General features: G+C 72.4%; 55 protein-coding genes and 1 pseudogene (1 of these 56 cut by a window edge). 45 read left to right on the top strand and 11 right to left on the bottom strand.

Annotated elements, in window-relative coordinates:
* Positions 1-49 precede the first annotated feature (49 nt).
* On the top strand, positions 50-787 hold the full coding sequence (locus tag ACH4LD_RS26585; RefSeq protein ID WP_103811872.1) for a flavodoxin family protein: 738 nt from the start codon (positions 50-52) through the stop codon (positions 785-787).
* A 57-nt stretch (positions 788-844) separates the two neighbouring features.
* Here the strand turns inward: ACH4LD_RS26585 and ACH4LD_RS26580 are convergent, their stop codons facing one another.
* The gene (locus ACH4LD_RS26580) at positions 845-1387 is read right to left on the bottom strand and encodes a hypothetical protein (RefSeq protein ID WP_398106194.1); all 543 of its coding nucleotides are present in this window, start codon (positions 1385-1387) and stop codon (positions 845-847) included.
* Between the two features lie 336 nt (positions 1388-1723).
* Here ACH4LD_RS26580 and ACH4LD_RS26575 point away from each other — a divergent pair, with 336 nt between their 5' ends.
* The 3 genes and pseudogenes from ACH4LD_RS26575 to ACH4LD_RS26565 all read left to right on the top strand — a co-directional run bounded on the left by ACH4LD_RS26575 (position 1724) and on the right by ACH4LD_RS26565 (position 4210).
* Positions 1724-2395, top strand: coding sequence for a HEAT repeat domain-containing protein (locus tag ACH4LD_RS26575; protein WP_398056674.1), 672 nt, complete (start codon positions 1724-1726; stop codon positions 2393-2395).
* Between the two features lie 3 nt (positions 2396-2398).
* Positions 2399-3394, top strand: a pseudogene (locus ACH4LD_RS26570) (MerR family transcriptional regulator); the annotation flags it as partial.
* 117 nt (positions 3395-3511) lie between these two features.
* On the top strand, positions 3512-4210 hold the full coding sequence (locus tag ACH4LD_RS26565) for a VOC family protein (protein WP_398106193.1): 699 nt from the start codon (positions 3512-3514) through the stop codon (positions 4208-4210).
* Positions 4211-4242: 32 nt separating this feature from the next.
* On the opposite strand, the gene ACH4LD_RS26560 is transcribed toward ACH4LD_RS26565, so the two are convergent.
* Positions 4243-5184: a helix-turn-helix domain-containing protein gene (locus ACH4LD_RS26560; protein ID WP_398056675.1), complete on the bottom strand. Its 942-nt coding sequence runs from the start codon at positions 5182-5184 to the stop codon at positions 4243-4245.
* Between the two features lie 229 nt (positions 5185-5413).
* Between ACH4LD_RS26560 and ACH4LD_RS26555 the strand changes: the two genes are divergently transcribed.
* From ACH4LD_RS26555 to ACH4LD_RS26540, 4 genes are all read left to right on the top strand, one after another.
* Positions 5414-5821, top strand: a complete 408-nt coding sequence (locus tag ACH4LD_RS26555) for a cupin domain-containing protein (RefSeq protein ID WP_398056676.1) — start codon at positions 5414-5416, stop codon at positions 5819-5821.
* A gap of 28 nt (positions 5822-5849) precedes the next feature.
* On the top strand, positions 5850-6176 hold the full coding sequence (locus ACH4LD_RS26550; RefSeq protein ID WP_398056677.1) for a carboxymuconolactone decarboxylase family protein: 327 nt from the start codon (positions 5850-5852) through the stop codon (positions 6174-6176).
* A gap of 176 nt (positions 6177-6352) precedes the next feature.
* Positions 6353-7078, top strand: a complete 726-nt coding sequence (locus ACH4LD_RS26545) for an SDR family NAD(P)-dependent oxidoreductase (protein WP_398056678.1) — start codon at positions 6353-6355, stop codon at positions 7076-7078.
* A gap of 106 nt (positions 7079-7184) precedes the next feature.
* The gene (locus ACH4LD_RS26540) at positions 7185-7610 is read left to right on the top strand and encodes a contact-dependent growth inhibition system immunity protein (RefSeq protein WP_398056679.1); all 426 of its coding nucleotides are present in this window, start codon (positions 7185-7187) and stop codon (positions 7608-7610) included.
* Positions 7611-7655: 45 nt separating this feature from the next.
* Here the strand turns inward: ACH4LD_RS26540 and ACH4LD_RS26535 are convergent, their stop codons facing one another.
* Entirely contained in the window at positions 7656-8276 is a 621-nt protein-coding gene (locus tag ACH4LD_RS26535; protein ID WP_398106191.1) for a CAP domain-containing protein, read from the bottom strand.
* A gap of 1259 nt (positions 8277-9535) precedes the next feature.
* Here ACH4LD_RS26535 and ACH4LD_RS26530 point away from each other — a divergent pair.
* On the top strand, positions 9536-11698 hold the full coding sequence (locus ACH4LD_RS26530; protein WP_398056681.1) for a SpoIIE family protein phosphatase: 2163 nt from the start codon (positions 9536-9538) through the stop codon (positions 11696-11698).
* A 162-nt stretch (positions 11699-11860) separates the two neighbouring features.
* Here the strand turns inward: ACH4LD_RS26530 and ACH4LD_RS26525 are convergent, their stop codons facing one another.
* The 3 genes from ACH4LD_RS26525 to ACH4LD_RS26515 all read right to left on the bottom strand — a co-directional run bounded on the left by ACH4LD_RS26525 (position 11861) and on the right by ACH4LD_RS26515 (position 14894).
* The gene (locus tag ACH4LD_RS26525; protein ID WP_398056682.1) at positions 11861-13045 is read right to left on the bottom strand and encodes a type III polyketide synthase; all 1185 of its coding nucleotides are present in this window, start codon (positions 13043-13045) and stop codon (positions 11861-11863) included.
* Between the two features lie 325 nt (positions 13046-13370).
* Positions 13371-14003, bottom strand: a complete 633-nt coding sequence (locus ACH4LD_RS26520; RefSeq protein ID WP_398056683.1) for an AAA family ATPase — start codon at positions 14001-14003, stop codon at positions 13371-13373.
* A 228-nt stretch (positions 14004-14231) separates the two neighbouring features.
* Positions 14232-14894, bottom strand: coding sequence for a GyrI-like domain-containing protein (locus ACH4LD_RS26515; RefSeq protein ID WP_398056684.1), 663 nt, complete (start codon positions 14892-14894; stop codon positions 14232-14234).
* Positions 14895-15210: 316 nt separating this feature from the next.
* On the opposite strand from ACH4LD_RS26515, the gene ACH4LD_RS26510 reads away from it, so the two are divergent.
* From ACH4LD_RS26510 to ACH4LD_RS26395, 24 genes are all read left to right on the top strand, one after another.
* Positions 15211-16566, top strand: a complete 1356-nt coding sequence (locus ACH4LD_RS26510) for a TrpB-like pyridoxal phosphate-dependent enzyme (RefSeq protein WP_398056685.1) — start codon at positions 15211-15213, stop codon at positions 16564-16566.
* A gap of 50 nt (positions 16567-16616) precedes the next feature.
* Complete coding sequence (locus tag ACH4LD_RS26505; RefSeq protein WP_132789733.1) at positions 16617-17726, top strand: 2-deoxy-scyllo-inosose synthase; 1110 nt, start codon at positions 16617-16619, stop codon at positions 17724-17726.
* Between the two features lie 26 nt (positions 17727-17752).
* Entirely contained in the window at positions 17753-18397 is a 645-nt protein-coding gene (locus ACH4LD_RS26500) for a class I SAM-dependent methyltransferase (protein ID WP_398056686.1), read from the top strand.
* Between the two features lie 26 nt (positions 18398-18423).
* Entirely contained in the window at positions 18424-19272 is an 849-nt protein-coding gene (locus ACH4LD_RS26495; RefSeq protein WP_132789732.1) for a sugar phosphate isomerase/epimerase family protein, read from the top strand.
* Between the two features lie 5 nt (positions 19273-19277).
* On the top strand, positions 19278-20195 hold the full coding sequence (locus ACH4LD_RS26490) for a TatD family hydrolase (RefSeq protein WP_398056687.1): 918 nt from the start codon (positions 19278-19280) through the stop codon (positions 20193-20195).
* Positions 20149-21402, top strand: coding sequence for a tyrosine decarboxylase MfnA (gene mfnA, locus ACH4LD_RS26485; RefSeq protein ID WP_398056688.1), 1254 nt, complete (start codon positions 20149-20151; stop codon positions 21400-21402). Before ACH4LD_RS26490 ends, mfnA begins: the two co-directional genes overlap by 47 nt.
* A gap of 5 nt (positions 21403-21407) precedes the next feature.
* Positions 21408-22847 carry a cobalamin-dependent protein gene (locus ACH4LD_RS26480; RefSeq protein WP_398056689.1) on the top strand — a complete coding sequence of 480 codons (1440 nt, stop codon included), beginning with the start codon at positions 21408-21410 and terminating at the stop codon, positions 22845-22847.
* A gap of 22 nt (positions 22848-22869) precedes the next feature.
* A complete protein-coding gene (locus ACH4LD_RS26475; protein WP_398056690.1) occupies positions 22870-23925 on the top strand; it encodes a zinc-binding dehydrogenase in 1056 nt (351 codons plus the stop codon).
* Positions 23922-25256 (top strand): phenylacetate--CoA ligase family protein, encoded by a 1335-nt coding sequence (locus ACH4LD_RS26470; RefSeq protein WP_398056691.1) that lies wholly within the window; start codon positions 23922-23924, stop codon positions 25254-25256. The genes ACH4LD_RS26475 and ACH4LD_RS26470 overlap by 4 nt, the downstream gene beginning before the upstream one ends.
* Complete coding sequence (locus ACH4LD_RS26465; RefSeq protein WP_398056692.1) at positions 25253-26020, top strand: NAD(P)-binding domain-containing protein; 768 nt, start codon at positions 25253-25255, stop codon at positions 26018-26020. Before ACH4LD_RS26470 ends, ACH4LD_RS26465 begins: the two co-directional genes overlap by 4 nt.
* The gene (locus ACH4LD_RS26460) at positions 26017-27180 is read left to right on the top strand and encodes a BtrH N-terminal domain-containing protein (protein ID WP_398056693.1); all 1164 of its coding nucleotides are present in this window, start codon (positions 26017-26019) and stop codon (positions 27178-27180) included. Before ACH4LD_RS26465 ends, ACH4LD_RS26460 begins: the two co-directional genes overlap by 4 nt.
* 7 nt (positions 27181-27187) lie before the next feature.
* Positions 27188-27886 carry a class I SAM-dependent methyltransferase gene (locus ACH4LD_RS26455; protein WP_398056694.1) on the top strand — a complete coding sequence of 233 codons (699 nt, stop codon included), beginning with the start codon at positions 27188-27190 and terminating at the stop codon, positions 27884-27886.
* Positions 27883-29382, top strand: coding sequence for a coproporphyrinogen-III oxidase family protein (locus ACH4LD_RS26450; protein ID WP_398056695.1), 1500 nt, complete (start codon positions 27883-27885; stop codon positions 29380-29382). The genes ACH4LD_RS26455 and ACH4LD_RS26450 overlap by 4 nt, the downstream gene beginning before the upstream one ends.
* A complete protein-coding gene (locus tag ACH4LD_RS26445) occupies positions 29369-30145 on the top strand; it encodes a class I SAM-dependent methyltransferase (protein WP_132789713.1) in 777 nt (258 codons plus the stop codon). The genes ACH4LD_RS26450 and ACH4LD_RS26445 overlap by 14 nt, the downstream gene beginning before the upstream one ends.
* A 57-nt stretch (positions 30146-30202) precedes the next feature.
* Positions 30203-31093 (top strand): carbon-nitrogen hydrolase family protein, encoded by an 891-nt coding sequence (locus ACH4LD_RS26440; protein ID WP_132789712.1) that lies wholly within the window; start codon positions 30203-30205, stop codon positions 31091-31093.
* The gene (locus ACH4LD_RS26435; protein ID WP_398056696.1) at positions 31090-32001 is read left to right on the top strand and encodes a carbon-nitrogen hydrolase family protein; all 912 of its coding nucleotides are present in this window, start codon (positions 31090-31092) and stop codon (positions 31999-32001) included. The genes ACH4LD_RS26440 and ACH4LD_RS26435 overlap by 4 nt, the downstream gene beginning before the upstream one ends.
* 8 nt (positions 32002-32009) lie before the next feature.
* Positions 32010-32630 (top strand): hypothetical protein, encoded by a 621-nt coding sequence (locus ACH4LD_RS26430; RefSeq protein ID WP_398056697.1) that lies wholly within the window; start codon positions 32010-32012, stop codon positions 32628-32630.
* Positions 32627-32860, top strand: a complete 234-nt coding sequence (locus ACH4LD_RS26425; protein WP_014677046.1) for a ferredoxin — start codon at positions 32627-32629, stop codon at positions 32858-32860. Before ACH4LD_RS26430 ends, ACH4LD_RS26425 begins: the two co-directional genes overlap by 4 nt.
* Positions 32857-33444 carry an NADPH-dependent FMN reductase gene (locus tag ACH4LD_RS26420; protein ID WP_398056698.1) on the top strand — a complete coding sequence of 196 codons (588 nt, stop codon included), beginning with the start codon at positions 32857-32859 and terminating at the stop codon, positions 33442-33444. Before ACH4LD_RS26425 ends, ACH4LD_RS26420 begins: the two co-directional genes overlap by 4 nt.
* An 11-nt stretch (positions 33445-33455) precedes the next feature.
* Positions 33456-34259 carry a DNA alkylation repair protein gene (locus ACH4LD_RS26415; protein WP_398056699.1) on the top strand — a complete coding sequence of 268 codons (804 nt, stop codon included), beginning with the start codon at positions 33456-33458 and terminating at the stop codon, positions 34257-34259.
* Positions 34256-36343, top strand: a complete 2088-nt coding sequence (locus tag ACH4LD_RS26410; RefSeq protein ID WP_398056700.1) for a molybdopterin-dependent oxidoreductase — start codon at positions 34256-34258, stop codon at positions 36341-36343. Before ACH4LD_RS26415 ends, ACH4LD_RS26410 begins: the two co-directional genes overlap by 4 nt.
* A gap of 226 nt (positions 36344-36569) precedes the next feature.
* Positions 36570-37376, top strand: coding sequence for a class I SAM-dependent methyltransferase (locus ACH4LD_RS26405; RefSeq protein WP_398056701.1), 807 nt, complete (start codon positions 36570-36572; stop codon positions 37374-37376).
* Between the two features lie 64 nt (positions 37377-37440).
* A complete protein-coding gene (locus tag ACH4LD_RS26400) occupies positions 37441-38178 on the top strand; it encodes a hypothetical protein (protein ID WP_398056702.1) in 738 nt (245 codons plus the stop codon).
* Entirely contained in the window at positions 38175-39692 is a 1518-nt protein-coding gene (locus ACH4LD_RS26395; RefSeq protein WP_398056703.1) for an MFS transporter, read from the top strand. The genes ACH4LD_RS26400 and ACH4LD_RS26395 overlap by 4 nt, the downstream gene beginning before the upstream one ends.
* A gap of 306 nt (positions 39693-39998) precedes the next feature.
* Here ACH4LD_RS26395 and ACH4LD_RS26390 read toward each other — a convergent pair whose 3' ends face one another.
* On the bottom strand, positions 39999-40694 hold the full coding sequence (locus ACH4LD_RS26390) for a DNA alkylation repair protein (protein ID WP_398056704.1): 696 nt from the start codon (positions 40692-40694) through the stop codon (positions 39999-40001).
* Positions 40695-40788: 94 nt separating this feature from the next.
* Here ACH4LD_RS26390 and ACH4LD_RS26385 point away from each other — a divergent pair, with 94 nt between their 5' ends.
* Positions 40789-42210, top strand: coding sequence for an FAD-dependent oxidoreductase (locus tag ACH4LD_RS26385; protein WP_398056705.1), 1422 nt, complete (start codon positions 40789-40791; stop codon positions 42208-42210).
* Positions 42211-42229: 19 nt separating this feature from the next.
* Here ACH4LD_RS26385 and ACH4LD_RS26380 read toward each other — a convergent pair whose 3' ends face one another.
* Entirely contained in the window at positions 42230-43108 is an 879-nt protein-coding gene (locus tag ACH4LD_RS26380; RefSeq protein WP_398056706.1) for a GyrI-like domain-containing protein, read from the bottom strand.
* A 180-nt stretch (positions 43109-43288) separates the two neighbouring features.
* On the opposite strand from ACH4LD_RS26380, the gene ACH4LD_RS26375 reads away from it, so the two are divergent.
* The 8 genes from ACH4LD_RS26375 (at position 43289) to ACH4LD_RS26340 (ending at position 50298) form a co-directional block, all read left to right on the top strand.
* Positions 43289-43900, top strand: coding sequence for a GyrI-like domain-containing protein (locus tag ACH4LD_RS26375; protein WP_132789698.1), 612 nt, complete (start codon positions 43289-43291; stop codon positions 43898-43900).
* A 211-nt stretch (positions 43901-44111) separates the two neighbouring features.
* Positions 44112-45305: a BtrH N-terminal domain-containing protein gene (locus tag ACH4LD_RS26370; RefSeq protein WP_398056707.1), complete on the top strand. Its 1194-nt coding sequence runs from the start codon at positions 44112-44114 to the stop codon at positions 45303-45305.
* 53 nt (positions 45306-45358) lie between these two features.
* A complete protein-coding gene (locus ACH4LD_RS26365; protein WP_398056708.1) occupies positions 45359-46378 on the top strand; it encodes a methyltransferase in 1020 nt (339 codons plus the stop codon).
* 83 nt (positions 46379-46461) lie between these two features.
* Positions 46462-46986 (top strand): hypothetical protein, encoded by a 525-nt coding sequence (locus tag ACH4LD_RS26360; RefSeq protein ID WP_398056709.1) that lies wholly within the window; start codon positions 46462-46464, stop codon positions 46984-46986.
* A gap of 71 nt (positions 46987-47057) precedes the next feature.
* Positions 47058-47690, top strand: coding sequence for a class I SAM-dependent methyltransferase (locus ACH4LD_RS26355; RefSeq protein ID WP_398056710.1), 633 nt, complete (start codon positions 47058-47060; stop codon positions 47688-47690).
* Complete coding sequence (locus tag ACH4LD_RS26350; protein WP_398056711.1) at positions 47687-48757, top strand: methyltransferase; 1071 nt, start codon at positions 47687-47689, stop codon at positions 48755-48757. Before ACH4LD_RS26355 ends, ACH4LD_RS26350 begins: the two co-directional genes overlap by 4 nt.
* A 74-nt stretch (positions 48758-48831) precedes the next feature.
* Positions 48832-49071: a DUF6059 family protein gene (locus ACH4LD_RS26345; RefSeq protein ID WP_398056864.1), complete on the top strand. Its 240-nt coding sequence runs from the start codon at positions 48832-48834 to the stop codon at positions 49069-49071.
* A 315-nt stretch (positions 49072-49386) separates the two neighbouring features.
* Positions 49387-50298: a hypothetical protein gene (locus ACH4LD_RS26340; protein WP_398056712.1), complete on the top strand. Its 912-nt coding sequence runs from the start codon at positions 49387-49389 to the stop codon at positions 50296-50298.
* A 61-nt stretch (positions 50299-50359) separates the two neighbouring features.
* On the opposite strand, the gene ACH4LD_RS26335 is transcribed toward ACH4LD_RS26340, so the two are convergent.
* Genes ACH4LD_RS26335 through crtI form a run of 3 tightly spaced genes read right to left on the bottom strand, consistent with a single transcriptional unit; the run spans position 50360 to position 53933 of the window.
* Positions 50360-51376: a DUF5914 domain-containing protein gene (locus ACH4LD_RS26335; protein ID WP_398056713.1), complete on the bottom strand. Its 1017-nt coding sequence runs from the start codon at positions 51374-51376 to the stop codon at positions 50360-50362.
* Complete coding sequence (locus ACH4LD_RS26330) at positions 51373-52395, bottom strand: phytoene/squalene synthase family protein (RefSeq protein ID WP_398056714.1); 1023 nt, start codon at positions 52393-52395, stop codon at positions 51373-51375. Before ACH4LD_RS26330 ends, ACH4LD_RS26335 begins: the two co-directional genes overlap by 4 nt.
* Positions 52392-53933 (bottom strand): phytoene desaturase family protein, encoded by a 1542-nt coding sequence (gene crtI / locus ACH4LD_RS26325; RefSeq protein ID WP_398056715.1) that lies wholly within the window; start codon positions 53931-53933, stop codon positions 52392-52394. Before crtI ends, ACH4LD_RS26330 begins: the two co-directional genes overlap by 4 nt.
* Before the next feature lie 749 nt (positions 53934-54682).
* On the opposite strand from crtI, the gene ACH4LD_RS26320 reads away from it, so the two are divergent.
* The 3 genes in view from ACH4LD_RS26320 to ACH4LD_RS26310 are tightly spaced (at most 60 nt apart) and all read left to right on the top strand, a layout consistent with a single transcriptional unit that may run on beyond the window.
* Complete coding sequence (locus ACH4LD_RS26320; protein ID WP_398056716.1) at positions 54683-55870, top strand: lycopene cyclase family protein; 1188 nt, start codon at positions 54683-54685, stop codon at positions 55868-55870.
* A gap of 60 nt (positions 55871-55930) precedes the next feature.
* Positions 55931-56650 (top strand): class I SAM-dependent methyltransferase, encoded by a 720-nt coding sequence (locus ACH4LD_RS26315; protein WP_398056717.1) that lies wholly within the window; start codon positions 55931-55933, stop codon positions 56648-56650.
* Positions 56647-56985 carry the 5' end (the start) of an FAD-dependent oxidoreductase gene (locus tag ACH4LD_RS26310; protein ID WP_398056718.1) on the top strand. It continues 1233 nt past the right edge of the window, so 339 of the gene's 1572 nt are visible here — the first part of the coding sequence; the start codon lies at positions 56647-56649; the stop codon falls past the right edge of the window. Before ACH4LD_RS26315 ends, ACH4LD_RS26310 begins: the two co-directional genes overlap by 4 nt.

Here is a 56985-nt window from a genome sequence, read left to right as displayed (position 1 = left end):
TGGGCGCGCCGCCGTGCAGGGGTGGCGGCACGAGATCTGGGAGGACCGTATGACCGCTTCGTCGCCGTCCACCGAGACACCGCCGGCCCGGTACGACGACCTGCGGGCCCTGGTGATCAACTGCACCCTGAAACGCTCACCGGAGACGAGCAACACCCAGGGGCTGATCGACCGGAGCACTGGCATCATGGGCGCCCAGGGCGTACGGGTCGATGTCGTCCGGGCGGTGGATCTCGACATCGCCACCGGCGTGTGGCCCGACATGAGGGAGCACGGCTGGGAGACGGACGCCTGGCCGGAGCTGTACCGGCAGGTCATGGGGGCCGACATCCTCGTGCTGGCCGGACCGATCTGGCTGGGCGACAACAGCTCGGTGATGAAGCAGGTGATCGAACGCCTCTACGCCTGCTCCAGCCTGCTGAACGAAGCCGGTCAGTACGCGTACTACGGCCGTGTCGGCGGCTGCCTGATCACCGGCAACGAGGACGGCGTCAAGCACTGCGCCATGAACGTCCTCTACAGTCTCCAGCACCTGGGGTACACCATCCCTCCCCAGGCGGACGCGGGATGGATCGGCGAGGCGGGGCCCGGACCCTCCTACCTCGACCCCGGCTCGGGCGGACCGCAGAACGACTTCACCAACCGCAACACCACGTTCATGACCTGGAACCTGCTGCACCTGGCGCGGGCGCTGAAGGACCTGGGAGGCATCCCGGCCTACGGCAACCAGCGCACCGCCTGGGACGCGGGCTGCCGCCACGACTACGAGAACCCCGAGCACCGGTAGCCGTGACCGGTCGCTGAGCCCCCACCACCGCCGAGCCCGGCGCTCGGCGGCCACGCGTCATGTCGCCACCGTCGCGGAGCCGTGTCCGGTGAGCAGCAGGGCGATGTCGTCGGCCCGGCAGGTGGCAGCCGCCCCGGGTTCCCACTCCACGGGCTCACCGGTACGGGCACGGAGTTCCGCCAGAGCGTCACCGAGCCGGCCGGCGATGCTCCGAAGGTGGCGACGCTGGGCCTTGGACAGCCCCTCGCTGCCCGGTGCGGCCGGCCACACGATCGCCAACGATCCGAAAGGCTCACCGTCGCCCGTGCGCACCGGTACGGAGCAGGAACCGAAGGCGTACGGCAGGGCCACCGCCAGTTGCGGGTAGCGCCGCATCGTCTCCTCGGCGCTCGCGAGATGGACCGTGCGCCCGGACGCGTACGCCACAGCGACCGGGATCGGACTGCTCGCCGCGATGAGGCGCCAGCCACCCAGCAGGGACGGCGGCACCCCGCACGTCGCGGCCGGCACGATCGACCGGCGGTCGGGGGAGCGCAGGAAGACACTCGCCGCGTACGCGCTCGTTCCCTCTACGGCCTCCACCGCGGCGGCCGCGAGCAGGTCCTCACGCTCAGCCGCCCCGCCGACCGTCAGCCCGTGCCTGCATCCAGTGTGCGCAGGTCAGAGCGCGGGCGCGTCCGCAACCCCGGCGCCCCTGCCGGCCCCACCCGCCACCGCCGGCATTCCCCCGCCCGAGGGAGAGTCTCGCCGTCCCGGCCGAGGCGGAGCCCCGCCGTCTCGACCGCCGGCCACCCCAGCGGCCCCGCCGTCCCGGCCGCCGGCCACCCCAGTCCAGCGCCCGGTCGGGACGCAGGGGTGCCGGTGTCGGCGCAGCGTGCGCGGTTTGACCTTGACACAGTGACAAGGTCTTCACTGCTTGCCCAGGAGGTGGTCTCGATGACGATCCCGAGACAGGACACGCATGCGGTACGGGAGCTCCAGGGGTTGGAGGACAGCCGGCCGTCCGTGCGGCTGCGGGCTGCCCTGGCGGTCGGCACGACACCCGACCCGCGCTTCGTCGACAAGCTCATCGAGCGATCCGCGATCGAGCCCGAGTTCTTCGTCCGTGACATGCTGACCTGGGCGCTCACCCGCCACCCGGTGTCGATGACGCTTCCCCGACTGCTCCGCGAGGTCCGCTCGGAGCGGGCGCAGGCACGGAGCCAGGCGCTGCACACACTGTCCAAGATCGGGGACCGCCGGGCATGGCCGGCGATCACACGGACACTCCTGTCCGACGCCGACGACGAGGTGGCGCGAAGCGCCTGGCGCGCCGCGGTCGTGCTCGTGCCGGAAGGCGAGGAGCCCGCGTTGGCCACGGTGTTGGCGACGCAGCTCGGGCGCGGCGAGCGGGAGACGCGGCTGAGTCTCAGCCGGGCACTGGTCGCGCTGGGCGAAGTGATCGTGCCGGCTCTCCGTTCCGCGGCGACGGCCCCCGACCCGCGCGTACGAGCTCACGCGCTCGCCACACAACGGCTGCTGCGCGACCCGGACAGCGGATTCGAATGCGCGATCGAGGAGGCGAAGCGTGTCGTAGCCCTCGGCGGGCCCGACCAGGAGGAACGATAAGGCGTGTTGATCGGTGAGGTGGCGCGACGGTCGGGGGTCAGTGCCCGCATGCTCCGGCACTACGAGTCGCTCGGTCTGGTGCGTCCTTCGGGCCGTACCGGCTCCGGATACCGGGAGTACTCCCGCGAGGACGTGCGGAGGGTCTTCCACATCGAGAGCCTGCGGTCGCTGGGACTGTCGCTGCGCGAGATCGGACGCGCGCTCGACGATCCCGGCTTCACACCCTCCGCACTCGTCGACGACCTCGTCCGTCAGACGCGCGACCGCATCGCGGCCGAGACCGAGCTGCTCACGCGGCTCCGCCGGATCCGGGCCGCGGACCCGGCCGGCTGGGAGGACGTCCTCCAGGTCGTCGCGCTGCTCCAGGCACTGGGATCGAAGAGCGCCGACGCGCGCCAGCGCGCGGCCCTCTCCTCGGCCGACGAGGTTCCGGTACCGGTGGAGGCCCTGGTGGAGGCGGTACTCAGCGAGACGGAACCGAACGTCGCCGGGGCCCTGCGCTGGGCGCTGGCGCGGTCCGGCGGCGAAGGCCCGGCACTGCTGGCGGAGGGCCTCGGCTCACCGGTGGCCAGGGTGCGGGAACGTGCCGTTCGGTGTCTCGCCGAGATGCCCGGTGCCGAAGCCACCGAGCAGCTGCGGGACGCTCTCGCGAACCCCGACGCCGTGGTGCGCGGGTACGCGGCTCTGGCGCTCGGCACACGGGGCCTGGGGGACGCGGTACCGACGCTCGTCGACATGGTCGTGGAGGGAAGGAACGACACCGACGCGGCCGATGCACTGAGCGTGCTGGCCGGCGACACCACGACGGCGGATCGGATCGCGACCATGCTCGTCGACCGCCTCGCCAACGACAGGACGCGAGCACCCGCACGCGGGCGGCTGACCCAGGCGCTGGCGGGCATCCCGGGAACCAGGGCGACAACCGCCCTCGTGGAACTGTCGCACGACGCGGACCGTGCCGTCGCGCTGACCGCCACATACCTTCTCCGGCTACGCGAACCGGGTGCGGGCGGCCCGCAACCTGTCCGCGCCGGGTCAGCGCGGGTACCTGTCCGCCCTGTCGCGCCGGCCTCGGCGCGTGCGGGCGTTGTCAGTGCTGCCCGCTACGTTGATCGCATGACATACGGCGAAGGCAAGACCGAGCGGGTGCGGCCGCAGCAGTTCCACGAGACCGCGGGCCTGGACGACTGGCGTGTCCTTGGCGAAGGAGCCTGTGCGTACTTCCGCACGGGGTCGTTGGCCGCCGGTGCGAGGCTCGTGCAGGCGATCGGCGAACTGCCCGGCGTCGAGGCCGGACACCCCGACGTCGACGTGCGATACGACGGCGTGACCGTGCGCCTGATCACGCTCACCGACGACTTCTACGGGCTGAGCGAGCGGGACGTCGCACTCGCCCGGCGCATCTCGGACTTGGCGCGTGGGCTCGGAATACCGGCGGACCCGTCCGCCGTCCAGACCGTCCAGGTCACCGTCGACGCGCTCGCAGGGCCGGAGGTGGCCAGGTTCTGGCGTGCGCTGCTCGGCTATGCCGACCGGGCGAACAGTACTGAGGACTTGATCGATCCGCAGCGCCGCGGTGCGCCCTTCTACTTCCAGCAGATGGACGCACCCCGCCCACAGCGCAACCGGGTGCACGTCGACGTCTGGGTGCCCTACGACCAGGCCGAGGCGCGCATAGCGGCAGCCGTTGCCGCCGGCGGCCGGCTGGTGAGCGATGCCCATGCTCCGTCGCACTGGGTGCTGGCCGACCCGGAAGGCAACGAGGCCTGCGTCGGAACCGCCGGCTGGATCGGCCCGGAACCCACTCGGCGGTGACCGCGTCGACCGGACGGACCGTCAGCCGGCGGCTACCGGCCGTCCGCTGGAGCGGTCCGGACCGTGCCGTCCGTCTGGACCGTGCCGTCCGTCCGGACTTTGGCGTCCGTCTGGTCCGTGACGTTCGTCTCCTGCGTGGCGGCCCAGGATGCGAGGAGTCGCAGGGCCTCGTGCTCCGGCGTACCGGGAGCGGCGCTGTAGGCGGTGAGGGTCAGGCCGGGCAGGGCCGGTAGCTCCATGGCGTCGAAGTCCAGGGTGAGAGCACCGACGGCCGGGTGGCGGAAGGACTTGCGGCCGGTGTGGTGCAGGCGCACGTTGTGCTTGGCCCAGGCCGTGCGGAATTCCTCGCTGCGGGTGACGAGTTCGCCGACGAGCCCGGTCAGGCCGCTGTCGTGCGGGGCGCGTCCGGCCTCCGTGCGCAACAGGGACACCGTGGTGTTCACGGACTCCTCCCAGTCCGGGAAGAAGTCCCGGCCCTGTGGGTGGAGGAACTGGAAACGGGCGATGTTGACCGACTTGGTGGTGCGGTCGGGGAAGAGAGGGGAGTACAGGGCGCGGCCGAGGCGATTGGTGGCCAGGATGTCCAGGCGGCCGTTGCGCAGGAAGGCGGGGGAGTCGGTCATGGACTCCAGGACGCGCAGGACGCTGTCCGGGAGCGGGCCACTGCGCCTGGTACGGCGGGCGGGACGTCTGGCGGCGGCGCGGGCCAGGTCGTGGAGGTGGGCGCGTTCGGCTTCGTCGAGCTGGAGGGCGTTCGCGACGGCCCCGAGGACTTCTTCCGAGGCGCCGGCGAGGTGGCCGCGTTCCAGGCGGACGTAGTAGTCGACGCTGACACCGGCGAGCAGGGCGACTTCCTCCCGGCGCAGCCCCGGCACGCGCCGGTTGCCGCCGTACGCGGGCAGGCCCGCCTGCTGCGGGGTGATCCTGGCGCGGCGGGAGGCCAGGAACTCGCGGATGTCGCTCTCGGGACTCACGATGGTCAGGCTATGCCGGATGCCGTACGTGTGGGGGGTCCTGTCAGTACCTGGAACAGCAGACCCTTCTCCACCTCGCCGGCCTGCGGTTTCCTCGATGGCGGCGCCGTACCCGAGAAGATCGCCGACGAGCCCTCCCCCGCCGGACGCGGGCCGGGCGCGACATCGCTCGCCGCGTCGACGCCGCCCGACCCATTCCCGAGACCCGCATCTCCGAGAGGGACACACCATGGAGTTCGTCAAGCAGCAGGGCACGGTCAAGGCGCCCGCGAACTGGTTCACCGGTGACGTCTGGTTCGATGTGCTCTACGCGGGCCGGGAGCCGTCCCGGATGCGCGCCAACATGGTCCGCTTCTCCCCGGGCGCCCGCACCCACTGGCACTCCCACGTACTGGGCCAGACCCTGCACGTCGTCTCCGGCATCGCCCTGATCGGCACCCGCGACGGCACCGTCTTCGAGGCGCACCCCGGCGAGACCGTCACCTGTCCCCCGAACGAGGAACACTGGCACGGCGCCACCGCCGACCGCTTCATGGAACACATCGCGATGTGGGAGGGCAAGGGCGACGGCAGTGAGGAGACCACCTGGAACGAGCCCGTCACCGACGAGCAGTACAACCGCCCCCGCAGCCGCTGACCCCGCACCCGACCGATAAGGATCTTCGATGGCCGACCAACCCAAGCAGATCGGCGGCGGACGCCGTACCGTCGGCGACTTCGCCCCGAAGCTCGCCGAGCTCACCGACGACGTCCTGTTCGAGGACGTGTGGAACCGCCCCGAGCTGGCCGCCCGCGACCGCAGCCTGATCACCGTCGCCGCGCTCGTCGCCGGCGGTGACGCCGACCAGCTCCGCTTCCACCTCGGACGCGCGAAGGAGAACGGCGTCACCGAGACCGAGCTGATCGAGGCGATCACCCACCTCGCCTTCTACGCCGGCTGGCCCAAGGCCATGACGGGGATCTCGACGGCGAAGCAGGTCTTCGCAGCCTGAACACGGGGGAGGAGCCACCGGGCTCCTCCCCGGCAGCGTATCCGCACCCGGACCCGGCACCCGGACGAGCCCACGGGACCGGCCCAGACGGAAGGAGGCATTCCTGTGCGAGGGTCTTCCCGGATTCCTGTCCGAGGGTCTTCCCGGACACCGCGCGTACGAGAGGGGGCGCGACCTTGAGTCGGATCCTGGTGACCGGCTCCGCGGACGGCCTGGGACGTGCCGCGGCCGACGCGCTGTTGTCCACCGGACACGAGGTCGTGGTGCACGCCCGCAGTGAGGAGCGCGCGGTGGCCCTCGACCCGCTGGTCGGCCGCGGAGCGCACCTCGTTATCGGCGACTTCGCGGACCGCGACGCCGTACGGCGCATCGCCGCGGAACTGAACGACGCCGAGCCGCTCGACGCCGTCATCCACAACGCCGGCGTCTGGAGCGGGCCGGCCGTCATGCCGGTCAACATCATCGCCCCGTACCTGCTCACGGCCCTGCTCCGCGGCCCCCGGCGCCTGGTGTACCTCAGCAGCGGCTCACACTTCGGCGGGCGGCCCGTGCTCGACGGTGTCGACTGGCGGGGGCGGAGCGCGGGATCGTACGCCGACAGCAAGCTGTTCGTCACGACGCTCGCGGCCGCGGTGGCCCGCCTCCGCCCCGGTGTGCTCAGCAATGCCGTGGACCCCGGCTGGGTGCCGACGAAGATGGGTGGACCGAACGCCCCGGACGACCTCGAACTCGGCCATCGGACGCAGGAGTGGCTGGCCTCCGGGGACGACCCCGAGGCGCTCACCACCGGAGGGTACTGGTACCACCGCCAACGGCAGGAGCCGCACCGCGCGGTCCACGACGAGGCGTTCCAGGACCGTCTGCTGCTGGCATTGGCACAGGAGACCGGTACCGCGCTGTGAGCGAGCGGCGAAGCCTCCCCGCCGCCGGCCGGGGAGGCTTCGTGCCGGCGTGGTTCCCGCCGGCCCGGCCCGGCGCGGGACTGACGCCAACCTGAGAATGAACGCCATGGACCATCTGCTGCACCTCGACCGCACACTCGACGAGCTGGACCCACCCCGTTGGGCGCCTCCCGCCGCTGACGCGACCCACCTGGTGCGCGCAGTGCACGAGTTGCGGCGGGTGCCCCTGGGCGAACTCGGTCCGGCGGATCTGCGCCTCCTCCTCTCACAGCGGGTGGCACTGCCCTACGTCCTTCCACTCGCCGTGCGCCTGCTGGTGGAGGAGCCGCTGCTCGACGCCCGTTTCCACGAGGGCGATCTGCTGCTCGCAACCGTCAACGCGCCTGCTTGGGCTTGGGAGTTGCTGCCGGAGTCGGGCGCGCGGCTGCGAGCCGTGATCGCGACGCTGCCACAGGAGGCGGTCGCCGACCTGCCCCGCGGTGCCACCGAGGCGCTCACCCGCTTCGCCGCGCAGCCGGAATCGCGTCGTTGACCCGCCGGGGCCGCGCGGTGCCCATCCGGGCTTGAAGCCGGTGCGTCACTGCTGGCAGCTTCCGAAGGTGACGACGTACGTTCCGGCTCCGCTCGCGTCCGTTCCGGCCGGGTCGGCGGCACCGGCCTGAGCCCAGCGCCCGATCTCACGCAGTCCGGGATCGAGGATGTTCGCCCGGTGGGGCGGAGAGTTCATCCACCAGTTGACGGCGGCGTTCGGCGTCCCCGCACCGCCCCAACCGGTGTAGGCGATCTCGGCGAACCGCCAGGACACGGGATTCGGGCAGTAGCCCGCTCCCTGGATACGGCTCTGCGGTGACGAACCCGTCTGCGGGTTGGTGTGCGGGTCCTTGCCCGGTCCCCACCACTTCTGCGCCACGGACGCCGAGGCGTGCTCCTGAGCCGCTGTCGTCAGGTTCTGGTTGTAGGTCAGGGCTGGAAGACCCCGTTGCGTGCGCTGGGCGTTGATGAGGCACACGACCGCTTCCCTCACCTGGAAGTTGCGGTGACTGACGAGGCGGCTGTGGCCGTTCATCGGAGCGCGAGCGGCGGCTGCGCACTCCTGGGCCCAGGCCGGCGACGCCGTGAACGGTACGAGTGTCGTCGACAGGGCTCCGGCCACCGCGAGGCCCACTGCGGTTCCGGTAATCGAGGCCCGGTTTCTCATGGAAGGTCCACCTCCCGCGATCACGAACAGTGATGTCGATCGGTGCGCGGGGCTCCCCGAAACTTGGATCCACCTCTCAGACTGCCATCCAGCCACCCTGATCGCTATCCGGTGCTGGGCGGACCGGAGGAGTCCGCTCGGCCCTGCCCTGCCCGCACCTTCGGTCCACCAGCGCAGGAGGAACGGCGGCGCGCGGCTGCCGCGTCGGACGGGCACCGGCACCTGTCCGTGCAGCCGGCGACGACCAGGTCCCGCGCCGACGTGCGGGAGCCGTAACTCGCCTCGGTCGTCCGGAAGACGGGTCTCCTCTGCTCTCCGGTCAACGGCACGACATCGCCCTATCAGGAGCTGTCCGGCCGGCTGCGCGCGGCCCGGATCATTCTCGCGCGCCGGACGTACCGCGCGCGCTGTCAGGTGAAGGCGAGGAGTTTCAGGAGGGATTGGAGTTCTCGCCGCGCAGTGCCGCCGCAACTCTCAGGCCGCTAGGCCCTGTCGTCAAACTCCCGTCTGCCGCGCGACGCCATGCACGCACTCTCGCCGCACCGGCCCCAGACCCGAGTACGCCCAGTACGAGGGCCTGTGGCCGGCACGGCGAGAGCACGCACCTGACGCCGCGCGGCCCGCCCTCCGGGCGGACGACGGGAGTTTGACGACAGGACCTAGGGCACTTTCGAAGTCTTCAGGACGGTGGAAGGGCGTGCGCGGTGTGGGTGAGGGAGCGGCTGACGGCCGGCCCTCGCGGAGCCCTGCCGCGGCGCGGGTGACGCGCTTCCCGGTCAGCGGGGCGTGTGCCCCGCCCGTACGCCCGCGGCCATCTGAGGGCGGCCACCTCACCTGGTCAGCAGGCCGTGCGCCCCGGCCGTACGCCTGCGGCCACCCCACCTGGGTACCGCGCGCGGCGCATCAGCCACCCCGCATCCGGCACCACGGTCCTCGACCCCGCGCATGGGCCTGGCCGCGGTCCACCTCCACGGCCCGTAGGAGATCGTCACGCGCTCCCAGGACCCGCCGGCCGAAGGGGCGGGGGCGCTCGGCAGCAACCGAGCTCTGCCGAGCTGTGCCGAGCTCTGCGGCGGCGGTGGGGTGCGAGCCGGCCGCGGCACCCCCTCACTGTCCGCGTTCCGTCCGCGATTCGCCGGTGTGGGCGAAGAGACCCCCGCTGTTATTCAATGAGGTGTGCGGTCAGGGATCTCGGGGACCCCGTCGCACGGGTCCGACTACGGCCCCGGCGCTGCGCCGGGGATTGCTGAGAGAGCTGCATGGACTCCACACCCTCCCCATCGTCCTCCTCGGCGTTCGACCTGGTCAGCAGGGCCTTGGGGCGCTACATCCCGCGCGGCGGAGCGGCAGCGGAGGCCGGTCCCGCCGATGCGCGGGGCGACCGCACCGGGCGCCCGCGCGGACCGGAGGACCCGGCAGCCGGCCGTCAGGAGCAGATACTCGGCGCGGTCAACCTGGACAGGGATCTGATCATCACCCGCTGCAATCTGGACGCCCCGGTGTTCGCTGGTCTCGACGCCGTGGCCGGGAGGCCGTTCGTCGGTCTCCTGCCCCCCGGGGACGTACCGACGGTCACACGGCGGTTGCGGCAGGTCCTGCAGACCGGTGAGGCGCACGTGGCCCGGATCCAGCGCCTGCGGCGCGGCGACGGCTCGGAGCTGGTCGTCTCGATGAGCATCCTGCCCGCCGCGGCGCCCGATGAGGGCCTGACCGTCTCCCTGATCGCGATGGCCAGGAGGCTGCACCTCTACGCCGCCGAGACCGCGATCGGCACCTCCCTGGACATCGGCGAGACCGCTCAGTCGCTGGCGGAGTCCCTGTTGGCCTGGGGAGACGTGGCCGCCGTCGACCTCGACTTCGCCGTGTGGACCGGCGAGGGGGTCACCGGCCAGAAGAAGGGGCGCATCCGGCTGCGGCGGGCGGCCCTGGTACCGGACCGGGCGTGGCCCGAGGGCTACGTGACCCCGGGCGAGGATCTTCCCAGCGACGCGAGCCGCCTGCTGGCGCAGGCGGTACTGCGGGACGATGCCCCGCAGACCATCGTCATACCCGACCGGGAGGCGGTCGAGCGGGTGCTCGGCAGTCCACGAGTCGTGCGGGCCCTCGTGCCCGGTGACCGGTCGGCGGGCGTGGCGTGCATCCCGCTCGTCCTGGACGGCGCGCCTCCCGTCGTGCTGGGCGTGGCCGAGGTCTGGCGGCGGGCGGACTTCCCCTTCCGCGACAACGAGCTGCTCGACCTGCAGGAACTGGTGGCCAGGACCGCCCATCACGTCGACCTGGCTCGTCAGCACCAGCGCGAGCACACGCAGGTGCTGGCTCTGCAGCGTCGGCTCCTGCCCCGGACCGGCGGCGACACGATCGAGATAGCCAGCGTCTACCAGCCCGCCACCCCCGACAGCGCGGGCGTCGGCGGTGACTGGGTGAACAGCTTCCCGCTGCCGGACGGCCGCACCGCGCTGGTGGTCGGTGACGTCGTCGGACACGGTCTGGGAGCCGCGGCGACCATGGGCCAGCTGAGCATGGAGGCTCGCGCGCTGCTGTCCGCCGGGCTCGCGCCGGACGAGGTACTGGAGCACCTGGACGAGACCGTCTCGCTGCTGGACGACGCCGACACCGGGCTGACGGCCGGCTACAGCGCCCTCGGCTCGACCTGCTGCATCGCGCTCTACGACCCGGTCAGCCACCATGTGACGCTGTCCAGCGCGGGCCACCTCCCCCCGGTCCTGGTCTCCCCGGACGGGCAGACGGGCCCGCTGGAGGTCCGCCCCCACCCCGGCCTGGGCGCCGAGTTCGCGCTGCGGGAACCGTTCGACGTGCACACGTTCGCCGCACCCCCGGGCTCCCTGCTCGCCCTCTACACCGACGGCCTGGTGGAGGATCCGGCCGTGTCGATCGACGAAGGCATCGGCAGGCTGGCGGACGCGGTGTCCACAGTGCACCCCTGGGACACCCTGCGGCAGGCCGCACGGCACGTCGTCTCCGCGCTGGCACCCGCGCGCCAGCGCGACGATGTGACCCTGCTGCTCGCACGCATGCTCGGCTACCGCAAGGGGGACACGGCGACCTGGCGGCTGCCCGCCCGCGACGACGCCCCCGCCCGTGCCCGCGCGCAGGTCTCCGTGCTGCTGCGGCAGTGGCGGACAAAGGACGACACCCGGGACAACGTGGTGCTGCTGGTCAGCGAGCTGGTCACGAACGCCGTGCGCTTCGCCACCGGCCCCGTCACGGTACGGCTGATCAGGTCCGGCCACGAGCTGCTGTGCGAGGTGGGCGACACCGGCAGCGGCAGGCCGCGTCTGAGGCGGGGAGGCCTGCTCGACGACGGCGGTCGCGGCCTGCACATCACGCACAAGCTCACCGCCCGGTGGGGGGTCCGGTGGACGGACACCGGCAAGGTCGTCTGGGCGAGAATCGCGAGATGACGCGGCTGTGCCTCTGAGAGACGCCTGGTACCAGCTACGGGTGCGGTGGTGCGCCCTGGCACCAGTACGGGGTGTGCGGCCGGGTACGAGTGCAGGTGGTGCGTCCTGGTACCAGTACGGTGGCCCGCGTCCTGGTACCAGTACGGGCGGTGCCGCCTCGTGCTACAGCCACTCCCCTTCCAAAGCGGTGGCGGTGAGGCCCGGTGCCGCCGCGTACAGCACGGCGCGACTGCCCGGCTTCTGCCCGGCGTCATGCGCCCGCCGCAGGATGTCGAACACGGCGGCGCCTCCGCGGTTGCCGGTGGTGTAGCTGTCCCGGCTGTGGTCCAGCAGCCCCGACGGCCAGGCGTCGGGCATCGTCTGCTCCATGTACTCCAGCACCCGGGTCCCGCCGGGGTGCGCGAGCAGCACGTCGGGGTGCCAGGCGTCGGGGTGGTCCTGGTAACGGAGGCGCAGCCACTCCCACATCGCGGTCACCGTCTCCTGTACGGCGCGCGGCCCGCGCCGGTCCATCACGAAGTGGGTGCCGTCCGCCCGCGTCTCCAGGCGGTGCAGGTCCTGGGTGCCGGGCAGGGTGTGGTGCCAGGCGGCGTCCAGCCGCAGTACCGACTCGCGCCGGGGGCGGCCCGTGACCACCGCGGCGACCGCGGTGTCCGCGAACAGCAACCGGACGATCAGCGACTCAAGGGTGTCGTCCGCGGGCTGGTACGTGGTGCTCAGCGCCTCCGAGATGACGACCAGGACCACTCGGTCCGGGTCCGCGGCCACCAGGTCCGCGGCCAGCGCCAGGGAACGTGTCCCGGCGACACAGGCCCACTGGGTGGCCGGCAGCAGCATCACATCGCTGCGCAGCGAAAGCTTGTTGGCCAGGGCTATGTCCAGACCCGGCAGCGCCGGGGTGGTGGAGTGACTGGTGATCAGGCAGTCGATGTCCGCGACGTCCAACCCGGCGATCTGAAGGGCCCCGCGCGCCGCGCGCTCCCCGTAGGACTGCACGGCCTCCCAGGCCGGCCCGGTGCGTTCCTGGACGGTCTGCGGCGTGGGTATCGACTCAAGTGCGGCGATCACGCGGTCCACGTCCTGCTGGGTGAACCCGTCGCGGGCCAGTGCCTCTTGGGCCGGCTCGACGCCGACAGCCCGCAGGCCGCCGCCATCGCCGGGCGCGACGGCGGTCTCCAGTGGCAGCATCCACCCGCGCGTCTCGATGCCTGTACTGGCCGCGATGCCGTCGATCCGCGGCGCCCACGCCGCGTGCGGGTGCCGGTCGCGCACTTCGGCCACGATCTGGCTGGTCTTCACGGGGTGCTCGCCGTGTATCACGGCGGGAGGACAGAGGTAAGCGGCCATGGGGCACCTTCCCAGCGGAACAGGGGGAACAGGGGGAACGGGAGAACAGGGAGAAGGGTGGAATGTCACTTGTGTTGTGGCATGAGTCACTCTGTGACGTCACGTCCAAGGGGACGCCGATAAGCACCACTTCGGGGTTCGGTGTCCGCTTCGAGCATGGACGCCAAATGGACATTTCCGCTGTGATGCAGACAACTCAGATGGCATGTGAAGCGCGTGACACGGCGCACATCGCTGAATCAGGGGGCCTTGGGAGCGGTTCCCCGGCCGTCGACTGACTTACCGTCAGTCGGAGGCCACCTGGTCAGGCCGGAAAATGGGGCCCTCAGTCGAACCGGATGTGCTTGATCCCGGTCCAGGCCCGCCGCGCACGTCCTCGCAGTGCTCCGTCTGCGTTCGGCGCGAGCGCCAGGCCGACGGCAGCGGCAATGTGCTCGGCGACCTCAGGCACAGTGAGGCGGTCGGTCCACACATGGTCCCCGAACTCCTCCGCACGCAGGCGCTCCAGGCAAAGGTCGAGCCTGGACACGGCGAAGCTCTCCCGACGCAAGGGGGCGTCCTTGCCCGCGATGAACTGGACAGCGCGTCCGAAGCCGCGCTCGCGCAGCCGGCGCAGCACGGTCCCACGCTCGGCCAGCAGTGCGAAATGCCGCACATCGTGGCCGCGCTCGCGCAGCCGACCGACGGTCTCGCGGAAGTACGCCGGCTCCACGACCGTCATGGGCACGATCACCGTCCCCTCGTGCTTGCTCAGGACGTGATCCAGTACTTCGACCACCCCCTGCCGCCAGGCGGCAAGGTCCTGGAAGTCCCCGCGCAGGGACGGGGGCATCATCCGGTGCAGACCGAAGCCGACGTGTTCGGGATCGCAGACGACACTGCCAGCAAGCCGACGCCGGAGTTCGTGAGCGGTCTGCGTCTTCCCGCCGCCGTGGGGACCATTGATCCAGAGGAGCACGTGCCCGATTTTATGGGGCCGTGGTGGTTGTCAGTGGTGTGTGTCACCCTTCGCCCGTGAGTCATGACGTGGCCGGACCGCACGCAGGACGAGCACGGCATCTCGCCCTGGTCGACCGGCCCACTGATCGGCGAGGCCCCCGGGCCGGCCGACTCGTACCGTCGTGGCGCGCCTCAAGGTCCACCGTCACCAGGGCCGTGCCCGGGCGGAGGGGCACCCGCGCCCGGGTCACCGGCCCCGTCGGTGCACCGGCTGGCGCAGGATGGTGCGCAGCTGGGACGGGGGAGCGGTGTGGGACGGCACGAGGTAGATCTCGTGGTGCCTCCCCGCGGGGACGAGGCCCTGCTCGTCGAGGTGGCGGTGGAGGGCGCCGATCGTCGCGGGCTCGTTCTCGATCGGGCCCTCGTGCAGCACCTGGACACACAGGCCCTCTCGCAGGGTGCGCGCCCGCAGGGCGGACACCGCGGCGGCGGATTCGGGAGTGTGGCAGGCCCTGTCGAGTTCCGCCCGGGCCGCCGCCAGTGTGGCGGCGTCCACCGCGTGACGCTGTCGGAGCAGCAGGGTCCAGCGCCAGCTCGTACGGTCGTGCCAGCAGGCCGGGTCGCCGCTTTCGAGGTTCAGGTCCGGATCGGTGCTCCACCACAGGCCTTCCAGCGGGCTCGGCCCGTGGCCCGCGTCGCCGGGCCGGGGCGCGCCGGACGCCACCGCCACCGCTGCCGCCGCCGCGTAGAGCGTGTCGACCGCGGCGGCGAACAGCTTGGAGTCCTGGGGATCGCCCTCCCCGTCGACGGCGAGGTACTCCAAGGGGGGCACGTCGACCAGTGCCGGTACGGAAGTTGCTTCGTAGAGTCCGTGATAAGGATGGTGATGCGTGGTGTTGCTCAGGGGCATGCGCGCGGTTCCTCGTGCTCGGCTGGTGCCAGGAGTCATGGAGCCGGCCCCGCGTCATCGAGGCGCCGCGGAGCCCGTCTCCTGTGAGAACGCGTCAGTGCCACACAGGGCACGGGTGAGCGAATCAGTCATATAGGTCAAGCAGTCGAGGCCCGTACGAGTGTCCTTTGACTCGAACGGTCAACGTCCCGGGCCGCCCCTCCCCCTGCCGCCGTCCAGCGATGAGGCTTCTCGTCGTGTCCCGGACGAGCAGAGAGGGGATGTGGATGCACGCCACTGAGGAGCCGTTCCACCCGCCGCGGATGCGGAGCGGGGCATGAGCGGCGGACCGCGGCCCGTGCCGGGCGCCAGGACCCTGGGCCCCGACTGGAACCCGACCCCGGTCGTGCCGGGCGGTGCACCGGACCAAGTGCCCGAAGCCTGGTTCAACCTCGTACCCAATCTGCCGGTCCCGCTGCCGCCGGCCAGGGACGGCGACGACGGCCAGCCCTCCCGGCTCGCGCTCCAGCGCCGTATCCGCCTCGCCGCGGTGCAGGAACAGGACGCGTCCACGGAGTCCTTCCTGCCCATCCCGCAGCGGGTCCGCGAGGAACTCGCGGCCATCGGCCGTCCCACCCCTCTGCTGCGGGCGCGGGCCCTTGAGGCTCACCTGCGGACCCCTGCCCGGATCTACCTCAAGCGCGAGGACGTGCTGCCCACCGGCAGCTTCAAGCTCAACTCCGCCGTCGCACAGGCCTACTTCGCCGCTCAGCAGGGCGTACGGACCCTGGTGACCGAGACCGGAGCGGGGCAGTGGGGCCACGCGGTGGCCTGGGCGGCGCGACTCTTCGGTCTGCACGCGGTGATCTTCTGGGCCGGCGTGTCGGCGCGGCAGAAGCCCGGCAGGCACACGGTGATCAAGCTGCTCGGCGGCGAGGTGTACCCGTCGCCCAGCGAGCGGACGCAGGTCGGCAAGGCGCTGCTGCGCGACGGCCGCCATCTGCTCGGCTCCCTCGGCACCGCCATCGGCGAAGCCATCAGCTATGCCCAGGACCACCCCGAGACACGGTACATCTCGGGCAGCAACCTGCCCCACGTGCTGGCGCACCAGTCCGTCATCGGACAGGAGGTCAAGGCACAGCTCGCGGCGCTCGGCGAGACCCCCGACACGCTGATCGCCTGTGTCGGCGGCGGCAGCAACCTGGGTGGCCTGATGGGCCCGTACCTGGCGGACAAGGCCGAGCGCGGCGACGGACTTACGCTGATCGGCGCCGAGTCGGCCAGCGCCCCCCGGCTGACCCGCGGCGAGTGGCGCTACGACCACGCCGACCCGGAAGGCATCACGCCGCTGACCAAGTCCTACACCCTCGGCCGTGACTACGAGCTGCCCGAGACCCATGTCGGCGGCCTGCGCCAGCACAGCGGCTCGGCGGTGGTCGGTGTGCTGCGCAGCCAGGGCCTGATCGACGCGGTCGCCTACGAGGAGGCGGAGGCGTTCGAGACGGGCTCGCTGATGCTCCGCCACGAGGGCGTCCTCATCGCCCCCGAGTCCTGCCACGCGGTGCGCGCCGCCGTCGACCGGGCGGTCGAAGCCCGTCGTACGGGCCGCGCCGAGACCATCGTCGCCTGTGTGAGCGGCAACGGTGCCCTCGACCTGGAGGGCTACACCGCGCACCTCGGTGACGGTGCCTGATCCGTCCCCGCGCGCGGACGTGATCGTCCGCCATTCCATGAAGGAGCGAAGTGGCCAGGGGAAGCATCATCGAGCTGTCGAACGGAGCGAGCCCCAGCTGTCCGTACTACCTGGGGGACGGCATCGCCGACCAGCTGCCGGCGTACCTGCACCGGCATGCCTTCGACGAGGTCTACCTCGTCACCAGCGACCGGCTGCACGCCCGGTTCGGCAAGGAACTGGCCCGGACGCTGAGTGACGCGGGCATCGCCGTCAACGTGCTGACCGTGCGCGAAGGGGAGTCCGCCAAGGGCTGGCAACAGCTCACCGACCTGTGCGAGCGCCTGGTCGCGGCCGGCGTCACCAAGGACTCCCTGGTCATGGCGCTCGGCGGCGGCATGATCGGCAACATCGTCGGCCTCGCCGCGGGCCTCACCTACCGGGGCATCAGGTACGTCGAGGTCCCGACGACGATGCTGAACCTCACCGACGGCTCGCTCAGCAACAAGCAGGCCGTCAACGGTTCCCTCGGCAAGAACCAGTTCGGGATGTACCACGCGCCGCTGTTCATCTGGGCGGACGTCGCCTACACCCGGCAGGAGCCGGTGCGCCAGCACCGCAGCGCCATCACCGAGGCGATCAAGAACGGTCTGGTCAACGACGCGGCCTGGTTCGAGCGGCTGGAGGAGCTGCTCACGCCGGACCTGGCCGCCGTCCGTGACGACCTGCTGGGCTTCTGCCACGACGTGGTGCGCAGCAAGCTGTCGATCCTCGCCCTCGACCCGGGTGAGCGGCACGCGGGCATCATGCTGGAGTACGGCCACACCGTCGGACACGCCGTGGAGTTCCTCAGCAACGGCAAGCTGCTGCACGGGGAAGCGGTCGGCATCGGCATGTGCGCCGCGGCCAAGGTGGGCGTACGCCTCGGTCTGTGCGAGCCCGAGGTGCTGCACCGGCAGGAACACATCCTCAAGCACCGCCTGGGCAGCGTCGTGGCACTCCCCGAGGAACTGACGGCCGAGCAGATCGTCGAGGTCATCCTCAGCGACAACAAACGCCGCGCCGGAGCCGCGATCCGCTTCGTGCTCGTGCCCCGGGTCGGCACCGTGCGCTGCGTCGACGGCGACTACGAGACGCCCGTCGCCGAGCCACTGCTCAAGAGCGTCCTGACCGAGGCCTGATCCACCGACACCGCAGGGATGGGCTCATGAACACCACAGTGCACCACACACCCGAGGTGGAGGAGACGATCTACCGTCTCGACGGGCCGCTGCGCTGGGCCCTCGGCGAGGTCCAGGGCCTGTTGCGCTCGGCGCAGGCCGCGCCGGGGCAGCGGGTCCTGGACATCGGCGCCGGCACCGGGTACGCCACGGTTCCCGCGGCCCGCGCGGTCGGCCCCGACGGCAGCGTCCACTGCGTCGACGGCAGCGCCCCGCTCCTGAAGGTGCTCGAACGCCGCGCCGCGACGGAAGGGCTCGCCGCGCGCGTGACCACGCAGGTCGGCGCCCTCGCCCCCCTGGACGTGCCCAGCTCCAGCGTCGACCTCGTGCTGTGCACCTACGTCCTGCACGAACTGGCCGAGGACGCGGCCCTGGCGATCGCCGAGATGCACCGGGTCCTCAAACCCGGTGGCCGCGTCGCCATCGCGGACTACCGCAAGACCCCGGACCTCGCGCGCAACCGGGAGATCGAGGCCTGGTACGCGCGGCAGCCCGACGGAGCCGGACCCGACGAGCGCCATCTGCGCTTCTCCCTCGAAGAGCTGGAGCAGATGCTGCGCGGCGCCGGTTTCCAGCAGATCGAGCTGCGCACCTGGCACGACTTCCACACCCACGCCATCGCCGCCCGGTGACGGCCCCACCCTGCGAAGGAGCCCCTGTGCACCGCTTGAGCTACAACGCCAACGGTCTGCGTAACCTCACCGTGGAGCGGGCCGTCGAGGAGGTCGCCGAGGCCGGATACGACGGCATCGAACTCTCCCTCCACCCCGCGCACATCGACCCGTTCTCCTTCTCCGACAACGAGGCGTCGGTCATCCGCAAGGCGCTGGAGCGGACCGGCATCGAGGCATGCTGCCTGGCCGCGGGCGCGGACAACCTGCTCAGCGAGGAGAGGTTCGAACCCTCGCTGGTGCACCCCGACGCCGCCGGCCGCGCTCGCCGCGTCGACCTGGTCAAACGGTCCGTACGCATCGCGGACATGCTCGGCATCCCGCTGATCAACTTCGCCACCGGCAAGCGCAAGCCCGAGGTGGACCCGGCCGACGCGCGGCGCTGGCTCGTGGAGGGCATCACCGAGATCCTCGACGGCACGGACAGCGACGTCGTCCTCGCCATGGAACCCGAACCGGAGTTCTTCCTGGAGACCAACGCCGCGGTGGCCCAGCTCGCCCGGGAACTGGACAGCCCGCGCTTCGCCCTCGCCCAGGACCTCGGGCACTGCCGCGTCGTGGAGGAGGACTACCTCGCCTCCGTCGAACGCCACCTGCCGATCACCCCCGTGTTCCAGATCGAGGACATCAAGGGCCGCACCCACTACCACGAGATCCCCGGCGACGGGGACATCGACTTCGTGGAGTTCTTCCGCATCCTGCGCCGCGGCGGCTACGCGGGGCACGTCAGCGTGGAGCTGTACAACCACAGCGACGTCTACCGGCACGCCCTGCGCCGCAGCCACGAGGTGCTCACCGCGGCCGCCGCCTCCGCCGAGTCCTCCCCGGAAGACTGACCACCGTGCGGCCGGCCACCGCCGCCGGCCGTGCGACCCCCGCGCCACACCTCCTGGCGCCCCGGGGCGCGCACGGACCCGGCCTCGTCCCGCTCTTCGACCACCACATCCACAGCGATCTGCGCAACGCCGACGACTACGAACTCATGGCGGTCAGCGGTGTGACGAGTGCGCTCGCCCCCTGCTCCAGCTCGCATGAGCGCCGCTCGTCGGGCGACGCGTTCGCCGCGCGGTTCGAGCGGCTCATCGAGGTCGAGACCGCCCGCGCGGCCGTGTACGGCATCGATCTGTACGTCGGGCTGGCCGTGCACGCCGCCGACATGCGCGATCTGCGCAGCGCTCTGGAAGGCGTCGACGAACTCCACAAGCGGCTCGGCCACCCCCGGGTGAAGGCCCTGGGCGAGGTGTCGCTCCGCCATCGCACCAGCGACGAAGTGACGGTGCTGGAACGGCAGTTGCGCCTTGCCGCCGACACGGGGACACCGGTGATGGTGGAGACCCCGCCGCCGCTGGAGGAGTTCACGGCGATGCTGCCGCTGCTCGCCGGCGCCATCGAGCGCTCGGGCATCGATCCGGGGCGTGTCGCCGTGATGGACCTCGACGAGCACAAGCTGCGCCTGGTCCACGGGCACGGCGGCCTCGACGGGCTCGGCGGCTACGGTCTGCCGGTCTCACCGCGCACGGACGCGCTGTTCGCCGTGCGCCAGAAGGTCACCCACCGTGAGGTGATGCGCATCCTCGACAGCCGGGGGCCGGACCGCCTGATGCTCAACACCGGCTTCCACTTCGGCTCCGCCGACCCGCTCGGCCTCGGCAAGACCGTCCATCGCCTCCGCCTCGGAGGCGTTCCGGAACAGACCGTGAGGGCTCTCGTCCATGGAAACGCTGCTGGGTTCTTCGACATCCCGCACCGGATCGGCTGACCGGGCGGCACCCGCCCGGTCCACGGGCCTGCCCGAGCACGGCCGGGACACGGCGGCCGTCCTGGCCGGCCTCGACGCACTGCGCCGCGACGACCACGACTACGCCGACGGCACCGTGTTCAACTCCATCTGCTCCGCACCGCTCCCGGTGGCCCGGCAGGTCTTCGCGCAGGCACTTGAGACCAACATGGGCGACAACCGGATCTTCCCGTCGCTGCGGCGCGCCGAGACGGAGGTGACGGCGCTCCTCGGCGACCTCCTCGGTCTGCCCGACGCCGGAGGAGTGGCGACCTCCGGCGGGACCGAGGCCAACCTCCTCGCGGTGCTGGCCGCGCTGCGCCGGGAGGGGCAGCGCTCCCGCACGGGCGGCCCCGCGCGGATCGTGCTGCCGGAGAGCGCCCACTTCTCCTTCGACAAGATCCTCACCATGCTGGGCGTGGAACCCGTGTACGCCCCGCTCACCCCGGACCTGCACGTCTGCGTCGAGACGCTGCGGTCCCTCGTCACCGAGGACACCGCGCTCGTCGTCGCGACCGCCGGCACCTCCGAGACCGGCGCCGTCGACGACGTCCCCGCCATCGCGGAGCACACCCGGGCCCTGGGCGTCCCCCTGCACGTCGACGCGGCGACCGGCGGCTTCCTCGTCCCCTTCGCCCGCGAGCTCGGCCACCCGCTGCCGCCGGTCGGCCTCGACGTGCCGGGAGTCACCTCCGTCACGCTCGATCCGCACAAGTACGGCGGCGCGCCCATCCCGGCCGGCCAGCTCCTCGTACGCGACGCGGCGGACCTGGACCGGCTGCGCGTCGCCTCCCACTACCGCGGCACCCACGACCACCACGGTCTGCTCGGCACCCGCCCCGGCGCCGCGGTGCTCGCCACCTGGGCCGCGCTGCACACCATGGGCCGCGCCGGCTACCGCACGCTCGTCGCCGCGGTGTTCGAGCGGCGGGAGCTCCTGCTCGGCCTGCTCCGCGGGTCCGGGTTCACCGTCGCGCCCGCGCCGGACCTCACCGTCGTCACCGTGCGCCACCCGGCGCCCGGACAGCTCGTCGACGTACTGGAACGGCGGGGGTTCATCGCCTCCGTCGCCCGCCGCTACGGACTCCTGCGCCTGGTCGTGCACTGGCACCAGAGCGAGGAGCACCTGCGGGCACTGGTCGCCGCCCTGAAGGACGCCGACCGTGAGATCGGGGGCGGCGCCGGATGAGGGTCATGTTCGTCTCCGTCAACAAGCTCAAGTCGTTCCGCCCGGTACTGCCCATCGGCATGGTCACCGTGGCGACCCAGGTGCGGGCCGCGGGGCACGACGTGCACGTCCTGGACCTGATGTGGGAGGAGGAGGACGAGAAGGCGGTACGCGAGGCGGTCGCCGCCTTCCGGCCCGACGTCGTGGGGATCTCCATCCGCAACGTCGACTCGCAGAACATGCTGGAGCCGGTCATCTACACTCCCCTCGCCCGTGAGGTCGCCGACTGGGCGCGTGCGGAGCGGCCCGGCGTCACCGTCGTCCTCGGCGGCCCCGGCTTCTCCACGGTGCCGGACGACCTGATGGACTTCGTGGGCGCCGAGTACGGCATCACCGGCTTCGCCGAGGAGTCCATGGTGCCGTTCCTCGCCCACCTGCGCGACGGCACCGAACCGGCGGACGTGCCCGGTGTGATCTTCCGCGCGCCGGACGGCTCCTACCACCGCAGGGACCCGGTCTTCGAGATCGACTACCGCAAGGCCGCCCGTCCCGACCCCGAACTGTACGACCCGCGCTACTTCACCTACTCCTACGAGACGCACGACCGCAGCGAGAAGGTGCCGGCCACCATCCAGACCAAGAAGGGCTGCGTGCTGGAGTGCGTGTTCTGCAGCAACTTCCTGGTCGACGGCACCGGCGTGAAGTTCGACGACGTCAAAAGGGTGGCCGACGAGGTGGAGCGGCTGCGCGACGAGGGACTGGAGGTCCTGGAGATCGTCGACGGCGTCTTCAACCTGCCCCTGAACTACGCCGTCGAGGTGTTGCGGGAGTTCGTCCGGCGCGGCATCGAGATGCCCTGGTCCTGCATGATCAACCCGGGGAACGTCACTCCCGAACTCGTCGACCTCATGGTCCGCACCGGCTGCTACTACGTCGAGTTCGGCACCGACTCCTGCAACGACCGGGTGCTGCGCCGGCTGAAGAAGAACTTCCGCCAGCGGCAGGTCATCAGCGCCCACCGGCGGTTCGAGCAGGCCGGGATCCGCGTCGAGCACTGCCTGTTCATCGGCAGTCCCGGAGACGACCGGGACTCGGTGCGGGAGACCTTCGACGTCATGTCCGGCCTGGTGCCCCCGAGGCCCACGCCTACTGGACCCTCGGCCTGCGCGTGTGCCGCGGGACCGCCCTGCACACCACCGCCGTCGAGGAGGGCCTGCTCACCGGCGACGAGCGGTTCATCGTGCCCAAGTACTACGTGTCCCGGGACGTCATCGAGGACAGCGCCCTCCTCGACGAGATCCAGGAGCGGGTGCTGGCCAACGACAACTGGTACCTGTGGTGGGGCCTGCGCACCATCGGCCTGCGCGAGCGCATCCGCATGGCGCGCCAGGAGAGCGAGCGGATCGAGGCCGAGCTCCTCGCCCATCTGCCCGAGCGCCGCCCCGCGCACGTGCCCGTCACCCTGACCACCCGTGGGGAGGAAGGCCGATGAGCCGCGTCCAGGACCTCCTGCTGACCGCACCCGGCGAACTCCGCGCCGCGCACCGGGTGCCGCCGCTGCCCGCGCTCGGCGCCGACGACGTCCTCGTCGAGGTGGACCGCATCACCCTGTGCGGCAGCGACCACCGCCTCTACGACGGCACCTACGGAGGCCCGCGCGCCTACCCGATCCGCTTCGGCCACGAGTGGTCGGGCCGCGTGGTGGACACCGGCCGCGACGGCGCCGCGCTGCTCGGACAGTGGGTCACCGGCGACTGCTCCCGCTGGTGCGGCGACTGCGCCGGCTGCTCCAGCGACCGGAACCTGTGCCGGCACATCGAGAAGTTCGGGATCACCGTGGACGGATTCTCCAGCCGCCGCAAAGTCGTCGACCGGCGCTACCTCTACCCCGACACCTGCGCGCTCGGCGCCGGGCTGCTCGCCCTCACCGAGTTCTTCGCCGTCGCCGACCACGGCCTGCGCCGCCTCGCCCCCGGTGCCGACGACGACGTCCTCGTCATCGGCGCGGGCGCACTGGGCCTGGCCTCCTATCTGATCCTGACCGGCCACTACGGGGTCCGCTCCGTGCGGCTGCTGGAATCGGACCCCGCCAAGGCCGAGCGGGTGAGGGAAGTCTTCCCCGCCGCCCTGGTCGAGTCCCCGCCCCGGCCCGACGACCGGGCCACGGGCTACGCCGGCCTCGCCGAAGGCGCCGACCACCCCGTCGTCGTCGAGTGCTCCGGCAGCCAGGCCGGCCTGAACACCGCGCTGGCGCTCGCCCGGCCACGGGGCCGCGTCCTCTGCTTCGGCCTGCGCCGCAGCACCGAGATACGTACGGACCTGCTCGTCGTCAAGGGACTGACGCTCATCGGGTCGATCGGGGGCACGGGCAGCTTCCCGGCCGTCCACGCGTTCCTCGACGCCCACCGGGACCAGGCCGCCCGGCTGGTCACCCACCGATTTCCGGCCGACGCCGCCGAGCAGGCCTTCGCCGCCCCCGTGACGGGCGGACGGGCCGCGGCCCGGATCAAGACCCAGATCGTCTTCGGGGAGGAAGACCAGTGACCGAGACCACCGTCCCACCCCATCTGCGCTACGACGAGATCCGCCGCGCGGCCTGCGCCGACCTGGAAGCGTTCGACAAGCTCACCCCCGACCGGGCGGCGGAGCTCCAGCTCGGCAGGCTGCGGGAGTCGGTGGCGCACGCCCTCACGGCCTCCCCCCACTACCGCCGGAACTGGGCCGCCCACAGCGGCACGCGGTTCGACACCCTCGACGACATCCGGAAGCTGCCGTTCACCACCAAGGGCGACCTGCGCGACGCCTATCCGTTCGGCCTGGTCGCCGCCGACCGGCGGGAGATCATCCGCTACGGCGAGTCGACCGGCACCACGGGCCGCCCCACCTCCGCCGTCATCACCTACGAGGACTGGATACGCGGCAACGTCGCCGTCGAGCGCTCCGTCAGCCACGTCTTCGGCCCCGGCGACCTCGTCTTCATCGCCATCCCCTACGAACTGGCCTTCGCCTCCTACGACCTCGACCGGGCCCTGGAACAGGCGGGCGCCGGCGTGGTCGCGGTCGGCACGCTCAGCCGGGTCTGCCCCTTCGAGCGCATGGTCGAGATGATGTGGACGGTCAGACCGACCGGCCTGGTGTGCACCCCCAGCCGGGCGTTGCGCCTCTACGACCTGCTCAAGGACAGCGGACGCGACCCCCTTGAGGTGGGCCTGCGCACCTTCATGTACGTGGGGGAGACCTGCTCGCCGGCCAAGCTCTCCAAGATCGCGGACCTGTGGGGGGTGCGCCTGTCCAACGCCTACGGCTCCACCGAGACCAACTCGCTCGGGCTCACCTGCGCCGAAGGCAGCCTCCACCTCACCGAGGACCGGCACCTGTTCGAGGTGATCGACCCCGAGACCACCGAGCCCGTCGCCGAGGGACACCCGGGCGAACTCGTACTGACCAGCCTGGTCAGCCGGGCCATGCCGCTGCTGCGCTACCGCACCGGCGACTTCGTCACCGTACGGTCCGCGCCGTGCGCCTGCGGCAGTCCCCGCCGCACCCTCGACCACCACGGGCGGGTCAGCGAACAACTCCTGGTCGACGGCAGCCGGATCAACAAGCTGGCGCTGGAGGACATCGTGCTGTCCACCCCGGGTTCCGGCCTGTACTGGGCGGCCGGGGTGACCGGCGCCGGACTGGAGATCCGGGTCGAGGCGGACGGCGGCGACCCCGCGCGGCTGTGCTCCGACGTGGCGGAGCGGGTCGCGGCGGCCATCGGCATCACGCCCGTCGTCGAACCGATCGACCGCACCCTGGTACGGCGCGCCATGGACCGGATGCTCAAGCCGGGCAGCCTCACCCTCGAAGACCTCGCGGCGGCCGTCTCATGACGGGCGCGACGGCACCGCGGACCGTGGGCATCGCCGGGACGGGCCGCCTGGGCACGGTGCTCGCCGCCCGTCTGAAGGAGCGATTCACCGTGCTCCTGTACGACACGGACCGCGCCTGCGCCCGGCGCGCCGCCGCGACGACCTCCCTGCCCCTGACGGACGCCGAGACCCTGGTCACCGCCGACGCGGTGCTGCTGTGCGTGCCGCCGGAGGAGACGGACGACGCGCTGCTGGACCTGGCCCGCCGCGCCGCGCGCGCAGGCCGCCGGCCGCTGTTCGTCAGCCTGGCGACGAGCGTGCCCACCGCGCGCCTGCGTTCCCTCCTGGCGCACTCCCCGGACCTGCCCGGCATCGACGTCGTCGGTCTCAAACCGGTGTGCCAGTTCGCCGCCCTCGCCCACGGTGTGCCCACCGTCCTGGTCACCGGGGGCACCGGCCACCTCGACGAGCTGCGTCACCTCGCCTCCGGCCTGGGCACCGTCGTCGTCGGAGACGAGAGCGTCGTCGGCCCCGTCAACCGGGCCGCCACCAAAGCGGCGCTGCGCGCCTGCGACCGGCTCACCGAAGAACTCTCGGCCCGGGGCGTGGACCTCCTCCTGGTCCGCGCCGCCGTGCGCAACGTCCTCGCGGGCACGGCCCTCGACCATCCGCCGGCGCCCGACAACTCCTACACCCGCTCGGTGCTCGCGGAACTCGCGGCCGAGCAGGCCCACCCGCGGCCCGTCCCCGCGACCGCCGCCGACACGAAGGGAACGCGCGCATGACCGCCCACGCAGTCGGCCGCGAGAGCCCGATCGCCCCGACCCTTGACCGCTTCGGCGGCGCCCACTGCGAGACCGCCGCCCTGCACAAGGTGCTCGCCCACCACGGCACGGAGGTGAGCGAACCGCTGCTGTTCGGTGTGGCGGGTGGCATCAGCTTCATGCACATGCCCATGGGACCGGAGGGCCGTGCCTTCGTCGGAGGCCGCAACGGCCCCTTCCCCGACTTCACCCGCCGCATGGCCGCCGGCGTCGGCCTGAGCCTGGAGGTGGTGCTCCCCGCCGACCCGCGCACGGCGTGGGAGCAGGTACGCGGCCAACTGGCCCTCGGCAGCCCGGTGATCGTCTACGGCGATCTGTTCCACCTGCCGTACTACCAGGCCACCCGGCACTTCGGCGCGCACGCCTTCGTCGTCCTGGACCACGACCCGGACGCCGGGACCGTCACCGTCTCCGACCGGTGCGTCGCCCCGCGCACCCTCTCCCTGGACGACCTGGCCGCCGCCCGTGGCTCCGAGCACCCGCCGTTCCCGCCCCGGCACGCCTGGCTGCGCGCCGACTGGGCGGCGGCCCGCGAACCGTCCGCGGACGACATCCGGCGCGGGGTCCGCGCGTCCTGCACCGCCATGCGGAACCCGGTGGTGCCCACCTTCGGACTGCGCGGACTGGCGGCCTACGGCGCGGGTCTGGACCACCTCGTGCGGCGCAGCCCGGCCGAGGACGTCCTCACCGCCCTGTGCGGCGCCTACGTCGACTTCGAGCTGGCCGGCACCGGCGGCTGCGGCTTCCGGGCGATGTTCGCCGACTTCCTCACCGAAGCCGCCGCCCGCACGGCGGACCCGGCGCTCGAACGGGCGGTGCCGCTCGCGCGCGGTGCCGTGGACGCCTGGCACGACTTCCTCGCCCTGCTCCTGCCGTCGTGGACCCCCGCGTTCACCGAACTGCGCGACACCCTGAACGAACGCGACCAGCGCCTGCTGCGCGGAGGCGCGGCGGACCAGGAAGCGGCCGCCGCCCTCGGCGCCCGGCTGCCCGCGCTGCGCACCGCCGCCGCCGAAGGACTTGACCCGCTGCGCGAGCAGCTCTCCGGGCAGCTCCGCGCGGCCGCGCAGCGGATCGTCAAGGCCGAGGAGACCCTGTTCGACGTACTGAAGGAGGTGTGACCCGGCGATGGCCACGGCCCCCTCGCTCGCCGTACGCGTCCCCGCGCGCCATCCGCGCTCCAGCGACAAGGAGCGTCAGGACTACGACCGCTACCTGGCCGAACGCGGCCGGTACAAGGGCGAGTTCCTGCGCGAGGTCCTGGACGCGGCCGGCGCCGGCCCGGTTCTCGAAGCCGGATCCGGCTACGGCGGGCTCGGCGTGGAACTGCTGCGCCTGGGCGGCACCGAACTGCACGCGGTCTGCGAGTCGGAGCACGCCGCCGCCCTGTACGAGCGCCGCCTCGCCGAGGCCGGCCTGCGGGCCACGGTGCACAGCGTGCCCGGGGGAGTGCCGGACCCCGCCCGCGCACCCTGGGACACCCGGCGGTTCGCCGCCGTCTACAGCGCCAACGCCTTCGCCGCCTGGCCGGACCCGGCCGCCGTACTGCGCCGTCTGGCCCGGCTGCTCCTGCCGGGCGGCCAGGTCCTCGTCAGCGATCTGAGGCGCGACCCCGACCCGTTCATCCTCGAACACTCACTCAGGGAGATGGCCGACGACACCTCGGAGGCGGGCCGCTACCGGCTGCGGACCTTCCTCACCTCGTTGCGCGGCGCATACACCCTCACCGAGGCCAGGGCCCTGCTCACCGCCGCGGGCCTGAACGACTGGCGGGCCGAAGCGGACGGTCCCATGACGTTCGCCATCCGATACGGGAGGAACCCGTGACCGACACCACCATCACCAGGAACTTCCTCGACACACCCAGCTTCTGGCGCGAATACCCGGAACGCGACATCGAGTTCGTGCGCTGGTACCCCTGCGACGTCAGGCCCCTCACCGCCGACACGATGTACGCGCAGCAGGAGAAGTTCCCCAGGACCACCTCGTTCTACGTGCACATCCCCTTCTGCAACCAGGTGTGCACCTCGTGCCCGTACAACAAGTTCAACACCCGCAACACCCTGGTCAGGCGGTACATCGAGGCCCTGAAGGCCGAGATCGACATGTACTCCCGGCTGCCGTACCTCAAGGACGTGGTCTTCACCTCCGGCTACTTCGGCGGCGGCACCCCCACGACCCTGCGCGCCGAGGAACTCGACGACCTGCTCGGCTTCATGAAGCAGCGCCTCAACTTCAGCGACGACTGCTCCGTCACCATCGAGTCCACCCCCGTCGACGTGGACCAGCACAAGCTCGACGTCCTGCTCAAGCACGGGGTCAACCGCATGAGCCTGGGCGTGCAGACCTTCCACGACCCGCTGTTGCGCTACCTCGGCCGCGCCCGGGCGCACACCGGCGAGTCCGCCACCAGGACGATCGAGCTGATCGACCGCAGTGGCATGGAGAACCTCTGCATCGACTACATGATCGGCATCCCGGGCCAGACCCACGAGCTGTGGGCGCAGGACATCAGGACCCTGATGGACCTGCCCGTGACGTCGTTCTCGGTGTACAACTACGCGGTCCTGCCCGGCTCCGAGGTGTTCTTCGCGCTGCAGTCCGGGGCCACCCCGCCCTGCCCCAGCACGCACGAGGCCGACGAGATGTACCAGTACCTGCACACCACGCTGATGGACGCCGGGTACCTGGCCCTGACCTACAACGACTTCATCGAACCGATGCGGCCCGAGTGGGAGGCCAAGGGCGTCAGGACCTACCCGGTGCTCACCGACGGCTCCAAGCCCTACCGGGGCCTGGAGACCGACACCTTCTACCTCACCGACCACCTCTCCCAGGTGTGGGGCCGGTGCGGCGACATGGTGGCCATGGGCTCCGGGGCCTACGGCTACCTCAACAACCGGATGTACCTCACCGAGCCCGACATCAACGCCTACATCGAGACCTGCAACGCGGGCCGGCTGCCCGTCGTGATGGGCGCCTACACCGACGAGCACGAACAGCGCTGCCGCAGCCTCGTCCTCGGGCTCAAGCTGCTGCGGATGAAGCGGTCCGTCTACCGCGAGCGCCACGGGGTCGACCCCTACGAGTACTTCAAGGACAAGTGCGACGACCTGGCCGCCAAGGGCCTGATCGAGATCACCGACGAGGCCATCCAGGTCACGTACCCCAAGGGCTGGTACTACATCGACAACATCTGCAAGACGTTCTACTCCGACGCCAACTACCGCCTGCCGCAGCCCACGTCGGCAAGCACCGAGATCCTCAACTGGCAGATCGACCGTGCCGACGGACGGAAGGGGCTCCCCGTTGTCCAGCTCTGAGACCACTCCCGCGAAACCGCGGCGCCGGCCCCGTGGCCGCATCTTCGACCTGGCCGAACGGGTCCCGCAGAAGGACACGTTCGACGACGTGGACCAGTGCCGGGCCTACGACCGGAACATCCGCACCTCGATGATCATCCCGATGCAGCACATGATGAAGCTCATCGGCCCCCACTGCGGCGACGGCAAGGAGGTCCTCGAAGTCGGCTGCGCCAGCGGCCTGATCTCGCTGCGGCTCGCCGCCCAGCACCCCGGCGCCCTCTTCACAGGCGTCGACAGCAACGACGCCTTCCTCGAAGTGGCCCGCGAGAACACGATCTTCTCGAACCTGGTCGGCTACGGCGGCGACTTCTCCTGCGAATGGGCCCGCCTGACCCGGCTGCCCTACGAGGACGACTCCTTCGACGTCGTCTTCAGCTTCTGCGCCGTGGCCCGCTGGGACAAGCCCGACCGGATCGTCAGCGAGTGCGCCCGGGTGTGCCGGCCCGACGGCATCGTGGTCCTCTACGACCTGGCACGGGACGCCGACGAGGGCATGGTCTCCTTCGTGCTGCAGTACGCGGACGGCGACGCCGAGTCGTTCATGACGTCGCTGCGCGCCTCCTACAGCGAACCCGAGATGCGCGAACTGCTCGACCAGCGCGGTCTGGGCTCGTGGACGGTGGCCAAGGAGAACATCAACCTGATCACCTCCTCGCGCCCCCTGCACGTCGGCTACAGCGTCGGCGAACCAGGCATCTACGACGCGGTGTTCACCGGCTGAACCACAGCCGGCCGCCCGCCCCCGCCACCGGACGTACGCCACCCAGGAGCGCCTCCCATGACCCCTCGCAGACGGCTGCGCGTCGGCCTCGTCCAGCTCTCCGTGGCCACCAACCGCCGCACCGACAACCTCCGGCGCGCCGACGCCCTGATACAGGAGGCCGTGGACGACGGCTGTGAACTGGTCGTCCTGCCGGAGGCGTTCGCCACCGCGCTCAACCTGCCCAAGAGCCACGAGGTGGCCGAGCCCGTACCGGGCCCGGTCACCGAATGGCTCGCCGAACGGGCCGGCCGGCACGGCGTCTGGATCGCCGCGGGGCTCCTCGAACGCGACGGCGGGCAGGTGCACAGCTCGGCCGTCCTCATCGCCGACGACGGCAGCCTCGTCGACGTCTACCGGCGCACCGTCGTCTACGACCTGGAGGCCCACTTCCTCACCGGAGAGGTGGGCACCCGGGTCGTGGACACACCGCTGGGCCGCATCGGCCTCGTGGTCGGCTACGACATCCAGTTCCCCGAAGTGCTGCGCGGTCTGTTCGCCGACGGCGTCGAGATCGTCGTGTGCCCGTCGATCCTGCTGCGGCCCTTCGCCGAGCCGGTACGGCAGATGCTGCTCGCCCGCGCGGCCGAGAACTGCGCCTACGTCCTGTTCGCCGGAGCCACCGGGGAGAACACCCTGGCCGGCCTCACCTACATGGGCCGCACCGCCGTCATCCGCAGTCCGATGGCGATCGGCGCGTACTCCCGTGACTTCCGCCGCCAGGAACCGGTCCTGGCCGAGGCCGACCGCGAGGAGTGCGTGGTCAGCGCCGACCTGGACCTGCACGAACTGCGCCGCATGCAGGCGGCGGCGCCCTTTCCCGCCGACTTCCGCCGCTCGCCGCTCGGCCAGGCGCTGATCGCCGCGTCCGCGCGGCCCGGCGCCCTACCCCTTGGAGACCCCCGGTGAAGCCCACCACCCGGCCCCGCGTCGCCCTCCTCCAGACGCTGTGGGACCCCGACCCCGACGTCAACCTCGACCGGACGATGGCCCTGCTCGACACCGTCGAGGCGGCCGAACTCGTCGTCCTGCCCGAGTTCTTCCTCGGCCCGCCCTTCTACTTCCCGGGCCGCGCCCACCTCAAGGGAGTCATCGACCAGACCGTGCCCGGCCCCGTCTTCGAACAGCTCGCCGCGCAGGCCCGCAGGATCGGCGCGTACATCCTGTGCGGCACCGTGGTCGAACGCGACGGGGACCGCTACTACAACACCGCCGTCCTCCTCGACGACCACGGCGAGATCGTCGTCAAGGCCCGCAAGACGCACCGCTTCGCCGCCGAAATGGTCTCGGTGAGCCCGAGCGACGAGTTCGCCGTCGTCGACACCCCCTTCGGGCGGCTCGGCGTCTGCGTCTGCTCCGACTTCTGGATCCCCGAGGTGCCCCGCATGCTCGCGCTGCGCGGCGCCGAGATCATCGCCGTACCCGGGGCCGCGCTGCGCGGCAACATCCAGATCACCCGGCCCTGCCTTCAGGCCAACTCCTCCTTCAACGTCTGCTACACCCTCCTCGCCAGCGCCGTCGGCGGCGTCACGGGCGAACGGGCCGGCCGCCAGGTCTCCATCGAGGTCGCCGGGCACAGCACGGTCGCCGCTCCCGAGGAGCTCCTGGCGAGCCTCGACGAGGAGGAGGCCGTCCTGACCGCCCGGCTCGACCTGGAGTACCTGCGCACCATGCGCGAGGTCGACCTGTCGTTCAGGCGCAGCCTCTACTTCTGCCTGCACGGCCGCCGCCCCGAGCTCTACGGCGGCCTCCAGCAGCCGTACGCCGGGCACGAGGACCTCGAAACCCTGCTCAGCGACTACCTCACCCGGAGGTGAGCCACACCGTGCTGTTTCCTGTCAGCGAGGCCATTCCCACCGGGGCCGACCGGGAGCCCGTCCTGGAGAAGTTCCTGGACTGGGCCGACGGGGCCCACGACACCCCCGTGCCCGAGGTGCTGAGCGGCTTCTTCGGCCAGCCCCTCGACGCACGTACCCTGCGCGTCACCGGACTGCACCACGTGGCGCTCTACATCGGCGACTACCGCCACGAGACGGACTTCGAGGACTGGCTGGAAACGGTCCGCGCCTGCCCGCGCGTCGGCCACGTGACCACCGGCCCCTCCCACATCGCACCCCGCGCGTACGGCACACCCGGCCACTGGATCAACCTCCGCACCGACCTCGGCAACGAGGTGGAACTCTTCACCTGCCGCCGCCGCGACATCTGGGCCGAACGGCCGGCCGAGCAGAAGACCAGCCTGATGTCGCACTTCGGTCTCTGCATCGACACCCCCGGACACGTACGGCCCCTGCTCGACTTCCTGGCCAGCTTCGACGGCATCCGCCTGCTCGCCTACGCGCCCGCCGACGAACTCGGCCACACCTACGGGCACCTGCTGCGCGAGGACACCGACCGCGTCCTGGAACTCGTGCACGCCGGCACCGAGCCGGGAGGACCCGCATGACCGTCCAGGACCCCGCCCGCGTACCGGACAACGCCACCGGCCGGTTCTACGTCAACGTGGAGTGCACCGACTGCGACACCTGCCGCTGCGTCGCCCCCGACTTCTTCGCCCGCAACGACGAGGCCGGCTACTCCTACGTGCTGCGCCAGCCCGAGACCGAGGACGACGAGGACGCCGTGTACGAGGCGATGGACTGCTGCCCCGCCGACGCCATCTGCGAGGACGAATGACCCCCACCGCCCCGGCCGCCGTCCTGGGCATCGGCGGCAGCATGCGCCCCGGATCCACCAGCCAGGCACTGCTGCGCCGCGCGCTGCGCACCCTCGCCGCGGACGGCCACCCGGTACGGCTGCTCGACCTGCGCGAGCTGCAACTGCCCTTCTGCAACGGCGACAAGCGCGAACCCTGGCCGCACTTCCCCGACGTGGCCGTCCTGCGGGAAGCGGTCCGCGCCGCCGACGGCATCATCCTCAGCGGCGCCGAGTACCACGGCGGCGTCAACGGCGCGCTCAAGAACGCCATCGACCTGCTCGACTTCGAACACGCCGAGGGGAAGGTGTTCGGCGCCATCGTGGCCCTCGGCGGCCGCAGCAACAGCAACGCCCTGAACGACCTCAGGATCACGGCCCGCTGGCTGCGGGCCTGGATGGTGCCCGGCCAGGTCGCCGTACCCCAGGGGCGCACCGCACTGAGCGGCGGCGTCCCCGTCGACCCGGAGCTGTACGACCGGATCGACGATCTCGCCCGGAGCGTCGCACGCGCCGCCGGCGCCCTGCGGACCACCGCGGGCGGCGTCCCGCTCGCCCGAGGCTGAAGGAACCGCGCATGCAGGCCCCGCCCCCCGCCGCCCTGGCCGCCGAACTGCGGGCACGCCTGGAGGACAACGCCGTCCCCGGCCGGGCGGCAGGAGAGAAGAAGTACCTCCGCAGCGACCTGCACCACATCGGCGTACCCCTGCCGGCGATGCGGGGCGTGGTCCGCTCCTTCACCAAGCGGAGCGGGCAGGGGCTCGGGCACGCCGAACTCGTCGACCTGGTCACCGACCTGTGGGCACAGCCGGTCCACGAACACCGCTCGACGGCCCTGCTGCTCCTGGACGCCTACGCCCCCCTGCTGCGCCCCGACGACACCGCGCTCCTGGAGGACCTGCTGCGCACCTGCGCCACCTGGGCGCACACCGACCTGCTCGCCCCCTTCGCGGCAGGCCGGCTCCTGCTGCACCACCCCCGGGGGACCACCCCCGCGGTGCTCCGGTGGACCGCCGACGACGCACAGTGGGTACGGCGCGGCGGCATCCTCTGCTTCGTCCCCGCCCTGCGCGGCGAGGACACCTTCACCCGCTGGTTTCCCGTGTTCTCCGCCGCCGTCGATCCCCTCCTCGACGACGACCGGTTCTTCGTCCGCAAGGCGATCGGCTGGACCCTGCGCGAAGGCACCAAACACCACCCCGCGGCGGTCACCGACTGGCTCACCCCGCGGCTGTCCCGGGCCGCCCCGCTCACGGTGCGCGAGGCCCTCAAGCGGCTGCCCGACGACGCACGCGCCCCCCTGCTCGCCGCCCACGCCGCCGCGCGGCCACGCCGCGGCCGGCCCCACGCGCCCACCCGACGCCCGGAGGCACCCCAGTGACCGACCCAGAAGTGACGACCCTGGTCGAGGACGGCGTCCACCGCACCGTCTGCCGGATGTGCCACGGCGGCTGCGGCGCCCTGGTGGACGTACGGGACGGACGCCTCACCCGCGTCGAGGGCGACCCGGACAACCCCAACAACCGCGGATTCCTGTGTGCCAAGGGCCGCGCGTCCCTCGACCAGCTGTACGGCACCGACCGGCTGACCCGGCCGCTGCTGCGCACCGGTCCGCGCGGCAGCGGCGGCTTCCGGCCCATCGGCTGGGCGGAGGCCCTCGACCGCGTCGCCGACGCCCTCGACCGCACCCGGACCCGGCACGGCCCCGAGTCCCTGGTCGTCGCCCAGGGCACGGACCGCAACTACCAGGAGTGGCTGTTCCGGTTCGCCAACAGCTACGGAACGCCCAATGTGCTGGGGCCGGCCCACGTCTGCTTCTATCCACGGGTGATGGCGGGCATCCTCACCATGGGCGCCTTCACCTTCTGCGACTACGAGGGCTCGCCCGACGTCGTCCTGCTGTGGGGCTGCAACAAGTCCATGACACACGGCGACGGCGTGATCGGCACCCGGCTCCTGGACGCCGTACGCCGCGGCACCCGTACGATCGTCGTCGACCCGCGGCGCACCGCCCTCGCCAACCGCGCCCTGCACCATCTCCCGGTACGTCCGGGAGGCGACGCCGCGCTCGCCCTCGCCATGATCCACACGGTCATCGAGGCGGACGCCTACGACCACGCCTTCGTCCGGGACCACACCGTCGGGTTCGAGGACCTGGCCGAACACGTCGCCGCCTACACCCCCGAGAAGACCGAGCACGTCACCGGAGTCCCCGCCGCCGCTGTGCGCGAGGCCGCCCTCGCCTACGCCTCCGCACCCGCCGCCGCCATCGAACTGGGCACCGGCGCCCAGCAGAACCGCAACTCCTTCCACGTCTGCCGGGCCCTCGCCATCCTCTCCGCGATCTGCGGGAACATCGACCGGCGGGGCGGCGACGTCATCTTCGAACCCCCCGGCATCATCGGCCGCCGGACCCTGCCGCTCACCGAGGCACTGCCGACGGCACAGCACCCCAAACGGCTCGGTGCCGACCGCCACCGCATCCTGTCGATGGCCGGCTGGGCACATCCCCGCGCCGTCTGGGACGCGATCCTGGACCACCGCCCCTACCCGGTCACGACCATGCTCGTGCACGGCAGCAACCTGCTGGTCAACTACGCGGACTCCGACCGCGTCCACGCCGCGCTCGACAGCCTCGGCTTCCTCGCCGTGGCCGACCTGTACCTGACGCCCACGGCGGCCATGGCCGACATCGTGCTGCCGGTCGGCGGCTGGCTGGAGCGGGACCAGATCGTCGAACACGCCCACTACGTCGCGGCGCGCCGCAGGTTCGCACAGGTCGGCGAGTGCCGCTCCGACGAGGAGATCCTGACCGGGCTCGCGACACGGCTCGGGCTCGGCGACAACTTCTGGGACACCGCCGCGGACTCCCTCGACGCCCGGCTGGCCCCCATCGGCATGGACTTCAAAGCCCTGACCGACCAGCACTACCGCGCCACACCGCTGACGTACGAGAAGTACCGCACCCAGGGCTTCGCCACCCGCAGTGGCCGCTTCAACATCCGCTGCGACGCGCTCCGCGCCTTCGGCTACGCACCGCTGCCCGTGCACCACCCCGTAGCCGAACGCCCCGAAGACGGCCCGTACTTGCTCACCTCCGCCCACTCGCCGTTCTTCTTCAACTCCGAGTTCCGCAGTCTCGGGCCGCTGCGCGCCAAGGAACCCGACCCCGTCGTCGAACTCCACCCCGAGGCCGCGGCCCGCGAGGGAGTCCGGGACGGCGCCTGGGTGCTCGTCTCCGCCCGTGGCCGCACGATCCGGATGCGCGCACGCCTCACCGACACCATCGCCCCCGACGTCGTCGTGGCCGCGGCCACCTGGTGGTACCCCGAGCGCGGCGCGGACGGCGGCTGGCGCGAGAGCAACCTCAACCGGCTCACCGGCGACGACGACGAGAACGAGGAGATGGGCTCGTCCAACTTCCGCGGGATCCGGTGCGCGGTCCGCCCGGAGCCCGACGCCTGAGGCGACCGAGCACGCCTCTCCCGGCCCACCCTGCGGAGTCTTCCGCTCCGCCCCGCGTCCGTGACGATTCGCCATCCCGGTCAACTCCCGCGGGACCCCCGGAGAAGTAAGTGACCTTCGCGGACGCCTTGGTGCCGGGCGCGGGCCGGCGCCCCCGGCCGCTGGAAGACTCCGCCGCACGGACGGCCGCGGCGCCGTCACCGTCACGCGGACGAGAGGGGACACCGTGGAGGCAACCTCGCGCGACGACAACGGTCCACTGGCGCTCGATCCGGCCTGGGAACAGGAGAGCCTGCGACTGGAGATGCTGGCGGCCATGACCGACCCGGCGACCATCGAGATCCTGGACGCCTGCGCGCCCGCCCGCCCCCGCGAGATCGTGGAGATCGGCGCCGGCTCGGGCACCGTGGCCCGCCACCTGGCCCGTCGCCACCCCGGCGCCCGCGTCTGGGCGACCGACATCGACCTGCGCCACCTGGACTGCGGCGGTCTGCCCAACCTGGTTCCGCTGCGGCACGACGCCGCCGTCGACCCGGCCCCCGTGCAGGGCGTCGACCTCATCCACTGCCGCTCCGTGCTGATCTTCCTCGACGATCCCCAGGCGGTCCTGGGACGCCTCGCCGGCTGGCTCGCGCCCGGCGGCTGCATCGTCGTCGAGGAACTCGCCGGGTTCCCCCCGTACGACCCCACCACGGTCGTCGGCGGCGCCCTGGACGCCGTGTCCCAGGTGCTCAGCCGGGATGCCGGCGCGGACCCGCAGTGGGTGCGCGACCTGATGGTCGACCCGCCCCAGCCGCTGGTCCGTCATGGACTGACGGACTGCGGCGCCCAGATGCGGGTCTACCCCTTCCGCCCGGGCAGCGCGGCGTCGGAGTTCTCACGGCTGACACTGGAGCAACTCAGGCCCCGGCTGCTCGGCCGCGGACACCTCACCGCCGCCCAGTTCGAAGCCGCCGTGTCCCGGCTGCGCGACGACGACCTCGCCGAGCCGTCCAGCTCCGTGCTCAGCGTCTGGGGACACCGCCCCCGCTGAGGCCGCCGCCCGGGCGGCCGCCCGGCATCCGATCACCGAGGAACGAAGCGAAGGGTGGACGATCATGCCTGCTCACCACCGCGCCCCCGGTCCCCAGGACCGGTCCCACGAGCAGAAGATGCTCACCACATACCTTCTCAAGCCCGGACGGTACGAGGCGGCCCGTGAGGTCCTGTCCCGCCACTGGCCGCTCCTGCGCCGCCAGGGCCTGGTCACCGGAGAACCCTCCTGGATCGCCCACGGACAGGGCAGCGACGGCCCCTTCATCGTCGAACTCGTCACCTGGGGCGTGCCGGGCGCCGTCGACCGCGCCTACCTCGATCCGGAGATCAACTCCCTGTGGCAGGAGATGTTCGCCCTCACCGAGTCCCGCGGCGCCCGCCCGCCCGTGGACTGGCCGGCCGTCACCCGGCTCACCGGGGGCGCCGCCCACGACACCCCCGCCGGCACGCCCCTGCAGACGCTGACGACCTACCAGGTGCGTGAGGGCGGTACCGAGCGGCTCGCCGAGCTGCTGCCGGGCTACTGGGACGCGCTCACCCGGGCCGGACTGCTCGCCCCCGGCGCGCCCGCGCTGTACGTCGGCGAGAACCCGCACGGCCCGTTCCTGGTCGAACACCTCGCGTGGAGCGACCCGCACGGACCGGCGAAGGCATCCGGCGAGCCGGCGGCGGGCGCCCTGTACGCCCGGGCCGCGGAGCTGGCCGAGGAACGGGGGGACCGGCCGGGCATCGAGCGGTGCCCGGTGAAGCCGCTGCACTTCGGCTTCATGACAGAAACAGTGACTGGAGAAGACACGTGACCTCACCATCGGAGACCAGGCCCGCGGGAACCAGTCCGTGGGCGGCGCTGGGGATGCTCTGCCTCGGCGTCTTCATGACCCTGCTCGACGTCACGATCGTCAGCTCGGCCACGCCCAGCCTCATCGAGACCTTCGACGCCTCGATCGACCAGGCGGTCTGGGTCTTCAGCGCGTACATCATGGCCTTCGCCACCACCCTGATCCTCGCCGGGCGGCTCGGCGACCTCCACGGCCCGCGGCGGATGTACCTGATCGGTCTCACCGTCTTCGTCACCGCGTCGGTCCTGTGCGGCGCCGCCCAGGCCCCCTGGCAGCTGATCCCGTTGCGCGTGCTTCAGGGCGTCGGCGGAGCGCTCCTCGTACCCCAGCTCATGCCCATGATCACCACGCTGTTCCCGCCGCAGAAGTGGGGAGCCGCCTTCGGGTTCACCGGAGCGCTGTCGGGACTGGCCGTGCTGGCCGGACCGCTCGTCGGCGGATTCCTGGTCACCGGCGCCTCCTGGCGCTGGATCTTCTACGTCAACCTGCCCATCGGCCTGCTCACCTTCTTCCTGGTGCTGCGCTTCCTGCCCGACCCGCGGCCGGGGCTGCGCCAACCGCTGGGCATCGGCTCCGTCCTGCTGCTCCTGTCCGGCGTCGGCGCCGTGGTCTTCGGCCTCGTCGAGGGTGAGCGGCTGCACTGGGCGGCGACGGTCTGGGCGGTCATCGTGGCGGGGCTGGCGCTGCTCGCCGCCTTCTTCGCCGACCAGCGCAGGCGGCAGTCCGGTGTGCCGCTGGTGCCGTTCGCGCTGTTCCGCGCCCGCAGCTTCACCCTCATGAACCTGATCGCCGTCACCGTCGGCTTCGGTGTCGTCGGCGCGTTCCTGCCCCTGACGCTGTACCTGCAGAGCGTGCAGGGCCTGTCCGCGGCCAGGGCCGGACTGGTGATCGCCGTGATGCCGCTGGCGTCGGTCGCCACCGCCGTCATCAGCGGCCGGGTCATCGAGACGGCCGGTCCCAAACGCGTCCTGCTCGGCGGCCTGGTGTGCTTCTCCGCTGGCCTCGGACTCATCGCCCTGCAGGCCACCGCCCACGCCTCGCTCTGGCAGCTCGTGGGGCCGCTGGTGCTCGCCGGCGTCGGCACCGGCTTCACGTTCGCACCGATGTTCAGCGTCGGCATGCGCGACGTGCCGCCCCAGCTCAGCGGAGTGGCCTCCGGAACCGTCAACACGGTCCAGGAGCTCGGGGGCCTGCTCGCCAGCGCCGCCATCGGCGTGGTGCTCCAGGTCCGGCTCGGCGAGGGGCGGAACATCGCCACCGGCCGGCCGGTGGAAGCCGCGGGCCGGCCGACGCAGGCGGCCCTGGACGCCTTCCACGAGACCCTGGCCGGCGCCATCCGCGTCAGCATGCTCATCCAGATGGCCGTCCTCGCGGTGGGCGCCCTGTGCGCGCTGGCCATCAAGCCCGCCCCGCCCGCTGCGGCGCCGACGGGGCAGCCGTCCGCCGGCGAGCCACGGACGGCCGACGTCGACTGACCCGACGCCGCCCGATACGGCGCCGCCGGTACGGCGCGGCCCGATGCGGCGCGGCTGATGCGGCGCGGCCCGATGCGGCGCGGCCCGATACGGCGCGGCTGATGCGGCGCGGCTGATGCGGCGCGGCCCGATACGGCGCGGCCCGATGCGACGCGGCCCGATACGGCGCCGCCCGAAACGGCGCCGCCCGAAACGGCGCCGCCCGAAACGGGGCGCTCCCCGCGTCGGCCGTCCCGAGGGCCGGCGCAGGGGTGCGTTCCGGGCCGCGCCGGGGTCCGGTCCCGGCCCCGTCGCCCGTTCCCGCCCCTATCGCCCCTTCACGAACCGTGCCCGCTCGGCCGGCGCCAGCCGCTCCGTCGCATAGCGGACGGTGATGCGCGGCAGCTCGTCGAGGTGCCGGTCGAGGAAGGCCACCATGAGCGGTTCGTCCCGGCGGCCGATCTCCCGCAGCATCCAGCCGAGCGCCTTGTGGATCAGAGGTTCCGGATCCCGGCGCAACGTCAGCACCAGGCGGAACGTCGGCTCGAAGCGTCCCTCGCGGATCAGCGCCAGCGTGGCGAGCACCGCGATCCGCCGGTCCCACAGCAACGACGACGCGGCCAGTTCGTCCAGGACCCGCAGGTCCCCCTCCAGCAGCCACGGCCCGAGTACGACATGCGCGGAACCGTCGACCAGGTCCCAGTTGTCCACGCACTCGGTACGCGCCAGATAGAAGTCGACCAGCGCCTTGCGGTCCGCGCCGCGCGCCGTGCGCACCTGCTCGGCCAGGACCAGCAGCCCGGCGAAGCGCTCCTCGTGGACACGGCTGCGCAGCAGTGCGTCCACGTCGTCGAGGGACAGGCCGCGGTAGGCGCGCGCCAGCTTGCGCAGCACCGGCACGCGTACGCCGAGCAGTTCGTCGTCCTCCGTACGGCTCAGCACCCGCTCCTGCTGTGCCCGCACCGCCGGCTCCGCCAGATCCCGCAACTCGGCCCGTAATTCCTTGAGCGAAACGATCGTCATGACGGCGGACGCTAGCGCAGGGCGCCCGCGCGTGCCGCCGAGCCCCCCGCGAAGGGGCGGCTGGTCAACTTCGTCGCGGCCGACACCTCCGTAGTTGACCGTCGCGCAGATCCTCGCCGCCCCGGCTTCCGCCCACGCGCCCCACGGCCACATCTTGTACAAGACCGTACTAACCGTCCTGCCGACGGGACCGGCCCTGCCGGGAGCCCACGAGCCGAAGGAGAACCCGATGCCGCGGAAGGCGTTCAAGGTGCTGGTGATCGGCGCGGGTCTCGGCGGACTGACCCTCGCGCAAGGGCTGCGCCGACAGGGCATCGACGTGGAGGTGTTCGAACGCGACGTCACCCCCGTCGACCGCTCGCAGGGCTTCCGCATCCACGTGAACCCGTTCGGGACCCGTGCGCTGCGCGCCTGCCTGAGCGACGAGTTGTTCGAGTTGTTCCTGGAGACGAGCGGCAGCGGCGGCAGGGGCCTGTGCTTCACCGACCACCGCCTGAGCCCCTTGCTCAGCCTCGAAGGGCCCAGCAACCAGGACCCGCTGCGCAACCACCGGTCCGTGTGCCGGGTGACGCTCCGTCATCTCCTGCTGCGTGGCCTGGAGGACGCGGTGGGCTTCGGCCGCCGCTATGAGCGGTACGAGGAGCGCGACGACGGCCGAGTCGTCGCGCACTTCGCGGACGGGTCCACGGCGGAGGGCGACATCCTGGTCGGCGCGGACGGCTGCCGGTCCCGGGTGCGTACCCAGCGGCTGCCCCAGGTGCGCGTGTCCGACACCGGAGCGATGGGCGTGGCCGGGAAGCTGCCCCTCGACGACCGGCTCCGCGGCTGGATCCACCCGCCACTGCTGGCGTCCGCGCACATCGTGATGGGCCCCCACGGCTCCCGGATGTTCGCCGCCACGCACGAGTACCGCACCAGGCCGAGCAAGGCACTCGGGCTGCCCGCCGCCGGCGGCGACCTGCTCTTCGACACCGACACCGACTACCTGATGTGGGCGATCACGGCCACTCCCGGGCGCCTGGGCCTGCCGGCGCAGACCTCGCTCGGTCCCGAGCGACTGGCCCCGGCGGTACGGCGCCTGGTCGACGACTGGCACCCCTTGCTGCGGCGCGCGGTCGCCGACGCCGACCCGGACACCCTCACCGCGCTGTCGGTGCGCACCGCCGAGTCCGTGCCCGCCTGGCAGCCGTCCCGGATCACCCTCCTCGGCGACGCCGCGCACTGCGCGACCCCGCTCGGCGGGATGGGCGGCAACATGGCCCTGCGCGACGCCGAACTGCTCACCCGGCACCTGGCCGCCGCCGCCCGCGACGACGAGCGGCTCGAACAGGCGGTGGGGGAGTACGAGTCGGCGATGCGCGCCTACGCGGCGGACGCGGTCCTGAAGTCGAAGAAGAACCTTGAGCGTTCCCTCGCCGAGAACGCCGTCAGCCGGGCGCTGACCCGCGCGACGTTCCGCGTGATCGACCGCATGCCCCCCGTGAAGCGCCGTATGGCCGCCGAAGTGGGCGGCTGACCGGGCCGTGCGCCGTCCCTCAGACCCGCGTCGGCGCCGTCGGCGCGGGTCCCAGCGGCAGGCTCACCCACGCCAGCGTCCTGACCTCCGGCCGGCACCACGGAATCCGCTCGTACTCCACCAGATAGGGCATGGGCGGCCGGTCGCCGTCGTACAGGCCGAGCATCACGGCGCTGACCGCGAGGTGCATGAAGGTGTAGGGGATCAGCTGCACGGGACCCGTGTGCGTGATCTGCAGCCGCCGTTGCGCGGGAACCACCTGGAGGCCGATGCCGTCCGACGGCACGAACGCCAGCGGCACCACCGTGCCCACGTCGAAACGGATCGACGCGTCCTGATAGAGCTCCGGGTCGTCGTGGGTGATCTCCACCGGCTGCTGCGCGTCCGGCTCGTACCCGTGGACCTCCAGCCAGTCCCGCATCTGCCGCCAGCGGCCGGACAGCGACGCATGACTGCCGAAGTGCCGTAGGAAGGCCACCACGCGACTGCCGCTGTCCACCTCGACCAGGCCGGAGCAGCCCGGCCCGGACGTCGGCCACGGCGCGCTCGGCTCCCGGCGCCGCAGTTCGGCCGGCGTGCTCCCGAACGCCTCGCGGACCGCCCGCGTGAACGGCGCGTGCGCCGAGTAGCCGCACCGGGCGGCCACCTCGTGCACCGGCCAGCTCGTGAACACCAGCCGGTACGCCGCCAGTTCCAGACGGTACCGGCGCACATAGCGCTGCACCGACTCTCCGGTGGTGTCCCGGAAGATCTTCCGGAAGTAGTGCGGAGCCGTGTGCACCTGTTTCGCGATGACGTCGATGTCCACGTTGGACGAGGCGTCGCGCAGTCTGGCGACGATGTGCGGAATGGCGGACAGCACCCTGCTGTCGTGAAGCGCCACCGTCGTCACACGCATGCCGCCACGACCCGTGGCCACGCCAGGCAGATATTCCGGCACTCGGAGCCCCCGTATCCGGAATGAGCGGCACCACCCCGAAGAGAGGCGGCCCGCGCAGTCACTTGAGGGCGGATCCTGCCACATCACGGAATAGGGTCAAAGTCGTTCCAAGGCCAAGTGCGGGAATACAGTCGGGAGGTGCACGGATACCGCTCCGGTATCCCGGACGACCTCGCGAAGGCAGGGGACATGGCCGGAAGACACGTCACCGGGACAGGCACGACACCGGCACGGGACACCGTGCTGGCGTCCGAAGAGCGCATCTTCACATTCGTCGAGTTCGGCCCGCTGCCGGTCATTTCCCTCCGTCACTCGGGCACCTTCCGTACACTCGCGCGGACTTGGCGCAATCTCATCGACTACACGGATTCCTGCGGCCTGACCCAGGGCGTACAACTCGTCGGAGTCGTCTACGACGACCCGGCGTACGTCCCGGCCGATTCCCTCCGTTACGACGCCTGCGTCGCCGTTCCCGAAGCCGGACTGCGCCGGCTCCCGCTGCCGGCCGACAGCGGACTTCCCGTCCGTTACGAAACCCTCGGCCCTGTATGGTGCTGGCGCACCACCCACCGCGGTCGCTTCGGCACCCTGTCCGAGACCTATCGGCGTGCCCTGGACACCACCGCCTTCCAGCAGCAGGGCGTCGTCGCCCCCTGCCCGAACCCCCCGTTCTACGAGATCTACCGCTCCGGCCTCGGTGCCGCGCCGGACGACGACGCCCGCATCGACATCCACCTCCCCGTGGCCTGACAGAAACCGGCAACTCCCGTACCCGTGGCGGCATCCGCAGCCGGCGGTATGAGCAAGCGGGTCAACTCCCGGACCGGTCATCGCCGTTCGAGGTGACCGTCACGCAGAACCGGACCGCCCGTCCCTGGGCGACCGCCGGCACCGCTGGAAAACTCTCGGATCCGTGACGCAGCCCACCAGCGGCCGCACCGATCAGGGGAGAGGAGCCGGCATGGCGACGGCCCCGGCCACCGGCGGCAAAGAACGACAGGCCCTGCCGGGCAGGAAACCCAGGCCGCCGCTGTTCGGCGGCGCCCACTGCGAGACCTCCGCCTTCCGCAAGGCCCTGCACGCCCACGGCCTCGACATCGGCGAGGAGATGCTGCTCGGCCTCGGCGGCGGCATCGGATTCATGTACGTCCCCAAAGCCCCCGGCACGCCACCGTTCCTCGCCACCCGCAACGACCCCTTCCCGCTCTTCACCCGCCGCATGGCCACCGGCGTCGGCCTGGAACTCGACATCGCCACCACCACCGACCCGCGCGCGGCCAGTGACCAACTCGCTGCGGAACTCGCCGTACACGGCCTCGCGATCGTCTACGCCGACATGCACTACCTGTCGTACCTCAGCGCCGAACACCATTTCGGCGGCCACTGCCTCGTGGTCCTCGGCGCCGACGAGGAGAGCGGCTGGCTCCGGGTCTCCGACCGCCCCGCCCGGCCCCGCACACTCGCCCCGGAGGAACTGGCCGCCGCCCGCGCCTCCCGGCACCAGCCCTTCCCGCCCCGGCACGCCCTGCTGCGCGCCCCGTGGGACCAGGCCGTCCCGCCCACCGAGGACCGGATCCGCTCGGCCCTGGCCGCCGCAGCCCGCGCCGGCCTGGAGCCGGCCAACGCCGCCCTCGGCATCCAGGGCCTCCACATGTTCGCCGAACGCCTCGTCGCCACCGTCCGTGACTCGGCCACGCCCGAGGCCGTCGTCGACACACTCGTCCAGGCGTTCATCGACCTCCACCTCGCCGGAACGGGAGGCGACGGGTTCCGGAGCATGTTCCACACGTTCCTCGACGAGGCGGCCACGCTGCTCGACGACCCGCGGATCACCGACGCGATCCCCCTCGCAGCGGCCGACGCCGCCGCCTGGCAGCACCTGATCGCGACACTGCTGCCCGCGGGCACGGCCCTCGGCAATCTCGCCGACGCGCACCGCGCACGCGAGGAACACATCCTCTCCGGTACCCCCGAAGGCCAGGTGGAGGCATCAGCCGTCGCCGCGCGCCTGCCCGTCCTGCGCGAGGAGGCCGTCGCCGCCGTCCCGGAACTGCGCCAGGGTCTGGCCACCGCCCTGCACGACGCCGTGCACGACATCATCGACCACGAGACACGGCTGCTGCGCCTGCTGGCACCCGCGGGCGGCGGGCAGTGAACCGCGGCGCGTCGACCACGTACGACGACATCACCGTGAGCGAAGGAGCACACGTGAGCGCGAGTTCCACCACCACGACGACGGACGTCGCACACCAACTCGGCCTCCTCACCGACCTGGTGACACCCTGGGCCATGCGCGTGGCGGCCACCCTCCGGCTCGCCGACCACATCGGCGACGACACCGTGTCCGTCGAGGACCTCGCCCGGCACACCGACGCCGCCCCCGACACCGTGGGCCGCCTCCTCGAACACCTCGCGGTCCGCGGCGTGTTCCAGCAGGACGGCCCCGGCCGGTACCGCAACACCGAACTCTCCCGACGGCTGCGCCGCGACCACCCCATGACCGTCCACCCCTGGCTCGACATCGAGGGCGGGATGGGCCAGTACGACGTCGGTCTCAGTGCGCTCCTGACCGCGGTCCGCACCGGGGAGGACGCCTACACACCCACGTTCGGCCGGTCCTTCTTCGAAGACCTCAACAGCGACGCCCGCCGCGGCGCCGCCTACGACGAACTGATGGCGACACTCACCGCCTGGACCCTGCCGGAGGTCGTCCAGGCCTACGACTGGACGACGGTCGTCCACGTCGCCGACATCGCCGGCGGCAGCGGTGCCCTCCTGACCGGCCTCCTGCAAGCCCACCCGCACCTGAGGGGAACCCTTGTCGACGACGCGCGCGCCGTGGGCACGGCCATCGAGAGGTTCACCAAGGCCGGTGTCGCCGACCGGGCCACGGCCGTCGCCGGATCCATGTTCGAACCGCTGCCGCCCGGTGCCGATGTGTACCTCGTCAAGTCGACCGTCATGGGCTGGGGGGACGGAGGGGCCGCGGACATCCTGCGCCGCTGCGCCGACGCCGCCCGCCCGGGCGGCCGCGTCGTCGTCGCCGAATTCCTGCGCGGAGCACCCCGGCTGGTGCCCTCCCTCGACCTGTACATGGCCCTGCTGGGAGGAAAGGAGCGCACGGAGGACGAATTCCGGGCGCTGGGCCGCACGGCAGGGCTCACCCTGAGGACCGTCCACCCCACGCCGTCCGGATACTGCCTGCTGGAGTTCACCGCCGACGCATAGGGTCGTGCACACAACTGCCGGCAGCAACACCGACGGGACCTCCAGTGCAGAACGCGACACTCCTTCGTTCCCACGACCGGCCCATGGAGCAAGGTGCCTCCGGCACCCCCCACTGGACGGTGGTACGCGCCCAGCCCCTGCTCGTCCTCAGCCTCAGAAACCCGGGGGGAGCGGACACCTGGAGGGACACGTGGCGCAGCCTCACCGCCCTGGTCTTCTCCTGCGGCCTCGCGACCAGGGAGACCAGAGCGCTCGAAGTCCACTACGACGCGGGCACGTCGCGCCGCTTCGACGCCTGCCTGTCCATCCCGTCCTCCAGGCTCGCGGCAGAGGTGACCGCCGACGACCTCGCCCAGGTGCCCGGGGCGAGGATGGAAACCGTCATGGGCCACGGACCGTTCCTCCACCACAGGCCCACCGCCGGGCACAACGGGCGGCCCGCCCCGGCAGCACCCCTGCCCCCGGCCGCCGCCCCGCACCCGGCCTCGCTCGTCCCCGCCTGGCCCCGCTACCACGTCTACGCATGCAGCCCGGCCCTGGCCGGGGAAACACCCGTGATCACCGACACCTACATCACCCTGACCGCGTCCGCACCCGCCCGGCCCTGAGGCGCACGGTCCGGGTGCGGTGGCACGGGGCTGACGAGCTGTCCCCACCCGACCCCGGACGGAGCGCCACCATGACGACGCCCACCACCGCGCTCGACTGGAACCGCAGCTACCGCAACGGCGACCACCACACCTACTGGGAACTCAGCCACCCCTCCGCCGAACTCGTCGGATTCCTGGCAGCCCACGGGCCGGGCGCCGGACGCACCGCCCTCGACATCGGCTGCGGAACCGGCTGGGACGCCATCGCCCTGGCCGGCGCCGGATACCGGGCCACCGGCATCGACCTCAGCGCGGAAGCCCTCACCCTGGCCAGGGCCCGCGCCGCGGAGGAAGCCCCCGAGGACGCCCCGCCCGCCTTCCAGCAGGCAGACGTGCGCGACCTGCCGTTTCCCGACGGGACCTTCGACGTCGTCGTCGACCGCGGCTGCTTCCACCATCTCGGCGGGGAGGACCGCGCGATGTACGCCGGCGAAACCGCACGCGTCCTGCGTCCGGGCGGCTGCCTCTACCTCAGGGGCAGCCGCGTGGACAGCTTCCCGTTCAAGCCGCTCACCGCGCAGGGTCTGGCCGACGTCTTCGTCCGCTTCGGCTTCGCGGTCGGCCCCCTGCTGCCGTTCCACCTCCAGACGGACGCGATGAGCCTGCCCGCGTACGCCTGCGTACTGACCCGGACCACCACCAGCGACGGAGCGAACGCATGAGCACGACGACCTCGGCGCGCACCACGCGGACGCCGGTTCCTCCCGCCACCCCGGGCGACCCCGCGGTCGCCCGCCTCGCGGCACTCACCGACCTGGTCACGCCGTACGCGATCCGCGCCGCGGCCACCCTCGGGCTGGCCGACCTCGTCGCGGAGGGCGTCACCACGGCCGACGCCCTGGCCGAACGCACCCGGAGCGACGCCGACGCCCTGCGCCGGCTCCTGGACCATCTGGCGGCCAGCGGCCTCCTCGACGAGCCGGAGCCGGGCCGCTACGCCCTCACCGACCTCGGGTCCGTCCTGAGGGACGACCATCCCGCGCACACCCGTGCCTGGCTGGACCTCGACGGCGGCATGGGCCGCTCCGATCTGGCGCTCAGTGGCCTGCTCACGACGGTCCGCACCGGCGAACCGGCCTACCCGGACCGGTTCGGCGCGTCCTTCTGGGAAGACCTCGCCGCCGATCCCGCACGAGCCGCGTCCTTCGACGCCCTCATGGAGACACACCTGGCGAACGTGGAGGCGGCGGCGGACGCCTACGACTGGAGCGGTGTCAGCCACGTGGTCGACGTGGGCGGAGGGACGGGGAAGCTGCTCACCCGCATCCTCGACGCACACCGCGAACTGCGCGGCACCCTGGTCGAACTCCCCGGCACAGCCGAGAACGCCCGCCGACGGCTGGCCGACGCCGGCCTCACCGACCGCTGCACGGTGGTCCCCGGCACGTTCTTCGACCCCCTGCCCTCCGGCGCCGACGCCTACGTCCTCTCCTTCGTCCTGCACGACTGGAACGACCGGCAGGCCGCGCGGATCCTCGACCGCTGTGCCACGGCCGCCGCGCCGCACGGCCATGTCGTGGTGATCGAACGGCTGAAGGAGGAAGGCGTCAAACAGCCGTGGGCGACCGCGATGGATCTGCGCATGCTGCTGACCGCGGGCGGCCGGGAACGCACCCTCGACGACTACCGCGCCCTCGCGGCCACGGCGGACATCACCCTGCGCACCGCCGTACAGACCTCCACGGGCGCCTCGGTACTCACCTTCACGACGGATCACCGAGGGGGCTGACGGCGGTGCGTGCTGAGGACCGATGTGGTCGGAGGGACACGAGGGGCAGGCTCCAGGACTGGGCGCGCCTGGTGATGCGCGGTCTCGCCGCCACGGGATCCATCTGGGTGTCCGTGCCTCTGGGCACAGCCGACGGAGGACCGGCGCCCGGTCACCCCGAACGGCTCGTCCCCGGCACGCCGTCGACCCCCGCCGAACGGGCACTGCGACGGCAATTCAAGGGCGTGGAGCGTGCGGCCTGGTGGTGGCACTGGTGGCCCGCGACGGACGTCCGCCGGCGGCAGTCGAGCACGGCCGCGGCCCCCAGACGGTGACGTGCCCGCCGCCCCGGCCCGGTCCGTCGGGGGACGCCGGTGCGGTGACCGTCCCCGCCGGGGGCGACCGAGCTCGGCTCACCCGTCCGGGCGGGTCCCGCCGTCCCTTGTCATATGTGATCAACAGCCGAGAGCATGCGGTCCATGACGCTCGCCTTCGGTCTCCTCGCCCTGGCCACGGTCTGCCTCGCCTGGCGGAGTGGGGTTCGCCTCCGCCGAGCGGGAGGTGCGCTCTGGGTTCGTGCCCGCTTCGACCCGGCCGCCCACGGGCTCCCCTCCCGGCGACAACTCGACGCGAGCCGTGCCGGTCCACCCATGCCCGCTCACCGCACCCGTGCCGTCGACGCCGTCGCGCGTGCGGCGTGGAACGGTGACTGGCGGCCCGCGGCCGCCTATGCGGAGGAGGCCGGCCAGGACTGGGACGAACGCTGGTCCCGGCTGGCCCTCTTGCGGCAGGTGGCCCAGCAGGACGACGTCTGGCTGAACGACTGGCGTGCCGCCCGGCCGCAGGACTGCAGCGCGGCCACGGTCCATGCCGAGTTGCTCCTCCAGCGCGCCTGGGCGGTGCGGGGCAGCGGATACGCGCACACCGTCCCCGCCGACCGCATGGCCCGCTTCAAGGTCCTGCTGAAGGAGGCGGTGGACGCGGCCGGGAAGGCGGCCCCGCTCGCACCCGACGACCCAGGGCCGTGGGTCGTGATGATCACCGGCGCCCGTGGCCTGCGCGTCGAGAGGGACTCGTTCCAGCAGCTCTGGCTTGAACTGTACAAACGTGCTCCCCACCACTACATGGGGCACGTGCAGGCACTGCAGTACTGGTGTGCCAAATGGGCCGGGTCCGACAATCTGATGATGGACTTCGCCGAACGCGCCGTGCACCGGGCGCCGGCCGGCAGCCCTCTTGCCGGTCTCCACCTGCTCGCCCTGGAAGAGCTCGGCCAACGGTCCGGCCGTGCCGCGCTCCCGCCTCCTCGTGCGGTCAAGGACGTGCTGGAGAGCGTCGCCCGGTCACTCGACCAGGTCCCCGACCACGACGAGCACCTGTCGCGGCTGCGCCATCTGCTGGCCCACCACCTGGTCGAAGCGCGATGCTACGGGGCCGCGCTGGAACAGTTCCGGCGGATCGGCCCGTGGTGCGGTGCGGAGCCCTGGACGAAGCACCGCGATCCGGTCGCGGCGTTCGACCGGGCCCGGGCCGTCGCGGCGACACGATCCCGACGGAGCTGACGCGGCGCGGGCCTCGCGGGCGCGTGGCTGACAGCGCCGGCAGACGACCGCTCGTCGCCGCTCAGCCGGGGAAGCGTCCCGAGGAGCGGAGCCGCCAGCGCCGTTCGGCGTAGGCGAGGTCGTCGCGCCACAGGCGCGCCGAGGCCGCGCGCACGAGCGGTCGCAGCAGCGGCGCCGCACGGCGGACGACGGCGAAGCCCAGCCGGTCGGAGGCGGCCACCACCGCCTCGGTCACCGTGGTCCGCGGCCGGCCCGACCGGTCGGGACCGAGTGGCGTGGCGTGGGTCTCGACGACGGAACCCGTGCCCTCCCCCTCGGTGATGCGCATGACGACCGTGCGCGGCTCCGGGGCGGTGAACACGGCGCGCACGGGTACCACCAGGCGCCCCGCCACCTTGAAGGAGACGTCGACGGTGAAGGCGTCCTCGGTGCCGTTCCCCGAGCCGTCGGGCGACCCGACCACCGTGAGGTCGGCGAACGAGTACGGGTGCAACCACGCGCCGTGCCACGGGTCCAGACGGTTGGCCACGACGTCCTCGGCCTCGCAGACCCCCGTGCCGGTGTAGACGGCTGCCAGCGCGCGTGCCCGCTCCGGCCGCCGCACGACGACCGGTGCGTCCGACGGGGGCTCACCGCCCACCGCGTCCAGCCGGACCCACAGCAGCAGGCCGTCGTCGTGCACCGGCAGCGGGGCCCAGCCGGCGTACGGGGTGCCGTCCAGGGCCAGCCCGTGCCAGTGGCACACCAGGGTGCCGCAGCGAACGGGACTGTCCCGCAACGGTGCCCCGAGATGGGGACAGACACCGGGGCCGGCCACCGGCCGGCCACCCGGACCGCGCCACACGACCACCTCCTGACCCGCCACGGTCCCCGCGAGCGGACGGTCGTCGCGCAGACCGCCCGACGCGCCGACGACGTACCAGTTGCCGGACGGCCGGGCCCGCGCCCGTTCCAACGCCTCCGCGATCACACCCGGCCTGGCGTCGCGCCAGGTCGGCCGCTGACGCTCCCACGGCACCGGCCGCCGGCGCAGCGACAGCGGAAGACGACCGCCCCGGCCGCGCGGGACGGGGTTCACCCGACCTCCGCCGCGGCCGGTGGGCACGGTCCGCCGAGCACCGGGGCGGGCAGCGGACGCGGTGCCCCGGGCCGACGGGAGGAACGCCCGGCGCGCCGCCGCGCGGTGACCGCCCGCACGAGGCCGTCGGCGGCGACCGCCGCGCGCCGCCGGCGCGGCACCACCGCACGGCGGTGCAGCACCGAGTAACCGTCCTGGGCGACCGCGTCCAGGATGCCGCCGTACAGGACCAACGCGGTGCGGATACAGGGACGGGAGACCGGGTCCAGCATGCCGAGGCCGGGGAGCGCCTCCCGGTAGACACCGCGCGTCAGCGTCTCGAACTCGCGCAGCGCGGCCGTGATGCGAGGCTCGTGCCGGCCGGTGTCCCGGCTCCACCGCAGCAGTTCCCGGTCCACTCCGTGACCCGCGAGGAGGTCGGCGGGCAGGTAGACGCGGCCCCGGTCCAGGTCCTCGCCCACGTCCCGGAGGAAGTTGCTGAGCTGGAAGGCGACACCGAGCGCCGCCGCGTACGGCGCGGCCTCCTGGCGCGGCACCACGGTGCCCAGCACCGGCAGCATCTGCAGTCCGATCACCGCGGCCGAGCCGTGCATGTAGCCCCGCAGGTCGGCGTAGGTGGCGTAGTCGGTCACCGTGAGATCGGCGCTCATCGCGGACATGAAGTCGTGGAACAACGCGTGCTCAATGCCGTACCGGTGCGCGGTGTCGGCGAGCGCCAGGACCACCGGCTCGTCACCGCGCCCGTACCGCAGTCCGTCCTCCAGGCTCCGCCGCAGTTCCGCCAGGGCCGCCGCCCGCCGCCCGGTGTCCGCGCCGGTGCCGAAGGAGTCGACGATGTCGTCGGCCCAGCGGGCGAAGCCGTACAGAGCGTGCACGGCGGGCCGGCGCTCGACGGGCAGCAGCCGGGTGGCGAGGAAGTACGTCCTGCCGTGCCGTGCGTTCAGGGCACGGCAGTGCCGGTACGCCGCACGCAGCGCCGGATCACCGATGCCCGCCGCGCGCAGTTCGCGGTCCGTCATGTGGTGGTCTCCTTCACGCGCAGGGGAGGGACGGAGGGCCGGGAGGGTGCGGGACGCGGCAGACCGGTGATCCGCGCGGCGGCGAGCTTCCCGGACAGCAGCACGGTCGGCACGCCGACGCCCGGCGTGGTGCCGCAGCCGGCGAGGACGGCGTTCTCGGTGCCCCGCACCAGGTTCCGCGGCCGGAACGGCCCCGTCTGGGCGAAGGTGTGGGCGGCCGAGAAGGGCGTGCCCGCGGCGTGACCCGCGGCCTGCCAGTCGGCAGGGGTGACGAGACACTCCTGCTCGACGCCGGCCTCGATGCCGTGCAGGCCCCGCCGCTCCAGTTCCCGCAGCAGCGTCCGTCGGTAGCGGGGGCCGAGTTCGCGCCAGGCGGTGGCATCCGGCCCGATGTCGGTGTTGGGGCAGGGCGCGAGGATGTAGTGCAGATGGCGGCCCGGCGGTGCGAGCCGCGGATCGGTGGCGGTGGGCCGGGTGACGAGCAGGGAGGGGTCGCTCATCAGGCTGCCGGTGCGCGTGAGTTCGGTGAACGTGGTGTGCCAGGCCGCGCCGAAGAACAGCGTGTGGTGCGCCAGTTGGGGCCAGGTGCGGTCCGTTCCGGCGTGCAGCACCACGGCGGACGGTGAGTGCCGCAGGCGCAGCGGACGCCGGGGGGAACGGCCGAGGAGCCGGTAGGCGACCGGCAGGTCCGGGGTGAGCACGACGGCGTCGCAGGGGATGCGGTCCTGGTCCGTGACGACGGCGGTGACGCGCCCGCCCGAGCGTTCCAGACGGGTCACCCGCTGCCCGTACCGCAGGTCGGCGCCGGCCTCGGCGGCGGCGTCCGCCATGGCCCGCGGGAGGGCGTGCACGCCGCCCCGCGGGAAGTACACGCCCGCGACGGTGTCCATGTAGGCGATGACCGCGTACGCGGCCAGCGCGCGGGCGGGCGGCACACCCGCGTACAGCGCCTGGAAGGAGAACACCCGGCGCAGCCGCTCGTCCTTCAGGAAACGCCCGATCCGGGCGTCCAGCCGGCCGAAGCCGCCGAGCGCGGCCAGCCGGGCCAGGTCGGTGTTCAGCAGGTTGAGCGGGGAGTCGAAGTTGGCGTCGATGAAACGGCGCATCTGCGCCCGGTGCAGCTTGCCCAGCCAGTCGCGCAGCCGCCGGTACCCCGCCGCCTCACCGGGGCCGGCGAAGCGCTCCACCTCCGCCGCCATCGCGTCGGCGCCGGTGTGGACGTCGAGCGTGCTGCCGTCCGCGAAGCGCGCCCGGTAGGCCGGGTGCAGGGGGATCAGCTCCACTCTGCGGTGCAGGCTGTCGCCGACGGCCGCGAAGGCCTCGTCGGCGAGTTCGGGCATGGTCAGCACGGTGGGACCGGTGTCGACCCGGTAGCCCCCGAGGTCCAGGCGTCCGGCCCGGCCACCGGGCAGGGTGTCCCGCTCGACGACGGTGACGCGTCGACCGGCGCCCAGCAGGTGCAGGGCGGCCGACAGCCCGGCGAGGCCGGCCCCCACGACGACGACGTGGTCGGTGCGTCCGGGCAGCGTGCGCGTCACCGGCCGGCCTCCTGCGCACCGGAACCCGCCGGCGACGGGGTCCCTGCGGAAGCCTGGTCCTGTCCTCGGCCCCGATCCGGCCCTGGACAAGGGTGCCTGCCGACATCGGCGGTCGCGTGACCGGCCGCGGATGCGGGCGGCGTGCTCCCTGCGGAAGCCTGGTCCTGTCCTCGGCCCCGATCCGGCCCTGGACAAGGGTGCCTGCCGACATCGGCGGTCGCGTGACCGGCCGCGGATGCGGGCGGCGTGCTCCCTGCGGATGCCTGGTCCTGTCCTCGGCCCCGATCCGGCCCTGGACAAGGGTGCCTGCCGACATCGGCGGTCGCGTGACCGGCCGCGGATGCGGGCGGCATGCGCCGCCGTCCTCCCGCTCCGTCCTCCGGGACGACGGTGTCGACACGGATCTCGCCGGTTCCGTCGTCCCGGCGCACCCGGACGGGGGATCCCGACGGGAGCGCCGGGCGCGGGGCGGGCGGTGGCCCGACCGCATGGTGTTCCTTCGCCTGTGTGAGGCGCATCCTGTTCCTCTCGTCGTGGTCACCAGCGGTCCGTCACCACGTCTCCGCCGCGTGCACCGGGCGGGCCCGCGACACCGGCCGCGGCGCGGCCGGCCGTCTGCGGCGATGCCTTCCACGTCGCCGACCCGTCGTGACCCCCGCGTGCCGCATCCGGGTGACGGCGCGTCCGTTCGGGCACGTCGGCGGGAAGAGACGCAGGGCACGTGCACGCACAGCACGGAAGGAGCCGTCGTGTTCGAGGCGGAGGTGGCCGTTCTGGGTGGCGGAGCCGCCGGCCTGTCCCTGGCCCACCGTCTGGCCGGGCACGTGCGGGGGCTGCGGACGCCGTCCGTCGTCCTGGTGGACGCGCCGCCGGGCCCCCTGCGCGCACCGCGCCGCACCTGGTGCTTCTGGGAGCCGGGCCACGGGCGCTTCGACGGCGCCCTGACGGCCTCCTGGGGGCGCCTGCGCGTACGGCCCCGCACGGGCGAGCCGATCGAAGGGGACCTGGCGCCGCTGCGCTACAAGATGATCCGGTCCGACGACTTCGAGGGCCTGGTCGGGCGGGACCTGGCGCGCAGCCCGAACGTGCGGCGGCTGGAGGCCACCGTCGAGACGGTGGAGGACGTCGAGGGCGGAGCCCGCGTCCTGGCGCGGGGCACCGACGGAGAGGCCCTGGTGCTCACCGCCCGCTGGGTGTTCGACTCCCGGCCGCTCGGCAGCCTGCCCGCCGCCCGCACCACACTGCTCCAGCACTTCCACGGCTGGTTCGTCCGCACCGCACGACCGCTCTTCGACCCCGGCACCGTCGACCTCATGGACTTCCGCACCCCACAGCCCGCCGACGGCCTCTCGTTCGGCTACGTCCTGCCCGTCGGACCGAACCAGGCCCTCGTCGAGTACACCGAGTTCTCACCCCGGGCGCTCACCACCGCCGGTTACGAGGCGGCGGTGCGGCACTACGTCGACGACGTGCTGCGCCTCGGCGACACACAGGTCCTCGACACCGAGACGGGCGTCATCCCGATGACGGACGCGCCGATGCCCCGGCAGGTGGGAACCTCCGTCTTCCGCATCGGTGCCGCGGGCGGCGCCACCCGCCCGTCCACCGGCTACACCTTCGCCGGTCTGCAACGCCAGACGCGGTCGGTCGCCGCCGCCGTGCGCCGGGGACACCGGCCGGTACCGCCTCCCGCCCACTCCGCCCGGTCCCGCGCCATGGACGCCGTACTGCTGCGGGCCCTGGCCACCGGCCGGGTCGACGGTCCCGCGCTGTTCTGCGGCCTGTTCGCCCACGTACCCGCCCCCCGGCTGCTGCGCTTCCTCGACGGACGCACCCGCCTGCGCGAGGACCTGGCCATCGGCCTGCGCACCCCGGTCGGCCCGATGCTCCGGTCGGCCCTCGAACTGCCGCTCCTGCCCCGCCGCCCCTTCGACTGACCCACCGCTTCCCCGCCCCCGCGACTGATCACCCCCCGACCGCACCGACCTGGAGACCGCATGACGCTGCTGCGCGACGAGGACCTCACCGCCGCGTTCGACCACGCCGCCCGCGGCTACGACGCGCTGGTGGCCGCCAACCCCGGTTACCACGCCCACCTCCGGCGCTCCGTACGCCGTCTCGGCCTGCCCGGGTCCGGAGCGGGCCTGCGCCTGCTGGATCTCGGTTGCGGCACAGGCGCCTCGACGGCCGCGCTCCGCGCCGTCCTGCCGGCCGCGCACATCACCGCCGTCGACGCCTCCGCCGGCATGCTGCGGCGGGCCGCCGCCAAGCCCTGGGCGGACGAGGTGACCTTCGTGCGGGCACCGGCGGAACGCCTGGCCGAGGCAGGGGTGACCGGTCCGTTCGACGCGGTCTTCGCCGCCTACCTGCTGCGCAACGTCTCCGATCCCGACGCCGTCCTCACCGCCGTACGGGACCTGCTCGTCCCCGGTGGCCGGCTCGGCGTGCACGAGTACACCCTCAGCGGCCGACGCGTCGACCGAGCGGTGTGGAGCCTGGTGTGCCGCGGCCTCGTACAGCCCGTGGCGTCCGCTCTCGGGGACGGCGGGCTGTACCGCCATCTGTGGTGCAGCGTCGTCGAGTTCGACACCGTCGAACGCTTCGCCGCGCGCGTCCGCGCGGCCGGCTTCGAACGCGTCCGGGCCCTGCCCCTGCCGGGCTGGCAGACCGGCATCACCCACACCTTCGTCGCACGGCGCGCGGAGAGCGGGCGATGACCGCCGCCGCGGCGCCGGACGGCTACCGGCGGGGCCGGGACCGGCGGGCCCGGATGCTGCCGGCGCCCCCCGGCGGGCCGCGCCCCGACGGGGCCCGACCCAGCACCGCCGTCGTCGGTGGCGGCATCGCGGGTCTCGCCGCCGCCACGGCGCTCGCCGAACGCGGGGTGGCCGTGACGGTGTACGAACGGCAGCCGTACCTCGGCGGGCGCGCCGGAGGCTGGCCGACCACCCTGCGCGACGGTACCCCGGTGACCATGAGCCGGGGCTTCCACGCCTTCTTCCGCCAGTACTACAACCTGCGCGGCCTGCTCCGCCGTACCGACCCCGGCCTG

Source organism: Streptomyces sp. NPDC017676 (assembly GCF_044329325.1).
In the GTDB taxonomy this organism is placed as follows: domain Bacteria; phylum Actinomycetota; class Actinomycetes; order Streptomycetales; family Streptomycetaceae; genus Streptomyces.
The sequence above is the reverse complement of the archived record's forward strand: the minus strand, read 5'-3'. Positions and strand labels throughout refer to the sequence as shown.

Bases quoted from the DNA above. Each gene is read 5' to 3' on its own strand.
- ACH4LD_RS26585 (WP_103811872.1), top strand. From the start codon at position 50: ATGACCGCTTCGTCGCCGTCCACCGAGACACCGCCGGCCCGGTACGAC.
- ACH4LD_RS26575 (WP_398056674.1), top strand. From the start codon at position 1,724: ATGACGATCCCGAGACAGGACACGCATGCGGTACGGGAGCTCCAGGGG.
- ACH4LD_RS26565 (WP_398106193.1), top strand. From the start codon at position 3,512: ATGACATACGGCGAAGGCAAGACCGAGCGGGTGCGGCCGCAGCAGTTC.
- ACH4LD_RS26555 (WP_398056676.1), top strand. From the start codon at position 5,414: ATGGAGTTCGTCAAGCAGCAGGGCACGGTCAAGGCGCCCGCGAACTGG.
- ACH4LD_RS26550 (WP_398056677.1), top strand. From the start codon at position 5,850: ATGGCCGACCAACCCAAGCAGATCGGCGGCGGACGCCGTACCGTCGGC.
- ACH4LD_RS26540 (WP_398056679.1), top strand. From the start codon at position 7,185: ATGGACCATCTGCTGCACCTCGACCGCACACTCGACGAGCTGGACCCA.
- ACH4LD_RS26535 (WP_398106191.1), bottom strand. From the start codon at position 8,276: ATGAGAAACCGGGCCTCGATTACCGGAACCGCAGTGGGCCTCGCGGTG.
- ACH4LD_RS26530 (WP_398056681.1), top strand. From the start codon at position 9,536: ATGGACTCCACACCCTCCCCATCGTCCTCCTCGGCGTTCGACCTGGTC.
- ACH4LD_RS26525 (WP_398056682.1), bottom strand. From the start codon at position 13,045: ATGGCCGCTTACCTCTGTCCTCCCGCCGTGATACACGGCGAGCACCCC.
- ACH4LD_RS26515 (WP_398056684.1), bottom strand. From the start codon at position 14,894: ATGCCCCTGAGCAACACCACGCATCACCATCCTTATCACGGACTCTAC.
- ACH4LD_RS26510 (WP_398056685.1), top strand. From the start codon at position 15,211: ATGAGCGGCGGACCGCGGCCCGTGCCGGGCGCCAGGACCCTGGGCCCC.
- ACH4LD_RS26500 (WP_398056686.1), top strand. From the start codon at position 17,753: ATGAACACCACAGTGCACCACACACCCGAGGTGGAGGAGACGATCTAC.
- mfnA (WP_398056688.1), top strand. From the start codon at position 20,149: ATGGAAACGCTGCTGGGTTCTTCGACATCCCGCACCGGATCGGCTGAC.
- ACH4LD_RS26480 (WP_398056689.1), top strand. From the start codon at position 21,408: ATGTTCGTCTCCGTCAACAAGCTCAAGTCGTTCCGCCCGGTACTGCCC.
- ACH4LD_RS26475 (WP_398056690.1), top strand. From the start codon at position 22,870: ATGAGCCGCGTCCAGGACCTCCTGCTGACCGCACCCGGCGAACTCCGC.
- ACH4LD_RS26465 (WP_398056692.1), top strand. From the start codon at position 25,253: ATGACGGGCGCGACGGCACCGCGGACCGTGGGCATCGCCGGGACGGGC.
- ACH4LD_RS26460 (WP_398056693.1), top strand. From the start codon at position 26,017: ATGACCGCCCACGCAGTCGGCCGCGAGAGCCCGATCGCCCCGACCCTT.
- ACH4LD_RS26455 (WP_398056694.1), top strand. From the start codon at position 27,188: ATGGCCACGGCCCCCTCGCTCGCCGTACGCGTCCCCGCGCGCCATCCG.
- ACH4LD_RS26440 (WP_132789712.1), top strand. From the start codon at position 30,203: ATGACCCCTCGCAGACGGCTGCGCGTCGGCCTCGTCCAGCTCTCCGTG.
- ACH4LD_RS26425 (WP_014677046.1), top strand. From the start codon at position 32,627: ATGACCGTCCAGGACCCCGCCCGCGTACCGGACAACGCCACCGGCCGG.
- ACH4LD_RS26420 (WP_398056698.1), top strand. From the start codon at position 32,857: ATGACCCCCACCGCCCCGGCCGCCGTCCTGGGCATCGGCGGCAGCATG.
- ACH4LD_RS26415 (WP_398056699.1), top strand. From the start codon at position 33,456: ATGCAGGCCCCGCCCCCCGCCGCCCTGGCCGCCGAACTGCGGGCACGC.
- ACH4LD_RS26400 (WP_398056702.1), top strand. From the start codon at position 37,441: ATGCCTGCTCACCACCGCGCCCCCGGTCCCCAGGACCGGTCCCACGAG.
- ACH4LD_RS26390 (WP_398056704.1), bottom strand. From the start codon at position 40,694: ATGACGATCGTTTCGCTCAAGGAATTACGGGCCGAGTTGCGGGATCTG.
- ACH4LD_RS26380 (WP_398056706.1), bottom strand. From the start codon at position 43,108: ATGCGTGTGACGACGGTGGCGCTTCACGACAGCAGGGTGCTGTCCGCC.
- ACH4LD_RS26370 (WP_398056707.1), top strand. From the start codon at position 44,112: ATGGCGACGGCCCCGGCCACCGGCGGCAAAGAACGACAGGCCCTGCCG.
- ACH4LD_RS26360 (WP_398056709.1), top strand. From the start codon at position 46,462: ATGGAGCAAGGTGCCTCCGGCACCCCCCACTGGACGGTGGTACGCGCC.
- ACH4LD_RS26355 (WP_398056710.1), top strand. From the start codon at position 47,058: ATGACGACGCCCACCACCGCGCTCGACTGGAACCGCAGCTACCGCAAC.
- ACH4LD_RS26350 (WP_398056711.1), top strand. From the start codon at position 47,687: ATGAGCACGACGACCTCGGCGCGCACCACGCGGACGCCGGTTCCTCCC.
- ACH4LD_RS26345 (WP_398056864.1), top strand. From the start codon at position 48,832: ATGCGCGGTCTCGCCGCCACGGGATCCATCTGGGTGTCCGTGCCTCTG.
- ACH4LD_RS26340 (WP_398056712.1), top strand. From the start codon at position 49,387: ATGCCCGCTCACCGCACCCGTGCCGTCGACGCCGTCGCGCGTGCGGCG.
- ACH4LD_RS26330 (WP_398056714.1), bottom strand. From the start codon at position 52,395: ATGACGGACCGCGAACTGCGCGCGGCGGGCATCGGTGATCCGGCGCTG.
- ACH4LD_RS26315 (WP_398056717.1), top strand. From the start codon at position 55,931: ATGACGCTGCTGCGCGACGAGGACCTCACCGCCGCGTTCGACCACGCC.